The sequence below is a fragment of the Sphingomonas sp. SP3 genome (genome assembly GCF_058514305.1).
Map to the genome: position 1 here is coordinate 1,547,864 of NZ_JBZSOE010000001.1, position 49,637 is coordinate 1,597,500.

49 protein-coding genes and 1 pseudogene (2 of these 50 running past the window's edge) are annotated in these 49,637 nt (G+C 64.6%); 32 read left to right on the top strand and 18 right to left on the bottom strand.

Annotated elements, in window-relative coordinates:
* A protein-coding gene (locus AC4K8G_RS08080) for a ubiquinol-cytochrome C chaperone family protein (RefSeq protein ID WP_491733644.1) crosses the window boundary here: on the bottom strand, window positions 1-144 show its 5' end (the start). The gene continues 369 nt to the left of window position 1, outside the view; only the first 144 of its 513 coding nucleotides appear in the window; it begins with the start codon at window positions 142-144; its stop codon lies beyond the left edge, outside the window.
* A 114-nt stretch (window positions 145-258) separates the two neighbouring features.
* Here AC4K8G_RS08080 and AC4K8G_RS08085 point away from each other — a divergent pair, with 114 nt between their 5' ends.
* The 11 genes from AC4K8G_RS08085 (at window position 259) to AC4K8G_RS08135 (ending at window position 13,533) form a co-directional block, all read left to right on the top strand.
* Window positions 259-711, top strand: coding sequence for an outer membrane protein assembly factor BamE (locus tag AC4K8G_RS08085; protein ID WP_491733645.1), 453 nt, complete (start codon window positions 259-261; stop codon window positions 709-711).
* A 45-nt stretch (window positions 712-756) separates the two neighbouring features.
* Window positions 757-1,524 (top strand): tryptophan 2,3-dioxygenase, encoded by a 768-nt coding sequence (locus AC4K8G_RS08090; RefSeq protein WP_491733646.1) that lies wholly within the window; start codon window positions 757-759, stop codon window positions 1,522-1,524.
* Window positions 1,521-2,672 carry a kynureninase/PvdN C-terminal domain-containing protein gene (locus AC4K8G_RS08095; RefSeq protein WP_491733647.1) on the top strand — a complete coding sequence of 384 codons (1,152 nt, stop codon included), beginning with the start codon at window positions 1,521-1,523 and terminating at the stop codon, window positions 2,670-2,672. The genes AC4K8G_RS08090 and AC4K8G_RS08095 overlap by 4 nt, the downstream gene beginning before the upstream one ends.
* 23 nt (window positions 2,673-2,695) lie before the next feature.
* Window positions 2,696-3,925, top strand: a complete 1,230-nt coding sequence (locus tag AC4K8G_RS08100) for a spinster family MFS transporter (protein WP_491733648.1) — start codon at window positions 2,696-2,698, stop codon at window positions 3,923-3,925.
* Window positions 3,926-4,040: 115 nt separating this feature from the next.
* The gene (locus tag AC4K8G_RS08105) at window positions 4,041-5,426 is read left to right on the top strand and encodes a hypothetical protein (RefSeq protein ID WP_491733649.1); all 1,386 of its coding nucleotides are present in this window, start codon (window positions 4,041-4,043) and stop codon (window positions 5,424-5,426) included.
* An 84-nt stretch (window positions 5,427-5,510) separates the two neighbouring features.
* Window positions 5,511-6,113 carry a fasciclin domain-containing protein gene (locus AC4K8G_RS08110; protein WP_491733650.1) on the top strand — a complete coding sequence of 201 codons (603 nt, stop codon included), beginning with the start codon at window positions 5,511-5,513 and terminating at the stop codon, window positions 6,111-6,113.
* A gap of 124 nt (window positions 6,114-6,237) precedes the next feature.
* Window positions 6,238-7,341 (top strand): DNA polymerase III subunit beta, encoded by a 1,104-nt coding sequence (gene dnaN / locus AC4K8G_RS08115; protein WP_491733651.1) that lies wholly within the window; start codon window positions 6,238-6,240, stop codon window positions 7,339-7,341.
* Between the two features lie 31 nt (window positions 7,342-7,372).
* Entirely contained in the window at window positions 7,373-8,431 is a 1,059-nt protein-coding gene (gene recF, locus AC4K8G_RS08120; RefSeq protein ID WP_491733652.1) for a DNA replication/repair protein RecF, read from the top strand.
* 199 nt (window positions 8,432-8,630) lie between these two features.
* A complete protein-coding gene (locus AC4K8G_RS08125) occupies window positions 8,631-10,145 on the top strand; it encodes a DEAD/DEAH box helicase (RefSeq protein ID WP_491733653.1) in 1,515 nt (504 codons plus the stop codon).
* A gap of 89 nt (window positions 10,146-10,234) precedes the next feature.
* Window positions 10,235-12,739, top strand: a complete 2,505-nt coding sequence (gene gyrB, locus AC4K8G_RS08130; protein WP_491733654.1) for a DNA topoisomerase (ATP-hydrolyzing) subunit B — start codon at window positions 10,235-10,237, stop codon at window positions 12,737-12,739.
* A 32-nt stretch (window positions 12,740-12,771) separates the two neighbouring features.
* A complete protein-coding gene (locus AC4K8G_RS08135) occupies window positions 12,772-13,533 on the top strand; it encodes an endonuclease/exonuclease/phosphatase family protein (protein WP_491733655.1) in 762 nt (253 codons plus the stop codon).
* On the opposite strand, the gene rpoN is transcribed toward AC4K8G_RS08135, so the two are convergent.
* Genes rpoN through AC4K8G_RS08160 form a run of 5 tightly spaced genes read right to left on the bottom strand, consistent with a single transcriptional unit; the run spans window position 13,530 to window position 17,625 of the window.
* Window positions 13,530-14,990, bottom strand: coding sequence for an RNA polymerase factor sigma-54 (gene rpoN / locus AC4K8G_RS08140; protein WP_491733656.1), 1,461 nt, complete (start codon window positions 14,988-14,990; stop codon window positions 13,530-13,532). The two genes, AC4K8G_RS08135 and rpoN, sit on opposite strands and share 4 nt — an antisense overlap.
* 11 nt (window positions 14,991-15,001) lie before the next feature.
* Window positions 15,002-15,727, bottom strand: a complete 726-nt coding sequence (lptB, locus tag AC4K8G_RS08145; protein ID WP_491734439.1) for an LPS export ABC transporter ATP-binding protein — start codon at window positions 15,725-15,727, stop codon at window positions 15,002-15,004.
* Between the two features lie 55 nt (window positions 15,728-15,782).
* On the bottom strand, window positions 15,783-16,346 hold the full coding sequence (locus AC4K8G_RS08150) for an LptA/OstA family protein (RefSeq protein ID WP_491733657.1): 564 nt from the start codon (window positions 16,344-16,346) through the stop codon (window positions 15,783-15,785).
* Window positions 16,343-16,981, bottom strand: coding sequence for an LPS export ABC transporter periplasmic protein LptC (gene lptC, locus AC4K8G_RS08155; protein WP_491733658.1), 639 nt, complete (start codon window positions 16,979-16,981; stop codon window positions 16,343-16,345). The genes AC4K8G_RS08150 and lptC overlap by 4 nt, the downstream gene beginning before the upstream one ends.
* Window positions 16,982-17,001: 20 nt before the next feature.
* Entirely contained in the window at window positions 17,002-17,625 is a 624-nt protein-coding gene (locus AC4K8G_RS08160; protein ID WP_491733659.1) for a ribonuclease D, read from the bottom strand.
* Between the two features lie 220 nt (window positions 17,626-17,845).
* Between AC4K8G_RS08160 and AC4K8G_RS08165 the strand changes: the two genes are divergently transcribed.
* Window positions 17,846-18,634 carry a cold-shock protein gene (locus AC4K8G_RS08165; protein ID WP_491733660.1) on the top strand — a complete coding sequence of 263 codons (789 nt, stop codon included), beginning with the start codon at window positions 17,846-17,848 and terminating at the stop codon, window positions 18,632-18,634.
* Window positions 18,635-18,695: 61 nt separating this feature from the next.
* Here the strand turns inward: AC4K8G_RS08165 and AC4K8G_RS08170 are convergent, their stop codons facing one another.
* Genes AC4K8G_RS08170 through AC4K8G_RS08185 form a run of 4 tightly spaced genes read right to left on the bottom strand, consistent with a single transcriptional unit; the run spans window position 18,696 to window position 23,517 of the window.
* Window positions 18,696-20,228, bottom strand: a complete 1,533-nt coding sequence (locus tag AC4K8G_RS08170; RefSeq protein WP_491733661.1) for a S10 family peptidase — start codon at window positions 20,226-20,228, stop codon at window positions 18,696-18,698.
* Window positions 20,225-21,526 carry a metal-dependent hydrolase family protein gene (locus tag AC4K8G_RS08175; RefSeq protein WP_491733662.1) on the bottom strand — a complete coding sequence of 434 codons (1,302 nt, stop codon included), beginning with the start codon at window positions 21,524-21,526 and terminating at the stop codon, window positions 20,225-20,227. Before AC4K8G_RS08175 ends, AC4K8G_RS08170 begins: the two co-directional genes overlap by 4 nt.
* A 47-nt stretch (window positions 21,527-21,573) precedes the next feature.
* Window positions 21,574-23,175, bottom strand: coding sequence for a cisplatin damage response ATP-dependent DNA ligase (locus tag AC4K8G_RS08180; RefSeq protein WP_491733663.1), 1,602 nt, complete (start codon window positions 23,173-23,175; stop codon window positions 21,574-21,576).
* Between the two features lie 33 nt (window positions 23,176-23,208).
* Complete coding sequence (locus AC4K8G_RS08185) at window positions 23,209-23,517, bottom strand: hypothetical protein (protein WP_491733664.1); 309 nt, start codon at window positions 23,515-23,517, stop codon at window positions 23,209-23,211.
* 85 nt (window positions 23,518-23,602) lie between these two features.
* On the opposite strand from AC4K8G_RS08185, the gene AC4K8G_RS08190 reads away from it, so the two are divergent.
* Together AC4K8G_RS08190 and rpmG are read left to right on the top strand one after the other, a co-directional pair.
* The gene (locus AC4K8G_RS08190; RefSeq protein ID WP_491733665.1) at window positions 23,603-24,376 is read left to right on the top strand and encodes a hypothetical protein; all 774 of its coding nucleotides are present in this window, start codon (window positions 23,603-23,605) and stop codon (window positions 24,374-24,376) included.
* Window positions 24,377-24,480: 104 nt separating this feature from the next.
* Complete coding sequence (rpmG, locus tag AC4K8G_RS08195) at window positions 24,481-24,648, top strand: 50S ribosomal protein L33 (RefSeq protein ID WP_491101176.1); 168 nt, start codon at window positions 24,481-24,483, stop codon at window positions 24,646-24,648.
* Between the two features lie 161 nt (window positions 24,649-24,809).
* Here rpmG and AC4K8G_RS08200 read toward each other — a convergent pair.
* Window positions 24,810-25,157: pseudogene (locus tag AC4K8G_RS08200) on the bottom strand (response regulator); the annotation flags it as partial.
* A 46-nt stretch (window positions 25,158-25,203) separates the two neighbouring features.
* On the opposite strand from AC4K8G_RS08200, the gene AC4K8G_RS08205 reads away from it, so the two are divergent.
* The 4 genes from AC4K8G_RS08205 to AC4K8G_RS08220 are packed head-to-tail and all read left to right on the top strand — an operon-like array spanning window position 25,204 to window position 27,868.
* The gene (locus AC4K8G_RS08205; protein ID WP_491733666.1) at window positions 25,204-25,473 is read left to right on the top strand and encodes a DUF3572 family protein; all 270 of its coding nucleotides are present in this window, start codon (window positions 25,204-25,206) and stop codon (window positions 25,471-25,473) included.
* Window positions 25,470-26,213, top strand: coding sequence for an SDR family NAD(P)-dependent oxidoreductase (locus AC4K8G_RS08210; RefSeq protein WP_491733667.1), 744 nt, complete (start codon window positions 25,470-25,472; stop codon window positions 26,211-26,213). Before AC4K8G_RS08205 ends, AC4K8G_RS08210 begins: the two co-directional genes overlap by 4 nt.
* A 31-nt stretch (window positions 26,214-26,244) precedes the next feature.
* Window positions 26,245-26,706: a RidA family protein gene (locus tag AC4K8G_RS08215; protein WP_491733668.1), complete on the top strand. Its 462-nt coding sequence runs from the start codon at window positions 26,245-26,247 to the stop codon at window positions 26,704-26,706.
* Between the two features lie 31 nt (window positions 26,707-26,737).
* On the top strand, window positions 26,738-27,868 hold the full coding sequence (locus tag AC4K8G_RS08220) for a GNAT family N-acetyltransferase (protein ID WP_491733669.1): 1,131 nt from the start codon (window positions 26,738-26,740) through the stop codon (window positions 27,866-27,868).
* On the opposite strand, the gene AC4K8G_RS08225 is transcribed toward AC4K8G_RS08220, so the two are convergent.
* Complete coding sequence (locus tag AC4K8G_RS08225) at window positions 27,850-28,770, bottom strand: isoaspartyl peptidase/L-asparaginase family protein (RefSeq protein WP_491733670.1); 921 nt, start codon at window positions 28,768-28,770, stop codon at window positions 27,850-27,852. The two genes, AC4K8G_RS08220 and AC4K8G_RS08225, sit on opposite strands and share 19 nt — an antisense overlap.
* A 90-nt stretch (window positions 28,771-28,860) precedes the next feature.
* Here AC4K8G_RS08225 and AC4K8G_RS08230 point away from each other — a divergent pair, with 90 nt between their 5' ends.
* From AC4K8G_RS08230 to AC4K8G_RS08240, 3 genes are read left to right on the top strand one after another with little or no spacing between them, the layout of a single operon-like run.
* Window positions 28,861-29,763: an SPFH domain-containing protein gene (locus tag AC4K8G_RS08230; RefSeq protein ID WP_491733671.1), complete on the top strand. Its 903-nt coding sequence runs from the start codon at window positions 28,861-28,863 to the stop codon at window positions 29,761-29,763.
* A gap of 3 nt (window positions 29,764-29,766) precedes the next feature.
* Window positions 29,767-29,970 (top strand): type II toxin-antitoxin system antitoxin, encoded by a 204-nt coding sequence (locus AC4K8G_RS08235; protein WP_491733672.1) that lies wholly within the window; start codon window positions 29,767-29,769, stop codon window positions 29,968-29,970.
* 4 nt (window positions 29,971-29,974) lie between these two features.
* Window positions 29,975-30,220 (top strand): hypothetical protein, encoded by a 246-nt coding sequence (locus tag AC4K8G_RS08240; RefSeq protein WP_491733673.1) that lies wholly within the window; start codon window positions 29,975-29,977, stop codon window positions 30,218-30,220.
* Here the strand turns inward: AC4K8G_RS08240 and AC4K8G_RS08245 are convergent.
* From AC4K8G_RS08245 to AC4K8G_RS08260, 4 genes are read right to left on the bottom strand one after another with little or no spacing between them, the layout of a single operon-like run.
* The gene (locus AC4K8G_RS08245; protein WP_491733674.1) at window positions 30,217-32,025 is read right to left on the bottom strand and encodes a hypothetical protein; all 1,809 of its coding nucleotides are present in this window, start codon (window positions 32,023-32,025) and stop codon (window positions 30,217-30,219) included. The two genes, AC4K8G_RS08240 and AC4K8G_RS08245, sit on opposite strands and share 4 nt — an antisense overlap.
* Window positions 32,026-32,049: 24 nt before the next feature.
* Window positions 32,050-32,610, bottom strand: coding sequence for a hypothetical protein (locus tag AC4K8G_RS08250; RefSeq protein ID WP_491733675.1), 561 nt, complete (start codon window positions 32,608-32,610; stop codon window positions 32,050-32,052).
* Window positions 32,611-32,653: 43 nt separating this feature from the next.
* Complete coding sequence (locus tag AC4K8G_RS08255) at window positions 32,654-33,052, bottom strand: hypothetical protein (RefSeq protein WP_491733676.1); 399 nt, start codon at window positions 33,050-33,052, stop codon at window positions 32,654-32,656.
* Window positions 33,049-35,250 (bottom strand): TIR domain-containing protein, encoded by a 2,202-nt coding sequence (locus AC4K8G_RS08260; RefSeq protein WP_491733677.1) that lies wholly within the window; start codon window positions 35,248-35,250, stop codon window positions 33,049-33,051. The genes AC4K8G_RS08255 and AC4K8G_RS08260 overlap by 4 nt, the downstream gene beginning before the upstream one ends.
* Window positions 35,251-35,360: 110 nt before the next feature.
* Between AC4K8G_RS08260 and ispG the strand changes: the two genes are divergently transcribed.
* Genes ispG through AC4K8G_RS08275 form a run of 3 tightly spaced genes read left to right on the top strand, consistent with a single transcriptional unit; the run spans window position 35,361 to window position 37,575 of the window.
* A complete protein-coding gene (gene ispG, locus AC4K8G_RS08265; RefSeq protein WP_491733678.1) occupies window positions 35,361-36,488 on the top strand; it encodes a flavodoxin-dependent (E)-4-hydroxy-3-methylbut-2-enyl-diphosphate synthase in 1,128 nt (375 codons plus the stop codon).
* Window positions 36,489-36,528: 40 nt separating this feature from the next.
* Window positions 36,529-36,657, top strand: coding sequence for a hypothetical protein (locus AC4K8G_RS08270; RefSeq protein ID WP_491733679.1), 129 nt, complete (start codon window positions 36,529-36,531; stop codon window positions 36,655-36,657).
* 18 nt (window positions 36,658-36,675) lie between these two features.
* Complete coding sequence (locus AC4K8G_RS08275; RefSeq protein WP_491733680.1) at window positions 36,676-37,575, top strand: DMT family transporter; 900 nt, start codon at window positions 36,676-36,678, stop codon at window positions 37,573-37,575.
* Here AC4K8G_RS08275 and AC4K8G_RS08280 read toward each other — a convergent pair.
* Window positions 37,572-38,213, bottom strand: a complete 642-nt coding sequence (locus AC4K8G_RS08280; protein WP_491733681.1) for a DUF1345 domain-containing protein — start codon at window positions 38,211-38,213, stop codon at window positions 37,572-37,574. The genes AC4K8G_RS08275 and AC4K8G_RS08280 overlap by 4 nt on opposite strands.
* 50 nt (window positions 38,214-38,263) lie before the next feature.
* Here AC4K8G_RS08280 and AC4K8G_RS08285 point away from each other — a divergent pair, with 50 nt between their 5' ends.
* Complete coding sequence (locus tag AC4K8G_RS08285; protein WP_491733682.1) at window positions 38,264-38,578, top strand: DMT family transporter; 315 nt, start codon at window positions 38,264-38,266, stop codon at window positions 38,576-38,578.
* On the opposite strand, the gene AC4K8G_RS08290 is transcribed toward AC4K8G_RS08285, so the two are convergent.
* The gene (locus AC4K8G_RS08290; RefSeq protein WP_491733683.1) at window positions 38,575-40,170 is read right to left on the bottom strand and encodes an amidase; all 1,596 of its coding nucleotides are present in this window, start codon (window positions 40,168-40,170) and stop codon (window positions 38,575-38,577) included. The two genes, AC4K8G_RS08285 and AC4K8G_RS08290, sit on opposite strands and share 4 nt — an antisense overlap.
* Before the next feature lie 105 nt (window positions 40,171-40,275).
* On the opposite strand from AC4K8G_RS08290, the gene AC4K8G_RS08295 reads away from it, so the two are divergent.
* From AC4K8G_RS08295 to AC4K8G_RS08325, 7 genes are all read left to right on the top strand, one after another.
* Window positions 40,276-42,858, top strand: a complete 2,583-nt coding sequence (locus tag AC4K8G_RS08295; RefSeq protein ID WP_491733684.1) for a TonB-dependent receptor — start codon at window positions 40,276-40,278, stop codon at window positions 42,856-42,858.
* A 37-nt stretch (window positions 42,859-42,895) separates the two neighbouring features.
* Entirely contained in the window at window positions 42,896-44,134 is a 1,239-nt protein-coding gene (gene hisS / locus AC4K8G_RS08300) for a histidine--tRNA ligase (RefSeq protein WP_491733685.1), read from the top strand.
* On the top strand, window positions 44,131-45,216 hold the full coding sequence (prfA, locus tag AC4K8G_RS08305) for a peptide chain release factor 1 (protein WP_491733686.1): 1,086 nt from the start codon (window positions 44,131-44,133) through the stop codon (window positions 45,214-45,216). The genes hisS and prfA overlap by 4 nt, the downstream gene beginning before the upstream one ends.
* Complete coding sequence (gene prmC, locus AC4K8G_RS08310) at window positions 45,213-46,040, top strand: peptide chain release factor N(5)-glutamine methyltransferase (RefSeq protein ID WP_491733687.1); 828 nt, start codon at window positions 45,213-45,215, stop codon at window positions 46,038-46,040. Before prfA ends, prmC begins: the two co-directional genes overlap by 4 nt.
* 227 nt (window positions 46,041-46,267) lie before the next feature.
* Window positions 46,268-46,900, top strand: coding sequence for a DUF4167 domain-containing protein (locus AC4K8G_RS08315; RefSeq protein WP_491733688.1), 633 nt, complete (start codon window positions 46,268-46,270; stop codon window positions 46,898-46,900).
* Window positions 46,901-47,012: 112 nt separating this feature from the next.
* Entirely contained in the window at window positions 47,013-48,440 is a 1,428-nt protein-coding gene (locus AC4K8G_RS08320) for a DUF4139 domain-containing protein (RefSeq protein WP_491733689.1), read from the top strand.
* A gap of 3 nt (window positions 48,441-48,443) precedes the next feature.
* Window positions 48,444-49,637, top strand: partial view of a DUF4139 domain-containing protein gene (locus AC4K8G_RS08325; RefSeq protein ID WP_491733690.1) — the 5' portion only. Its footprint extends 312 nt past the window's final position; the window shows 1,194 of its 1,506 coding nt (coding positions 1-1,194); it begins with the start codon at window positions 48,444-48,446; its stop codon lies beyond the right edge, outside the window.

The window sequence follows — 49,637 nt, forward strand, 5'->3', positions numbered from 1 at the left end:
CACGGCAAAGCGTCCGTCGAGCGTGTCGGGTACGCCTGCTTCGACATACCAGACCGGCCGCCGCGCCTCCGCCGTAGCGGCATCGAACAGCGCCGAGCCCCGCGCTGGCGACGCCGTTAATCCCCTGAACAGGAAGCCGAGCATAGGTGTTGATTGGCCTCTTCGGTTGCAGCCGGTTGCGCCACTGCATATTGAGGCCCGCGCGCCGACAGGCAAGGCATGCCGTCCGGAAGCGTCCTTAAGAGAGGTTGGGTTCGAATGAAGCTTGGGTTCACGAAGGTTACGACAGTCGCTGTTGCGGCACTGCTGGTGACCGGCTGCGCCGCGATGCGCGCGCACAAGGGCTCCGTGATCGACTCCCAGCTCGTCACCTCGATCCAGCCGGGCGTCGACAACCAGGCGTCGGTCGAAAAGCTGCTCGGCCGCCCGACCTTCGTTGGCCAGTTTGCGCCGAACCAGTGGATCTACGTCGCCCGCGATACGACCCAGCTCGCGTTCCGCAACCCGCGCGTGACCAGACAGACGACCTTGGTCGTCAATTTTGACAACGCCGGTAACGTCACGTCGGTCAACCAAAGCGGCAAGGAGCTGGCGATGAACCTTGAGCCGACCAGTCGCAAGACGCCGACGATGGGCAAGAAGAAGAGCTTCTTCGAAGAGCTGTTCGGCAATATCGGCTCGGTCAATTCGGGCGGCATTCCAGGCCAGTAAGGCTCAAGCTTCCGCGACGCTTCGCTTTGTCCTAAGCCGAGGGTCATGACCGCGACCCCTGCCGGCATGACCTATGCCGACTATCTGAAGCTGGACCAGCTCCTGTCGGCGCAGCAGCCGCTGTCCGATCTCCACGACGAGATGCTGTTCATCGTCATCCACCAGACCAAGGAGCTGTGGATGAAGGAGATGCTGCACGAGCTCGTGCTGGCCATCTCGTTGATCGGCGAAGACAGGTTCGCGCAAGCCTATAAGGCGATGGCGCGGATCAGCCGGATCCAGGCGGTGATGACTTTGTCCTGGGACGTGCTCTCGACCCTGACGCCGGTCGACTATCTCAAGTTTCGCGACGTGCTCGGAACCAGCTCGGGCTTTCAGTCGGCCCAGTTCCGCGAGATCGAATTTCGGCTCGGCCTGAAAAATCCGGCCTTCCTCGATCATCACGACGAAGGGACGATGGCGCGGACGCGGCTTCAGGACGCGCTCGATAGCCCGAGCCTGCGCGACGCCGCGACCTCGGCCCTGGCGCGAGCCGGCTTCGACATCGGCGATGGCTCGGTTGAAGCGCTCTCTGCCGCGTGGCTCGAAGTTTATCGCGATGCCGAGCGATGGTTCGAGCTCTACGAGCTTGCCGAGAAGCTGGTCGACATCGACGACGCGCTGGCGATGTGGCGCCACAAGCACGTGCTGACCGTCGAGCGCATCATCGGGAACAAGCGCGGCACCGGCGGGTCGGCCGGCGCTTCCTATCTGCGCTCCACCCTCGACAAGCGGGTCTTCCCGGAACTGTGGGAATTGAGGACCGGCCTTTGAGTTTCAAAGCGCTGTTCAGCCGCAGCCTCGGCGCTGATCCGACGCGGCTGCATTTCGCCGCTCACAGCCATCACCTCTGGCCCGACGCCAGCTTCGAAGGTCAGGTGCAGGCGTGGAACGACGCTGCCCGGCTTGCCGATCGCAAGTGGGACAAGGTGATGGACGAGGTGTGGACCGAGGCCCAGAGCCATGTCGCGCGCGAGCTTGGGACGAACGATCCCGGCGCTATCGTCTTCTCGTCCAACACGCACGACTTCCTCATCCGGCTGGTGACGGCCGCGCCGCGCCAAAGCGGGCAACTTCGGGTGCTGACCACCGACGGCGAATTCCACAGCGCCCGCCGCCAGTTCGCCCGGTGGGAAGAAGAGCGCTGGATCAGCGTCGAACGTATTGCGGCCGAGCCGTTCGACACCTTCACCGACCGGTTCCTCACCGCGGCGCAGGGCGGCGGCCATGACTTGATCCTGGTCAGCCAGGTGCTCTTCGGCAGCGGCCGCGTTTTCGAAGCCGTTGCCGAGCTGGCGGCGCTTGGGCGTCCCGAAGGACCATGGGTGGTCGTCGACGGCTATCACGCTTTCATGGCCGTGCCTCAGCCCTTCGCTGGCGGGGCTCCCGGGACCGCTTTCTATCTCGGCGGCGGGTACAAATATGCGATGTCGGGTGAGGGCTGCGCTTTCCTCCACGCGCCGTCCGGCTTCGGGCCGCGCCCGCCCATCACCGGGTGGTTCGCCGAGTTCGAGGATCTGAGCCTGCCGGCTGGAAGCGTCGGTTACGCGAAAGATGCAACACGCTTCCTCGGCGCGACCTTCGATCCTTCGGCCCTGTACCGCCTCATCGCGATCCAGCGCATGCTCCACGACAACGACCTGACGACCGCGCGCATTTCCGATCACGTCACCGCGCTTCAACAACAACTGCTAGCGGCCAACCCGTTGAGCGGCGCAGAGCTGCTCAACCCCCTCGACGGCCAGCCGCATGCGCGCTTCCTCGCCTTCCGCTCGCCGGACGCGCAGCACTGGTACGGCGATCTCAAACAGCAGAATTGCATCACCGACGTTCGCGGCGACGTCCTCCGGATCGGGTTCGGCATTTATCAGGACAGCGCGGACGTTGACCGGCTGATCGACTTGCTGAGCCAGCTTTCGTGAACCAGCCGGCGAGGGGGGCGCGGGTGGTGCTCGTGCTGCTGCTGCTCGCTTACATCTTCAATTTCCTCGACCGCCAGATCCTCGGCATCCTCGCCCAGCCGATCAAGGCGGACCTCCACCTGACCGATACCGAGTTCGGCGCCGTCGGCGGCCTCGCTTTCGCCTTGCTGTTTTCGGTGCTTGGCTTGCCGCTCGCAATCCTTGCCGACCGCACTAGCCGAAGCGCGGTGGTGGCCGGCTCGCTCGCCGTGTGGAGCGCGTTCACCGCACTGTGCGGAACAGCAGCGGGTTTCACCCACCTATTCCTCTACCGGCTTGGGGTCGGTGTCGGTGAGGCGGGCGGCGTGCCGCCCTCCGTGGCGCTGATTGCCGATTACTTTCCCCCGGAACGGCGCGCCCGCGCGATGGCAATCTACTATCTCGGCGTGCCGCTGGGCCTCGCCGGAGGCACCTTGATCGGCGCCTACATTGCGCACGCGATCAACTGGCGCGCGGCGTTCCTGGTCATGGGACTGGCCGGGTTAATCCTGTCGCCCGTGCTGCGCTTTTTCGTCCGCGACCTGCCCCGGCGGGTTCCGGAATCGCCGCCTCGTCGCTCCGCAGTCCTCCCCGCGCTCGCGCGCAAGCCGGCCTTCTGGCTGCTGGCGCTCGCCTCAGCAGCAAGCTCACTGACCGGCTATGGCCTCGCGCTGTGGACACCGTCTGTGCTTCAACGAAGCTTCGGCCTCGACCTTCTATCGACCGGCAATTTCCTCGCCTCTCTACTCTTGATCGGCGGCTGTGCCGGCGTGTTTGCCGGCGGCTGGTTCGCCGACCGGTTGGGAACGTTGGACCGTGGCTGGTACGCCAGGCTCCCTGCGTTTGCGTGGTTGATCACGGCGCCGGCCTTCGCGCTCGGCCTCCTTGCACCCAATCTGTGGATCGCCTGGCCGCTGCTCCTCGTCGCCAATGCGCTCAATATCCTTTGGCTGGGACCGGTTACGACGGCCGTTCAGCATCTCGTCCAAAGGCCGATGCGGGCGACCGCTGCTGGCACCTTCCTGCTGGTCAACAACCTCATCGGTCTAGGGGTCGGGCCGCTCTTGATGGGGGGCCTGTCAGACATGCTGAAGTCCACCTGCGGCGTCGATTCGCTGCGATACGCGGCGGCTGGCTGCACTTTCTTTTACCTCGTTGCGGCGCTCCTGATGTTGCTTTCGATCAAGCAGCTGCGTGCGTCGTGGATCGACGATACTCTCGATCCAACTATCTGAACGTCAAGGACATTTGAGGTTCACCCTAGTGCGGTAGGTCGCAGGTTCCCGTCGTTTAGGCGTGGGAACGGTGCGGTCCCATGGCCGTTAAAGCCGTTGAGAAGGAGAAATTGTGATGACCAGGGTATTCCTCGCCGCGGGTGTCGCCGCATTGGCGATCAGCGCCCCGGCAAGCGCGGGGCCGAAGCAAGACCGGCAGGCCGCGCGCGCCGAGCGCCAACAGGCCCAGCCGCGCCAGCAGGTGCGCGCTGAGCGTCAGCAAGCGCCGCGCATGGAGCGGCAGATGGCAGCTCCGCGCATGGAGCGCGCGCAGCGTATGACGGCCATCGAACGTCCACAGCGCGTGGAGCGCGTCCAGATGCGCGCCGAACGCCCCGCTCGCGTTGAGCGTCAGCAGGTTCGCGCCCAGCGTGTTCAGCAGGTTCGGGCAGATCGTCCGGCGCGCGTTGAACGTCAGGCTGCTCGCCAGCAGGTTCGCGCGGACCGCCAGGCCCAGGCCCAGACCATGCAGGCGCAGCGCCAGGAGCTTCGCGCCAATCGGCAGGCTCAGACCCAGGTGATGCAGGCTGATCGCCAGCAGCTTCGTGCCGACCGTCAGGCGCCCCGTGTCCAGCTTCGCGCCGACAATGTCGCGCGGGTTCAGGCGCTTGCCGCCAACCGCGCGGAAATTCGTCCGCTAAACAGCTATGGCACCCGCGTCCTTCCGATCACGACGGCGCAGACATTGATCGGCGTTCCGCTGACCACGGCCGCGACCATCGCCGCGCTCGATCCGCTGCCGAGGAACATTCAGTACCTCTATCCGGATACGCCCGATTATTATTACCGCTACGGTGATGGCTACCTCTACCAGGTGGACCGCACGTCGAGCCTGATCTCGGCGCTGCTTCCGCTGCTCGGCGGCGGCTACATGCCCGGCAGCTATCTGCCCCAGCAATATATGAGCAGCTACGCGCCCGATTACTGGGGCCTCAACAGCTTCTACCCGTCGAGCTACGACTATGGGTACGGCGGCTACAACCCCTACGGAGGCTATGGAGCTTACGGCTCGCAGAACATCTGTAACCGCTACGCCAACGGCGTGGTCTACCAGGTCGACTGCATCACCGGCATGATCGTGAATGTCATCCCGACCTATGCTGGCGGCTATGGCGTCGGACAGCTACTGCCCTCGGCCTACAGCACCTACAACGTGCCGTACCAGTATCGCAGCATGTACTATGATACGCCCGACTACGGTTATTATTATGCCCCGGGCGCCATCTATCAGTACGATCCGCAGTCGAGCCTGATCACGTCGGTCGCGGCCCTGCTTTCGCCGGGGTTCAGCGTCGGCCAGCCGCTGCCGATGGGCTACAGCACCTACAACGTGCCCTATGCTTATCGCTCGACCTACTATGACACGCCGAACGCCTGGTACCGTTACAACAACGGCAACATCTACCAGGTCGACCCGACCACGCAGCTGGTCTCGGCCGTCGTCGCCTCGATCCTGACCTGAGGCTGACGGTTACAAAAGCGGCCCGGCGGGAACTCTAACCCCGCCGGGCCATTTCGCGACACGAATGAAAAAGGAGGAATGGGCATGAAGACCCGTGCATTTGCTTTTGCGCTGGCGACGACCGCTCTGGTCGGCCTGAGCGCCTGCAACAACAACGGTGGCGGCAATGGCGAGGCGCCGAAAGCGCAGACGTCGGCGGCAGAGAAGGCGGCAGGCAACAAGACCATTGCCGCCGGCCTCGACGCCAACGGCAAGTTCTTGGCCGCGGCGAAGGCTGCTGGACTGGACCAGACTCTTGCAGGACCGGGGCCTTACACCGTCTTCGTTCCTGACGATGCGGCGATCGGATCCGCCCCCGCCGGTACATTCGATGCCACGCCAGCCAACCGGGCCCAGCTCACCGGCATCCTCACCAACATGATTCTGCCGGGCACGGTCCTGGTCGCCGACATCGACAAGGCGATCGACACCGGCAAGGGCAAGGCGAGCCTCGCCACTATGGGCGGCGGCACGCTGACGGCGACCAAGGAAGGCGGCAAGACTGTCCTCACCGACGCCGAAGGCCACAAGGCGTCGGTCACGGGCGATGACGAGTATTCCAATGGCGTCGTCCATCATGTCGACGCGGTGCTGATGCCCGCGAAGGGCGAGGCAGCCAAGCCGGCGGTGGGCCAAAAGGCCGGCTAAGCCCGCAAGATGTTGTGATCTGGCGGCAAATGAGCCGCTAGATCATGCTTTCGACATCGACCCACTTCCGCACGCAAAACGGCTCGCTATAGTGGCCGGGACGCGTGCGGATGAGGGCTTCCAAATGAAGGCGACTATTGAGCGGGCGACACTTCTGAAGAGCCTCGGCCACGTCCAATCGGTCGTGGAGCGGCGCAACACCATTCCGATCCTGTCTAACGTGCTTCTGGAAGCGCGGGACGACGGGTCCATCCGCCTCATGGCCACGGACCTCGACCTGCAGGTCGATGAGAGCGTCCCGGCCAACGTCAGCCAGGCCGGGGCGATCACCGTCTCGGCGCACACCTTTTTCGACATCGTTCGCAAGCTTCCCGAAGGCAGCCAGGTCGAGCTGACCGCCGCCGAAGGAAAGATGCAGGTTGTCGCCGGCCGTTCGCGCTTCAACCTGTCGACACTGCCGCGGGACGATTTCCCGGTCATCGCCGAGGGCGAACTCCCGACCCGGTTCGAGCTTCCCGCCGCAACGCTTCGCCAGATCATCGAAAAGACCCGCTTCGCGATCTCGAGCGAAGAGACGCGCTATTATCTGATGGGCATTTTCTTCCACGTCGTCGACGACCAGCTTCGCGCGGCGGCGACAGATGGGCACCGGCTCGCCCGCATCACCATCGGCAAGCCCGACGGGGCCGACGGCATGCCTGACGTCATCGTGCCCAGGAAGTGCGTGCAGGAGCTTTACCGCCTGCTCGAAGAGCTTGAGGGCACGGTCGAGATTTCGCTGTCGCCGACCAAGGTCCGGTTCGGGCTCGGCAGCGCGATCCTGACCAGCAAGCTGATCGACGGAACCTTCCCCGACTATAACCGGGTGATCCCGACCGGGAACGACAAGCTACTGAAGCTCGATCCGAAAAGCTTCTCGGCTGGCGTCGACCGGGTCTCGACCATCGCCAGCGAGAAGACGCGCGCGGTCAAGGTCAGCCTCGACCGCGACAAGGTGACGCTGTCCGTCACCTCGCCCGAGAATGGCGTCGCCACCGAGGAGCTCGCGGCCGACTACGGCTCGGACGGGATAGAGATCGGTTTCAATGCCAAATATCTGCTCGACATCCTGGGCGAGATCGACGGCGACGTCGTGGAGGTTCACCTTGCGGACGCCGCGGCGCCGACCCTGCTCCGCGAGAATGACAAGTCCAACGCGCTTTACGTGCTGATGCCGATGCGGGTGTGAGCCTTGGGGCCGCGCTGCTAGGTCGGCCCCAATGTCCGCAGTTTCGCGCCTCACGTTAACCGATTTCCGTTCCTATGCCTCGGCCGAGATCGCGCCGGGGCCGGGGTTCGTGCTGCTGTCGGGGGAGAATGGTGCCGGCAAAACCAACATCCTCGAGGCCGTATCGCTGCTGACCCCCGGCCGAGGGCTGCGCGGCCCGGCGCTCTCCGAAATGGCGCGCAAGGATGGGAGCGGATCCTGGGCCGTTGCTGCCAGGCTCGGTGAAACCGACATCGGCACCGGCACGCTTCCCGATGCACCCGAACGGCGCCAGGTGCGGGTCAACGGCGCCCCGGCGGCTGTGAATTCGCTTGCCGAGTGGCTCTCGGTGCTGTGGCTGACCCCGGCGATGGATCGCTTGTTCACGGCCAGCGCGGGCGAGCGGCGGCGGTTTGTCGACCGGCTCGTCCTCGCACTTGAGCCCGGCCATGCGCACCATTCCTCGCGCTACGAGGCCGCGATGCGGGCGCGAACCAAGCTGCTCGCCGATGAGGCGTGGGACACGGCCTGGCTCGATTCGCTGGAAGCGGCCATGGCCGAGCACGGTGCGGCGATTACCGATGCACGCGCGCGAACCGTCGAAGCGCTCGGGGGCCGGCTGGCTGATGTCCCCGATGACGATTTTGCGCGGGCTGCAATCGCGCTTGCCGGCTGGGACGGTGGCGACCTAGCGCCCGCTCTTCGTCGAAATCGCGCCCGCGACGCAGCGGCGGGTCGCGCGACCGAGGGGCCGCATCGCCAGGACGTCGAGGTCGTTCATCGCGCCAAGCAAATGCCGGCGGCGCGCTCCTCGACGGGCGAGCAGAAGGCACTGCTGCTCGGTTTGGTCCTCGCTCATGCCGAGTTGGTTGCCGAGAGGCGCGGTCAGCCGCCGATCCTGCTTCTCGACGAGGTTGCGGCCCACCTCGATCCCAAGCGCCGGGCGGCTTTGTTCGATCGGCTCGAAGGCCGCGGCCAGGTGTGGATGACCGCGACCGAGGCCGCGCTGTTCGACGGGATCAGCGCCGCATCGCGCTTCCGGATCGAACCGGGAATCGCCCATCCCGAGTGAGCGGCTGGACTTTTCTCTCTTTCTCTCTATATTGCACTGCAGCACGAGACGCTTTCGAAGCGGCGTGAACCTCCCTGACGGGAGTGGCCCGCGTCTCGATTTTCTTGCTCTCCTATTCACGCGGGGCGCTTTTTGACCCCGCTCGCGGCGTGCGCATTTGGCGCATTCGCCGCGCGCAAAGTTTTGGAATTTTCTACAAATGTCATTCATGAACCTGGGGCTTTCCAAGCCCCTGCTCGATGCGCTTGCCGCGAAAGATTATTCGCAGGCGACGCCCATCCAGACGCAGGCCATCCCGACCGTTCTGAGCGGTCGCGACCTGCTCGGCATCGCCCAGACCGGAACCGGCAAGACCGCGGCTTTCATGCTGCCGTCGCTCGACCGGCTGGCCGAGGCCAAGCGCTTCCCGAAGCCCGGCCACGTTCGCATGCTGGTGCTCGCGCCGACGCGTGAGCTTGCCGCGCAGATCGCCAAGAGCGCCGAAGCCTATGGCAAATATATGCGCCTGTCGGTCGGCGTCATTTTCGGTGGCGTGCCGAATTCCAAGAGCGTGCGCACCGTGGCGCGCGGGCTCGACGTCCTCGTCGCCACACCGGGCCGCCTGCTCGACCTCATCGACCAGCGCGCGCTGACCCTTCGCGAGCTCGAGATCCTCGTCCTCGACGAGGCGGACCAGATGCTAGACCTCGGCTTTATTCACGCGCTGAAGCGGATCGTCGCGCTCGTCCCGCCCAAGCGTCAGACCCTGTTCTTCTCGGCAACCATGCCCAAGGCGATCAAGGAGCTCGCGGACAAATATCTAACCAACCCGGCCGAAGTGTCGGTCACGCCGGCCGCGACCACGGTCGAGCGGATCGATCAGAGCGTCACCATGGTCAACCAGCAGGAAAAGACCGCGCTGCTTGCCACGATTCTCGGCCGGGAAGCGGTCCAGCGCGCCCTGGTATTCAGCCGCACCAAGCATGGCGCCGACAAAATCGTGCGCATGCTGGAAACTGCTGGAATCCCGGCGAATGCGATTCACGGCAATAAGAGCCAAGCGCAGCGCGAGCGCGCCATCGCTTTGTTCAAGTCAGGCGAAGCGAAGGTATTGATCGCGACCGACATCGCTGCGCGCGGGATCGACATCCCGGGCGTCAGCCACGTCATCAACTACGATCTGCCGGAAGTGCCGGAGCAATATGTCCACCGCATCGGCCGCACCGCGCGCGCCGGGGCGGACGGCATTGCGATCGCCTTTTGCGCTCCCGACGAGCGCGGCAATCTGCGCGACATCGAGCGTACGACGCGCCAGAAGATCGAAGTTGCTCCACTGCCCGCCGACTTCGCGGCTGTCGCGGAAACGTTCCGGCGGATGAAGCCGGCGCCGAAGGTAGCGCCGCAGCGCTCCGAACGGTCGCACACCAAGGCCGACCGGCGTCACGATGGTCAGCGCCGCGACGCTCGCAATGAACGTCAGCAGCAGCGCCATCCGCGCCGTGCCGACGGGCATGGCGGCCACCGCACCGGTACCCAGGATCGCACTGGCCAGCGCCGCGACGATCATTCGGCGCAGCGCGTCGAGGGCAATCGCGGACGGACCTCGTACCGGCCGGAAGCCTATCGTGAGGCTCCGTCCGATGCTCGTCCGGCAAGGCGCCCGGAGGGCGGCCAGCCGAAGCGTAAGTTCCATGGCCGGCGGCGCTTCGGCGGTCCCGGCCGCGCTCAGGGGTAAGCCCGATTTAGGACTCACGCGCGCGCGCATTATGCGTGCGCGCACGCGTGTGCGCGTGACTTCTCGGCCAAAATCCCTATATCTGGACTATGGCAACCGACCCCAATCAGAATGAATATGGCGCAGAGAGCATCAAGGTCCTCAAGGGCCTCGATGCGGTGCGCAAGCGCCCCGGCATGTATATCGGCGATACCGATGACGGATCCGGCCTTCACCACATGGTGTTCGAGGTTTCGGACAACGCGATCGACGAAGCGCTTGCTGGTCATTGCGACCGGATACTCATCCAGCTGAATCCCGACGGGTCGGTCACGGTCGAGGATAACGGCCGCGGCATCCCGACCGACATCCACAAGGAAGAAGGCGTGTCGGCGGCCGAGGTCATCATGACCCAGCTCCACGCCGGCGGTAAGTTCGAGAACACCTCGGACGACAATGCCTACAAGGTCTCGGGCGGACTCCACGGCGTCGGCGTCAGCGTCGTCAACGCGCTGTCGGAGTGGCTTGAACTGACCATCTGGCGCGACGGGGAAGAGCATTGGATGCGCTTCCGCCACGGCGATGCCGAGGCGCCGCTCAAGATTGTCGGCAAGGCACCGGAAGGAAAGAAGGGCACCAAGGTCACCTTCCTGCCGAGCCCGACCACCTTCAAGATCACGGACTTCGATTTCGAGCAGCTTGAGCATCGCTACCGCGAGCTGGCGTTCCTCAATTCGGGGGTTCGCCTGATCCTGGCCGACGCACGGCACGAGGAGCGGGTCGAGCATGAGCTTTATTATGAGGGCGGTATTGCGGCCTTCGTGAAATGGCTCGACCGCGCCAAGACCGCGCTGTTTCCCGAGCCGATCGCAATCTCCGCGGTCCGCGACGGCATCGGCATCGACGTCGCGCTCGAATGGAATGATTCCTATTACGAGAACGTTCTGCCGTTCACGAACAACATCCCGCAGCGCGATGGCGGCACGCACATGGCCGCATTCCGCGCGGCGCTGACGCGCACCATCAACAATTATGCCGACAAGTCCGGCATGCTGAAGCGCGAGAAGGTCACGCTCACGGGCGAGGACATGCGCGAGGGCCTGACCGCGATCGTGTCGGTCAAGCTGCCGGATCCCAAGTTCAGCTCGCAGACCAAGGACAAGCTGGTGAGCTCCGAGGTCCGCCAGCCCTTGGAAAGCCTGATGAGCGACAAGATGACCGAGTGGCTCGAGGAGCACCCGGGCGATGCGCGCTCGATCATCCAGAAGGTAATCGACGCTGCCGCGGCGCGCGAAGCGGCGCGCAAGGCGCGCGAAGCCAGCCGCAAGTCGGTGATGGGCATCGCCTCACTGCCCGGCAAGCTTGCCGATTGCCAGGAACGCGACCCGGCACTCAGCGAACTGTTCCTGGTCGAAGGTGACAGCGCCGGCGGATCCGCGAAGCAAGGCCGCAACCGCCACAACCAGGCGATCCTGCCGCTCAAGGGCAAGATTCTCAACGTCGAGCGCGCGCGGTTCGACCGCATGCTCGGCTCAAAGGAGATCGGCACCCTGATCCAGGCGCTCGGCACCTCGATCGGGCACGAGGAATTCAACCTTGAAAAGCTGCGCTATCACAAGATCGTGATCATGACGGACGCCGACGTCGACGGCGCACACATCCGCACGTTGCTGCTCACTTTCTTCTACCGGCAGATGCCGCAACTGATCGAGCATGGGCATCTCTTCATTGCCCAGCCGCCCCTCTACAAGGTCGCTCGCGGCCGCTCCGAAGTCTATCTCAAGGACGACGCCGCGCTCGACGATTACCTGGAGGAAGCGGGGCTCGAGGGCCTGGTCCTCGACACGTCCGAAGGCCAGCGCAGCGGCAATGACCTGAAAACCATGGTCGACCACGCGCGCCGCATGCGGACGTTGATGCGCTACGCCCCGCGCAAATATGATCCAGCGCTGATCGAGGCGCTCGCGATCAACGGCGCGCTCAAACCCAACCTCGACAAGGACGGCAAGACGAAGGCCATTGCCAGGGTCGGCGACTGGCTCGGCGCGGGCGACACCGAGGCCGCCTGGTCCGGCGAAGTGTCCGCGGAAGGCGGCTATCTGCTGAAGCGGCTGTGGCGGGGCGTCACGGACGCTCATGTCGTTGAGGCCAGCTTCCTGGTCTCGGCCGAAGCGCGCAAGCTCGACACGCTCGCCAAGGAGCAGGCAACCGCATACGCCAAGCCCTCCACTCTGCGGACGCTGAAGAAGGGCGCTGCGGAGGAGGCGAAGCCCGAGCCCGTTGAGGGCGAGGACGGCGAAAGCGCCGAAGCGATCGAAGCCGAGACCAAGGGCAAGCCGGTCCCCGTGACCCGCCCGTCCGAGTTGCTCGACGCGGTCCTTGCCGCCGGCCGCAAGGGCCTCAGCATTCAACGCTACAAGGGCCTTGGTGAAATGAACGCCGAGCAATTGTGGGAAACGACGCTCGATCCCGCGAACCGCTCCCTGCTTCGGGTGGAGGTTGCGCAGGCGGATGTCGCCGACGAAATCTTCACGAGGCTGATGGGTGACGTGGTCGAGCCGCGCCGGGAGTTCATTCAGGACAACGCCCTCAGCGTCGCCAACCTGGACGTCTAGGAACTTCGGCTCATGGCTGATGTTGGCGGCTCGTGATCAACGGCTGCATCACCGTCGCGTCCTATAATATGCGCAAGGCAATCGGCCTCGATCGCCGACGCGACCCGCATCGCGTCCTCGATGTGCTGCGGGAAATCGACGCCGACATCGTCGCCCTTCAGGAAGCGGACAAGCGCTTCGGCGGGCGCGGTTCGGCGGTGCCGCACGAGCTGATCGACACTCACGGCCTCTACAAGCCGGTCCACCTCGGCGTTCGCCACAAGCGTGCGTTCGACAAGGCGCGCAAGCACACCGATCGTCTGTTCAAGCTCAACACCCGCAACATCGGCTGGCACGGCAATGCGATCCTGGTGAAGCGGCACATCGGCGTGCTCGGCTGCTCGGCGATCGACCTTCCGACCCTAGAGCCGCGCGGCGCGGTCATGGCCGAGCTGCTCATCGACGAGAAGCCGCTTCGGATCGTTGGCATGCACCTCGACCTCTCCGGCCTGTGGCGGAAGCGGCAGATGCGCGCGATCCTCGAGGCGATCGCCGATCGGCCGCAGAAGATGCCGACCGTGCTGATGGGCGACACCAACGAATGGCGGACTGAAGCCGGCTGTCTCAAGGAAATCGAGCCGGAGTTTCATCTCGCCCCGACGGGTCCAAGCTTTCATGCTCGCCACCCGGTGGCGCAGCTCGACCGAATCATCGTTCACAAAGATCTGACGATCGACGCAGCCGGCGTCCATATGAGCGCAGCCGCGCGCCGTGCCTCTGATCATTTGCCCATCTGGGCTAGGCTCTCGGCCTAGCCGGCGATTTTTCTCAAGCGGCGTCGCTGGATCGACGATCCGATTCCCATCGCCTCGCGATATTTGACCACCGTCCGTCTGGCGACATCGAAGCCCTTGCCCTTCAGCAGGCTGGCAATCGCGTCGTCGCTCAGGATCTCGTCCTCCGCGCCGATCAATTGCTTGATCCCAGCCTTGACCGCTTCGGCCGCGGCACCGCCTTCGCCTTCCGATGAAGCGACCCCTGACCCGAAGAAATATTTGAGCTCGAACAGGCCGCGGTCGCTCAGCAGATATTTGTTCGAGGTGACCCGGCTGACGGTCGATTCGTGCATGCCGATGGCGTCCGCGACTTCGCGCAATGTCATCGGCTTCATCGCGGACACCCCGCGCTCGAAGAAACCCTGCTGCAGCTTCACGATCTCGCTGACGACCTTGACGATGGTCCGGGCGCGCTGGTCGAGCGCTTTGACCAGCCAGCTCGCGCTCGCGAGACACTCGCTCAGCCACGCACGCGATTTCTTGTCCTGCGGCCCCGACCTCAGTTCCTGGTAGTAGCGGCGGTTGACCAGCACGCGCGGCAAGGTCGCCTGGTTCAGCTCGACCGAATAGCCAGAGGGCGTGCGGCGCACGAATACGTCCGGCGTCACTTCCGCCGCGGCCGATGCTGCGAACTGGCATCCGGGCTTGGGATCGTAAGCGCGAAGCTCGCGAACCATGTCGGCAAGATCTTCGTCATCGACGCCGCAGATGCGCTTCAGGTCCGTGGTGCGGCCCTTCGACAGCAGGTCGAGATTATCGATCAGCCGCGCCATCGCGGGATCGTAGCGGTCGGCGGCCTTGGCCTGCAGCGCGAGGCATTCGGCAAGCGAGCGCGCGCCGACGCCGGCGGGCTCGAGATCCTGGACGATCGCCAGAGCCTGCTCGACCCGCGCGAGTGGCTCGTCGGCCGCGTCGGCAATGTCATCGAGCGGGATCGTCAGATAGCCCGTCTCGTCCAGCGTCTCGGCGAGGATCCGGGCAAGATCCCCTTCGCGTCCCGAAACCCCATGCAACTGGTCGAGCAGATGCTCCGCGAGCGACCCGGCGGCATATTCGACGCGGTCGAAATCGAAGGCTTCCTCGCCGCCGCCCGAGGTAACGACGTCGGCAAAGCTGTCTGTCTCCAGGGCCTCGGACGTCCAGTCGACGTCGAGCGGGCGGTCGTCATCGGCCTGCCCCATGATGAGATTGTCCGCGCCCGGGTCTTCCGGCGCCTCTTCGCCATCCGGCCCATCATCCCCGGCAAAGTCGCCCGCCGGCTGCTCGTCCGGCTCTTCAGAGCGCGCTTCGAGCAACGGGTTCTTGGACAATTCCTCGGCGATGAACGCGTCGAGCTCGAGGTTCGAAAGCTGGAGCAGCTTGATCGCCTGCGTCAGCTGGGGCGTCAGCACCAGCTGTTGCGATTGGCGGATCGAAAGGCTTGGCCCCAGTCCCATGGGAGCCGCCGTTACAGCGCGAAGCTCTCGCCGAGGTAAAGGCGCCGGACCTCTTGGTCGGCGACCAACGCTTCGGGAGTACCTTGGAACAGAACCTGGCCGTCGTAGATGATGCAGGCGCGGTCGACGATATCGAGCGTCTCACGGACGTTATGATCGGTGATGAGGACGCCAATGTCGCGCTGCTTCAGTTCCCTCACCAGGTCGCGGATGTCCGAGATCGAAATCGGGTCGATGCCGGCGAACGGCTCGTCGAGCAGCATGATCGAGGGGTTAGCGGCGAGCGCTCGGGCGATTTCGCAGCGCCGCCGCTCACCGCCCGACAGCGCCATCGCCGCCGAGTCCCTGAGTGCGGTCAGGCCAAATTCGCCGAGCAACTGCTCGAGCCGCGCGCGCCGGTCGGCCGCGTCGGGCTCGGCCACCTCGAGCACCGCCAGGATATTTTCCTCGACGGTCAACCCGCGAAAGATCGATGTCTCCTGCGGCAGGTAGCCGAGGCCGAGGATCGCGCGGCGGTACATCGGCAGCTCGGTAATATCCTGGTCGTCGAGCAGGATGCGCCCGCTGTCCGGCTTCACCAGCCCCATGACCGAATAAAAGCAGGTCGTCTTGCCCGCGCCGTTGGGCCCCAACAGCCCGACCACTTCGCCGCGGTGGACGTCGAGCGACACGTCGTGAAGCACGGCGCGCCGGTCGTAGGATTTGGCGATCGACCGCACCTCGAGGCCGGGGTTCATCCGCGCGTCCGCGGAGGATCGCGCGAAGGTCGCCGCTTCGTTCAACCGCCGCGTCCTATTTCTGCTGCTTGCGTTGCGGCACCGTGAAGTGGCCTTGCACGCGGCCACCGGTCTGGTTGACGCCAGGTGGGCCGCCATCGATCACCGCGCGGCCTGAATCGAGGTTGATAACCAGCCGCGCGCCGTTGATCAGGTTCTGGTCCCGGATCAGCTGGACGTTGCCGATCAGCGTAATCAGCTTGCGGTCGAGATCGTAGATGCCGAAGTCGCCCTTTGCCGTTTCGGATGGGCTGTGCACCGTCACCCCGCCGGCGGCATCGAGCCGCCTGATCTGGACGCCGCCAGGTTGCGACTGTCCGCCCGAGTAAGCGACGGTAAGCCGCGCCGTATCGAGCACCAGCTCAGCTTGGGTGACATGGACGTTGCCGGCAAAGATCGCGCGGTCGGCCCGATCCTGGACCTCGATCCGGTCGGCGGTCACGTCAACCGGCGCGTTGCTGTTATGCCCTTTTAGAGCGGAGACCGGCTGCTGTTGCTGGGCGCCGTTGGCGGCGCTGCCCGAAAGCGCGACCGCAACCGACAGTGCAAGGATGGTGCCAACGGATCGCATGGCCTTCATCTGACCGCCCCTTGAAAGATTTTCAAGCGAGCGCCGCCATCGAGCGTAACGGTTCGCTCGCCAAGATCGGCTTTGAGCTGGCCCGCCTGGAAGTTGCCGAGGCGCATTTGGCCGGCGACCGGTCCGCCGCTTGCGAGGTTGCGGCCTTTGAGGTCGACGGTCACGTCGCGGGTCGCCAGCCGATAGCCGTCGGGGCCCGCGACCTTCACCGGCCCGACGATCGCGACCCGTTGCGTGTCGATGTTGTAGCGGCCCTGGTTGGCCGCGATCAGCAACGGGCCCTTTTCCAGGGAAAGGCGCGCGAACATGCCATTGATGTCGACCAGCGGAATGTCCGAACTGCGCTGGATCGCCCGGTTCGCCGTCATCACGAAGGTTTGGCCTTTGTCGTCGGTGCCGGTGTAGCGCGCCGCTTCCACGCGCATTCGCTCGGGTGCATTCTCGACCTTCTTCTTGTCGAGGATGAAGCTGACGTCCCCCTTCTTGTCGAGCGGGGCGAGCATAAGGACCGCGATGAGGACTCCGACCGCGCTTGGCAGCGCGATCTTCGACCAGCGCACCAGGCGGTCGTGGGCGCTTCCCGGAACCGCCCAGCGTTGCTGGTCGTCACGATTCCGGCCTGCGGCTTCAGACATATCTGTCCCTTGGGCGCATGCTATCCGTCATGCGCGAAAATATCCTGCTCGGCCCAGCCTGCGATATCCAGCATGGCTCGGGCCGGCAGGAAGTCGAAGCATGCCTGCGCAAGCGCTGTCCGGTCCTCGCGGGCCAGCCGCTCGTCGAGCTTCTCCTTGAGCTGATGCAGGTACCGAACGTCGCTTGCGGCATATTCGCGCTGCGCGTCGCTGAGCTCGGGCGCCCCCCAGTCGCTGGTCTGTTGCTGCTTTGAGACGTCGACGTTGAGCAGTTCTTTGACCAGGTCCTTGAGGCCATGGCGATCGGTATAAGTCCGCACCAGGCGTGAAGCCGTCCGGGTGCAATAGAGCGGCGCGGCGAGGATCCCGAGATAGGCATGCATGATGCCGACGTCGAAGCGCGCGAAATGATACAGCTTGAGTCGGCGCGAATCGGCCAGCAAAGCTTTGAGATTGGGCGCCGCATAATCGCTTCCACGGCCGAACCGAACAAGGTGCTCATCGCCCTTTCCGTCGGACAGCTGCACGAGGCACAGGCGATCGCGGCCGGGCATCAGGCCCATGGCCTCGGTGTCGACCGCAATCGGGCCGTCCGCGAATTTTACCTCTGCGGGCAGGTCTTCCTCGTGAAAGTGAACGGCCATTCCTGATCCTTCGGCAAGGTGAGCGGACGCTTTAGTCCGCCATAGGCGTGCGTTGCCAGCCCCATGCGATTCGAACCGCGGATTCAATCACTAGAGCAGCACCTGATTTTACTGTAAGGGCGTGAACCGTGCGTGAGTAAGACACGCGCGCGACCGGTTGCGCCTGGGGCCCAGCGCGTTGGTTTATGGTAATTGCGGGCACACGGAAGTTTGGACGAGCATGGGTTTCGATAGAGGGCGCAAGGGGGACCGCGGCGGACGCGGCCGCGACAAGCGCGACAATGTCTTCGGCGAAGAAAGCAATTTCGGCGATCAAGTAGGTTTTCAAGAGCGCGGTGGTTATGGCGGCGGCGGTGGCCGCGGCGGCTATGGCGACCGACCGGCCTTCGGTGACCGCGGTGGTGGCGGCGGCTACGGCGGCGGCGGCGGCGGTGGTTTCCGCGGCGGCGGCGGAGGCGGTGGCTTCCGCGGCGGCGGCGGTGGCGGAATGCCGCCCCAGGTCGTTGGCGAAGGCAAGGGCATCGTCAAATTCTTCAACCCGCAAAAGGGTTTCGGCTTCATCGTTCGCGATGACGGTGGTGAGGACGTGTTCGTTCACATCTCCGCCGTCGAGCAGGCTGGTCTAACCGACCTCGCCGACGGTCAGCCGCTCGAGTTCACCCTGGTCGATCGCGGCGGGCGCATTTCTGCGACCAACCTGCGCATTGATGGCGAACCGATGGCGGTCGAGCGCGGCGGCGGCGGCGGCGGAGCGGCGGGCGGCAATGCCGGCCCGCAGCGTCAGCTGACCGGCGAGAAGGCGAGCGGCACGGTCAAGTTCTTCAACGCGATGAAGGGCTTCGGCTTCATTCAGCGCGACGATGGACAGCCCGATGCGTTCGTTCACATCTCGGCCGTCGAGCGCGCCGGCATGCCGACGCTCAACGAGGGCGACCGGCTTGAATTCGAGCTAGAGGTCGATCGGCGCGGCAAATACGCCGCCGTCAATCTTCAGCCGAAAAGCGAGTAAGGCGTAAGCCTTAAGGGGGCGGAAGGGCCGGGGAAGCGATTCCCCGGCCCTTTTCCTTTGCCTATTGCGCGCCAGCGTAAAAGGCGTCGATGTCGGCCGTAAGTTGCCGCGCGGAGCCCGGGTCGATGTACATCATGTGGCCCGCCGGATAGTAAGTGTAACGAATGTTCGCCGCTACTTGCGGGTCGAGCGCCATGTGCCCCAAATCATATTCAGCGCCGAAGAATGGGGTCGCAAGATCGTAAAGCCCGGCGACATTGAGGATCTTGAGCCGCGGATTCTCTCGCATCGCCTGAGCAAGGTCCGAGGCGGTGTTGGCGGCGAACTGCTGCCCGTCGGGCGAGTTGTGCTGGAAGTTCCAGTCGTTCCCGATCCCGCCGTAATTGTTCACCCGGTAATTGAGCGGCGTTTTGTAGCCGAGGTCGCGAAACAGATAGTCGTTGATCGCGGCACCGAACGCGCCCGTGATTGCGCTCGCCTGCGGGTCGTAGCTCGGGTTCTCGCCCGCGGCGTCAGCCTCGGTGCCAATGAAGCGTGAATCGATTCGTCCGATGATCTGCCGGCGGTCGCGCAACAGCTCACGCTGGAAGCGGTTCGGCTGCACGCGGAGGTTGGCGCGCAGAATGTAGTCCGGCGACAGGCCGGTAAGGCGCGCCATCTGCTGCGCCACGGACTGCTTTTCTTCGTCGCTGATTGCCGCGCCCTTTTGGAGCGCGGTCGCATAGGGGCCGGCGGCAAAGGAACGAGCCTCGCCGACAAAGCTCATCAGGTCCGGCTTGGGCTGGATCTTGCCATGGTACCAGGCATCGGCCGCATAGGTCGGAAGGAATTCGATCAGCGCCTGGTCGTCGCCCCCGAACAGGCCGAGGTTGAGGATGGTCGAGACCAGCACGATGCCGTTGAGCTGAACGCCGGCGTCCGACAGCGACTTTGAAAGTGCCGCCGCCCTCGTCGTTCCGTAGCTTTCGCCGATGATGAATTTCGGGCTGTTCCACCGTCCGTATTTCGTCAGATAGCGCTGGATCGTGCGCGTGAAGGCATCCGCGTCCTTGTCGACGCCGAAGAAGTCCTTGGCCTCCGCCTTGCCAATTTCGCGCGACAAGCCGGTCGTCGGCGCATCGATGAACACGAGGTCGGTAACGTCGAGCAACGTGTCGGGATTGGCGCCGTAACGGAACGGCGGGCCCGGGATGGTGGCCGGCTGCGATGCATCGACCTTCATCGGACCGAATGAGCCCATGTGGAGCCACATGGTCGAGGAGCCAGGTCCCCCGTTGAACAGGAACGTGACGGGCCGCGGCCGGCCTGCGGAGGGGATCGTGTAGGCGGTGTAAAACATGCTCGCGACCGGCTCACCCTTGTCGTTGCGGATCGTGAGATGTCCCGGAGTCGCGGTGTAGGCCAGCGTCTTACCCCGCAGCGGGATCGACCGGCGCACGGGCTGGGCGTCTTCCTCGACGTTCGCCTTGACCACGTCCTTGTCAGGCGGGGCCGCTTCCGACTTCGCGTCCTTTGATGGGACGTCACCGGCTTCCTGCGCGAACGCGGGCGCGCTGAGCATGAGCGCGATGGCAAAGAGGGAAGAGCGCATCATTGTCCTTTCATCGGGATCGGTTTGCCCTGCGTCATGACATAGCCGACGCGCTGTACCGCGGTCGGATCGACCAACGGGTCTCCATCGACTGCAATCAGATCCGCCGACTTGCCGGCATCGAGCGTTCCGGTCTCTGCGGCGAGGCCCATCAAGTCCGGGCCGCCTTTGGTTGCGGCAATGAGCGCATCGCGCGGTGTCATCCCGCCCTTCGTCACCATCAGCTCGACTTCCCTGTTGGCCTGGCTGTGCGGCGCGACCGCGCTGTCAGTGCCCAGCGCGATCTTCACGCCGTTGCGGTAAGCGAGATTGAGGCCGTTCCCCCACAAGGCGAGAATCTGCCGCGCCTTGGCTTCGGAAGCCGGCGGAAGCTTGCCCGTGCCCAGCATGCCCTGGACGCCGCTGAACGCCATTAGGGTCGCCGAATAATAAGTGCCGTGCGCCTTCATTGCGCGGGCGCCCGCCTCATCGAGCATGGTGCCATGTTCGATCGAATCGATGCCTGCGTTGGCGGCGGCGAGAATCCCGCGCGCCCCATGTGCATGCGCGGCAACTTTGAGATGCATGGCATGCGCCATGTCGGCAATGCCCTTCAGCTCCGCGTCGGTGAAATGCTGCTCGAGTCCCATCGCGCCCGGATCAAGCACGCCCCCCGTTGCCATGACTTTGATCACATCGACGCCGGCCGCGGCGAGTTCGCGGACGACCTTCTGGCACTCGTCCACGCCTGTGCAGACTGATGGGTTCAAATGCGCTTCGTTCACGGCTGCGGCGAGCTCGGGCGGTAGCCCGGTGGCGGTGTCGGCGTGGCCGCCGATGATCGACAGCGGCGCACCTGAAACCTTGATTCGGGGGCCCGCGAAACGTCCTTCCGCAACGGCGTCGCGAACAGCAATCACCGCGTTCGTGTCGCCACCAAGGTCGCGGACCGTGGTGAAGCCGGCGCGGGCCATATCGAGCGCATGGGTCAGGCCGACGGTGACCGAATATGCGTTCGAATATTTCTGGGTGAAGTAGCTGTACCAAGGAGTGCCGCTGTCCTGCGTCAGATGGACGTGGACGTCGGTCATGCCCGGCATCACTGTGCGCGCGCGCTCATCGACGACGATTGCCCCTGCCGGCGCGGTGAATCCACTGTCGATCCGGGTGATGCGGCCATTGTCGACGATGACGGTCGACTGGCCGCGTGCCGGCTGCGCGGCATCGACGATCAGGTGCCCGGCCTGGATCGCGTAGGTTTCTGCGTTGGCGGTCGCGGATATGGCCAGCGCCGCGGCGCCGGCGAGCAGATGCTTGAACATGTTTTCCCCCTCTTGAGGAGGAAGGCTTAGCGCGCTTCGCTAGCGCTTCAAGTTACCATTGCTTGGAGCGTCGCCAGCCGGTCGGCCTCAGCCGCCGGTTTGTCGATGCGGATGCGGCTGATCCTGGGGAAGCGCATCGCAATTCCGGACTTGTGGCGCGAACTCTGGTGGACTGAGTCGAAGGCGACCTCGAGCACTAGCGCCTTCTCGACCTCGCGCACCGGTCCGAACCGCTCGGTCGTATGTCCGCGCACCCACCGGTCGAGCCATTTTAATTCCTCGTCAGTGAAGCCGAAATAGGCTTTTCCCACCGGCAGCAGTTGGCCGTCTTCGGCCCAGCAGCCGAAGGTGTAATCGCTGTAATAGCTCGAGCGTTTCCCCGAGCCGCGCTGCGCGTACATCAGGACGCAATCGGCGGTGAGCGGATCGCGCTTCCACTTGTACCACAGGCCGGCCCGGCGCCCGCCGACATAGGCGCTGTCGCGGCGCTTCAGCATCATACCTTCGATGGCGACGTCGCGAGCGCTCGTTCGAAGGACTTCAAGTTGCTCGAAACTGTCCGCCTCGATCAGCTGCGAAAGGTCGAAGCGTTCCGGGTCGAGAGGTTTTGCAAACGCTTCGAGCCTTTTCCGGCGCGTCTCCCAACCTTGACCTCGCAAATCCTCGTCGCCGTCGAACAATATGTCGTAGAGCCGGACGAACGCCGGGTAGCTCTTGAGCATCTTGGCGCTGACGTTCTTGCGTCCGAGCCGCTGCTGCAACGCGTTGAAGCTGGCCGCCGCGCCGCCGTGCAGGTCGGCGACGCCCTGATCCTCACCCCGAACGAGCAACTCGCCGTCGAGTGCGCCCTTCGTCGCAAATGCCTGAGCAACTTCCGGGAAACTGCCCGAGATATCGTCGCCGGTGCGGCTGTAGATCCGGGTCTCGCCGCCGGCGTGAACTAGCTGGACCCGGATGCCGTCCCATTTCCATTCTGCCGCATAATCGTCGAGCGAGACCTTGGTCTCTTCAAGCGCATGGGCGAGCATGAACGGCCGGAAGACGGGCACGTCCTTTGCCGTCGGCTGGTCGCCGCGTCCTTCACCCCAGGCAAACAGCTCGGTGAACGGTGGACGCAGCCCGTGCCACACCTCCTCGACCGCCTCGACATCGAGGCCGAAGGCGTCGGCTAGCGCTTGCTTGGCCAGTCGCGCGCTGATCCCGACGCGAAGCCCGCCGGTCGCGAGCTTGAGCAGGGCAAACCGTCCCGATGCATCGAGATGGTCGAGCATCGAGGCAAGGATCCGCGGCGCATCGAGCCTCGTGGTCGAGCGGAGCCGCTCGATCGCCGCGCTGATGCTGATCGTCGCATCATCGACTTCTGGCGGCTCATCCAGCGGCTTGGGCCAAAGCAAAGCCACCGTCTCGGCCATGTCACCGACATAGTCGCGGCTCATGTACAGCAGCACGGGATCGACCCGCTCCTCGGCGATCGCTCGCACTGCCGCGCCCTTGACTGCGGGAATGTCCAGCGTTCCCGTCAGCGCGGCCAAGCCGTAGCCGCGGTCCGGGTCGGGCGTTTCCTTCAGGTAATCGCCGATGAGCTTGAGCTTGGTATTGCGCGAGCGCGTGTAGACGAGATCGTCGAGCAGCTGCGAAAAGGCGCGCATTGCGCCTCAAATGCGTGAAAGCGCCTTTCGTGCCTAGTGCAGGCGGACGGCGAGCGCGGCGAGCATCGCCGTGCAGTCGTGGTCCGAATGGCAGTCGAAGGCGTCGTCGACACGCTCAAGGCACGATGACATCGACACGCGATGCCCCGGCAGCAGCGCCAGCTGTGCCGAGCAATGGGCAAGGCTCTCAAGCGCAGCCAAGCCATGCGCGGCGGCGAGTTGGCGGATCGCGTCCATGCGGGCGTGAAGGTCGAGCGGCGACAGACGGCGGCCGGCATCGCGAATCTCAGCGACGCGCAAGGTCACCTCGTGCCTTACATTCGCGAGCGGATCGCCTGCCATCATCTGCCTCCCGTTGAAGGCAGGGTCTCGCACATTGGTTAAGCAGCCGTTACGACCTGGTTACAGCCTCAATACGGGGAACCCCATGATACTTCGCCGGATACGGGAGCATGTCGCCCACCATAACTGGTTTGCGGTGGCGATCGACCTGGCGATCGTGGTCATCGGGGTGTTTCTCGGCACCCAGGCGACGAACTGGAACCAGGCTCGCCTGGATCGGGAGCGCGGGCGTGAGAGCCGTGCGATGCTGATCGACGATCTGCAGTCCAATCAGCAGAACCTGGACCAGCAGCGGCAATATTATCACTGGGTCCATGGCGAGGGGCTGAAGACGCTCGCTGCTCTTGGGAAGCCGAGCTCTTCACTCGGGTCGCAATTTTTGATCGATGCTTATCAGGCCAGCCAGACGCTGCCTTGGGCAATGAAGCGCAACACCTACGACCAGATGATTGCCGCGGGGGATATAGCCAACATCGGCGACGCCGAACTGCGCGACAAGGTGACCAACTTTTACGCGACCACGGAGTCGACGCAGGTCAATCTGGTCTCGGTGCCGGCTTACAAAGAGACCCTGCGGCGAACGATGCCGTATCTGGCTCAGGCGGCGATCCGCCGGGACTGCGCCGAGAAGATCAGCGACAGTTCGCAGGGTGAAACCCGAATGAGCCTGCCCACGACCTGCACGATTAGGCTGGATCCTGTGATCGAGCGCGCCGCCATAGCCCAGGTGCGTGATGCGCCCGGATTGTCGCTCGACCTCAATCGCCTGCTCGTCGACCTTGACCAGAAGGTGATCTCGGTCGACCTCATCTCTCGCCGAGCGAAGGTGCTCCAGAAGGCGCTGGAGGACGCTCGCTAGCGAAGCGATCGTCTCGGAAAACTTGACAAATCTCGCCTCGCCGACCAGAGCGCGCCGAACGGGCGGCGAAGGCCGCTTTTCTTTTTTCAGATTTGGAATTCACGATGGCCAAGCCGGCAACCGTCAAGATCAAGCTCGTCAGCAGTGCCGACACTGGCTTCTTCTACGTCACCAAGAAGAATCCGCGCACTCAGACCGAGAAGCTGAGCTTCAAGAAGTACGACCCGGTCGCGCGCAAGCACGTCGAGTTCAAGGAAGCCAAGATCAAGTAAGCTGGCTTTATGGCCGCGCGAATGGCGCCGAACCGCGTGACATTTGTGGCCGTATGCTAGCTTTCCTCGCCGCCTGGTTCGCCCAGGCTCGGCCCTTCGGCGCCTTCATTGGCCCATTCGGCTTGATCTTCGCCCGCCGGGTCAGCTTGCTCCCCGCTTTCGAGCAACTCATCGACCGTCTGCGCGAATCGCACGACCGAGATCGGCTTGGACACATAGGCCTGCGCACCCGCGCCCCGGATGCGTTCCTCATCGCCACGCGCTGAGTAAGCGGTCACCGCCATGATCGGCACGCGAGCCAGCTTCTTGTCCTTCCGGATCAAGCGAATGAGGTCGAGCCCGCTGACGTGCGGCAACTGGATATCGGTGATGACCAGGTCCGGTTCGAAGCTGCGCGCCTTCTCGAGCGCGTTGCGGCTGTCGGTCACCGCTTCCGGCTGGTGGCCGTGCGCGGCAAGCAGGTCGCAGAACAATTTGATGTTCAGCGCATTGTCCTCGACGATCAGGATCTTCGCCAATTTTGCATCCTTCCCCCGCTTCGCGCACTTCTAGGCCGTGCTAGGCGAGACACCAAACGACCCAATTGCGCTTGCGCTTTCGGCGCTAGCGGCAACGCTCGGCGACGAACGTCGGACGCAGCGGTTCCTCGACCTGACCGGAATCGGGACGGATGAACTGAAGCGCAAGGCGAGCGACCCACAGCTGCTTGCCGCAGTGCTCCGGTTTCTGGAGGCCTTTGAGCCCGATCTCATCGCCGTTGCCGAAGACCTTGGCGTTCCGCCCGCTGCGCTCGTAGAGGCTCGGCGGCAGTTGGAGGATCAATGAAGACCATCCTGATTACGGGAGCGACCGCAGGCTTCGGGGAAGCCGCCGCCCGCAAATTCGTCGCGGGCGGCTGGAACGCCATCGGCACCGGTCGCCGCGGCGATCGATTGAAGAAGCTGCAGGCCGAGCTCGGCGACGCGTTCCTTCCTCTCGAAATCGATATGCGCGACCGAACAGCGCTCGAAAGTCTTGCCGGGCTCGAAGGGCGCTGGGGCGAGATCGACCTCTTGCTTAATAACGCGGGCCTGGCGCCGCCGACCGATCCGCTGCCGGATACGGACTGGGACCGGGTCGAAAATGTGATCGACACCAACATCACCGGTCTTGTCGCGCTAACCCGCGCCCTCCTGCCCAAATTGGTCGAGCGCAAAGGTCACATCATCAACCTGTCGTCGGTTGCCGCGACCTACCCGTACAAGGGCGGCGCAGTGTACGCGGGCACGAAGGCGTTCGTGCGCCAGTTTTCGCTCGACCTTCGTTGCGACCTTGCCGGGACCGGCGTCCGCGTGACCTCGATCGAGCCTGGCATGGCGGAGACCGAATTCACGATCGTTCGCACCGGCGGCGACAAGCAAGCGTCCGACAAGCTCTATGCGGGAATGGATCCGATGACCGCCGAGGACCTCGCCGACCTTTTCTGGTGGCTCGCCAACTTGCCTCCGCACCTCAACATCAATGCCATCGAGTTGATGCCGGTCACCCAGAGCTGGGCCGGCTTCACCGTCAACCGCGAGGGTTGATTCACACGCCGACCGGTGCTTGGGGCGGCTCATGAGCATTGATGAGCGCCTCGCCGAACTCGGCGTCACCCTTCCGCAGCCGGCAGCGCCGGTCGCGGCCTACGTCCCTGCCGTCGAACTCGGTGGACTTCTCCACATTTCAGGGCAGATCAGCTTCGCCGAGGACGGCAGCCTGATCAAAGGCCGGCTAGGCGAAGACATGGACGTGGACGCGGGCATCGCCGCGGCCCGGCGCTGCGGAATTATGCTGGTTGCGCAGATGAAGGCCGCGCTCGGCTCGCTCGATCGGGTCGAGAAGATCGTGAAATTGGGTGTGTTCGTGAACAGCGCACCGTCATTTACTGATCAGCCGAAGGTCGCCAACGGTGCGTCCGAGCTGATGCAGGACGTATTCGGAGACGCCGGCCGCCACGCCCGGAGCGCGGTCGGCGTGGCGGTGCTTCCGCTTGGCGTTGCGGTTGAAGTCGACGCGATCGTCGCAGTCAAAGCCTAGTTCATCGCGCCTCAGCTACCCATAAGGGGGTATGGCCGACCGCGAATCTGAAGTCATAGCGAGGCTAGCATCCGGCGTTGCCGCCGTGGATGCCACCGCGTGGGACGCGCTCGCCGGCGACGACCCATTTCTCAGTCATGCATTCCTCTCCTTGCTTGAGGATTCGGGCAGCGTTGGGCCTGGTACCGGCTGGTCGCCCGCGCCTATCCTGATCGAGGAAGAAGAGGCGATCGGTGCCGCAGCTCCGGCCTATCTCAAGTCGCACAGCCAGGGCGAATATGTGTTCGACCACGGCTGGGCGGAGGCGTGGATGGGCGCCGGTGGCCAATATTATCCTAAGCTGCAGATGGCGGTGCCCTTCACCCCGGTGCCGGGCCCGCGTCTGCTGGGCGCGAAGCGGCAGCAGTTGCTTGCGGCCGCCGAGGCTGTGGTCGTCCAAAACGACCTTTCGTCGGCACACATCACGTTCGTCGATGACGCAGGCGCTGGCGAATGCGAGCAGCGCGGATGGCTGATCCGTCACGGCATCCAATATCATTGGTTCAACCGCGGCTATTCGAGCTTCGATGATTTCCTGGCGGCCCTAACCAGTCGCAAGCGCAAGGCGATCCGGAAAGAGCGTTCGGTCGCCCGCGAGGGCCTCGAATTTCGTCAGCTGCGCGGTCCGGAGATCGGCCGGGCCGACTGGGATGCGATGTGGGCCTTCTATCAGGACACGGGCTCACGAAAGTGGGGCCACCCGTACCTTACCCGCGAATTCTTCGAACTGATCGGCGAACGGATGGGCGATAAGGTGCTCCTGTTCCTGGCTCTCCGCCGCGGACAGCCCATCGCCGGCGCTCTCAACTTCATCGGGCCCGACAGCCTTTACGGCCGCTACTGGGGGTGCGTTGAGGAAGTCCGCTTCCTCCACTTCGAGCTAAGCTATTACCAAGCCGTCGAATGGGCGATCGATCACGGGTTGATCTCGGTTCAGGCCGGTGCGCAGGGCGAGCACAAGATCGCCCGCGGTTATGAGCCGGTGATCACGCGGAGCGCCCACTTCCTGTCGAACCGCAACTTCCGCAATGCGGTCGCGGATTTCGTTGAGAGCGAGCGCGACGCCATTGCGAATGAAATCGCGTGGCTGCGCCGGGACCTGCCTTACCGGTCCTCCGAATAGATCGCGACGGTGCGGCCGGTCGCGTCGGCCATCCCGCGATACATCGCCGGAGTCGTGAAGCCCCAGGCTGCGTCGCCGTCGGCGGAAACCGCGATCAGGCCGCCTTTGCCGCCGAGCGCATCGATGTCGGCCAGGGTCGCATCAAGCGCCTGCTGTAAGGACTGACCGCCGAGGCGGATGCGCTCGGCAAGCTGGTGAGCGGCGACGGCGCGGATGAAATATTCTCCGGACCCGGTCGCCGACACGGCGGCTGAACGGTCATCGGCATAGGTGCCCGCGCCGATCAGCGGCGAATCGCCCACGCGGCCCCAACGCTTTGCAGTGATTCCCCCCGTGGACGTCGCCGCCGCGACGTGGCCGTCGAGATCGACCGCGACGGCGCCGATCGTCCCATATTTGATTGGATCCGCCGCGCTCCCCGCCGCCAATGCTTCGTCCAACTGGCGCTTGCGCTCGGGCAGAATGAAGAAGTCGTTGGCCACTTGTTCCAGCCCTGCTGCCTCCGCGAAATGGTCCGCCGCATGGCCGGAGAGGAACACGTGCGGCCCATGCTCCATCAACTGCCGCGCAAGGCTGATCGGCGCGCGGGTAGTGGTGATTCCGGCAACCGCGCCGGCATTGCGACCCGCGCCTTCCATGATTGCAGCGTCGAGCTCGACCTCGCCATTCTGGGTCAGCACGCTGCCCCGGCCGGCGTTGAAGCAGGCGTCTTCCTCTAGCAATCGCGCCGCGGCCTCGACCGCGTCGACCGAACTTCCGCTCTTCGCCAGGATCGCCGCGCCCGCCTCAAGGGCCGCTTCCAACCCTGCACGCGCCCGCGCTTCATGGGCCGGATCGTCATGCGCGATGCGCTCGGAGCCTGCCCCGCCGTGAATCAATAATCGCCAGCGCTTCTCGAACATCCGGGCGCCATAGCCGCGCCGCGAATCCGATTCCAGTTGACGCGCTTCACGTGGGTATATTAAAATGATATCATATTTTGGGAGGCAAATGTGGCAAACGAGAAAGTCATTGCGCTGACTGCGACGAGCGAGCGGAAGGCCGAATCCTTCAGCGGCTACGTGATGCTGCTGGCGCTCGTCGTCGTGGTTCTCTTCTGGCTGTTCGGGTTCTTCAACATCGCGAACGACACAGGCGGCTGGCTTGCGCTTGTGACCATGGGGCTTGGACCGGCTCTGCTGATCCTGATCCTGCCCGGCTTTTATATGCTTCAGCCCAACCAGGCGGCGGCCATCACCTTGTTCGGTTCCTATCGCGGGACCGATCGGACGACGGGCCTCAGGTGGATCTGGCCGTGGATGGCTAAGAAGAAAGTCTCCGTCCGCGCCAACAATTTCATCTCTGAGAAGATCAAGGTGAACGACCTTCGCGGCAACCCGATCGAAATGGCCGCGCAGATCGTTTGGCGCGTGGTCGATACGGCGCAGGCCCTGTTCGACGTCGACGACTACAAGCAGTTCGTCCGCGTCCAGGTCGAAGCGGCGATCCGGACCATCGGGTCGCGCTATCCTTATGACGATTTCGAGCATCAGGAGATCACGCTTCGCGGCAATCACGACCAGGTCGGCGCCGAGCTTCGCACCGAGCTGCAGGCGCGGCTCGCGGTAGCGGGAATCACCGTCGATGAATGCGGCTTCACGCACCTCGCCTATGCGCAGGAAATCGCTGGCGCGATGCTTCGCCGCCAGCAGGCCCAGGCGGTGGTTGCCGCCCGCAAGACCCTGGTCGAAGGCGCGGTCGGAATGGTCGAGATGGCGTTGGCGATGCTCAGCGAAAAGAACGTCGTCGAGCTCGACGACGAGCGCCGCGCGGCGATGGTGTCAAACCTGATGGTCGTGCTTTGCGGCGAGCGCGATACGCAGCCCGTCGTCAACACCGGCACGCTTTACCAATAAGCCATGGCCGGCGCCGGCGACCGCAAGGCTTACCCACTCCGCGTCGACCCGGCACTGTGGGCGGCGGTCGAGCGCTGCGCTTCGGCCGAGCTGCGCAGCGTCAACGCCCAGGTCGAGTGCTTGCTGCGCGAAGCGCTCGGTGCGCGGGGTGTGAAGCTCAGGGCGCCAGCGCCACGTAAACGCGGCCGGCCCACGAAGGGAGAATGAAGCGATGAGCGACGGCCCCGAATGGTTCGCCCCGAAGCGTTACGGATATGGCTCAGGCATTCCGATCAGCTGGCAAGGCTGGGCAATCACGATTGGCTTTGTCGCTATTGCCGTCTTGGTGTCCGTTAAATTCGCCAATAGGCCGATGATGATGGTCGGTGCGCTGGCCCCGCTCATCGTGATTCTGATGGTGATTTGCGCCAAGACGACGCGCGGCGGGTGGCGTTGGCGCTGGGGCGATCCCGACTAACCGACCGACAGGTCGCGTTGCTGGTTGACGAGCCGCCACTCATCGAGGTCGGACAGCATCAGGCGCGCCGCCTGCTCGGTGAGGTCCGCGGCGCGCCCGAGCTGGACCTGCTTGCGCAGCTCGCGTTCGATATCGCGAAGCGTGCTCGCAGTGGCTTTGGAGCGCAGTGCATCGCCCCCGAAGTCCGCCTGGAAACGGATTCCGAACACCGCCGTGCCGAGCGCTGGAAAGCCGGCCGATACCAATGTGAACCAATTGCCGTAACGCGTGACGAAATCCGCGCCGATGCCCAGCCCCACGAGCGTCGCTACCGACACCAGCAGCGTCGCGACGAACAACACGGTTCCGATCTGCGCGAGCCGATGGTCGAGCAGTTCGATCTGAACCGCGTTGCGTTCGTGGTATGCGATTTGCGGTGCGACCTCATGCTCAGCGATGGCATCCGCCAGCCGTTCCGCGCGCCTCGGATCGAGCGTTCCGGAGGGGCAGCCCATCGCTCGCCAGATCGCGCTCGCATACCAGTCGATCCAGCGTTTGGGCACCGGATTGGCTTCGGTCCCCGGTGGGTCGGGCGCGGCAATTCCGAGAAGCTTGAGGCTCCGCATCGGCCGCAGTCGCTCGGCGAGCTGGCGATAATCGAGCCAGCGCCGGTGCCACTGTTGCCTGCTGCCAATCATCGCGTTCAGGATGATCGCCAACGTAATCACCATTTCGAACGCGGCGAATTCGAACTTCAGATGCGGCGCCATGAATGCACTGAGGCCCAGGCACACGGCGATTCCGCCAAGCAGGAAGTTGAAGATGTGCCCGCTTCGGTATGTCTGGGCGAAGTGGGTCGCCAGCCGGTCGGCCCAGCTATAGGATTCTTCGAGCAAGTCGATCGGCGCGTTGATGTTGTGCGCCTCGGCGCAGCCGGCCCGATAGCGCTGCCACTCGTCCCTTATCTGTTCCAGGCAATGCCGCTCGGTAAGGTCGCCCGGCCTGAACCTGCGGACGCCGGCAGCGGTCAGGAGCAAGGGATATTCGATCCGCGCACGGATTCGCCACAAGCGCTCACTGAAGAATTGCTTGAGGAAGCGGCGCTCCTGCGGGTCGGGCGGAATCGTCAGAAGTCCGGAGAGCAGGGCTTCGACATCCGCGCTACGAAGCGGTCGCTCGACCGACGGGTCATCCGCCACCGTCAGGACAGTTGGATCGAACGCGCTCCACAGCAGGCGCGCGTCGCGCTGGGCGTCGGGCGGGAGATGAATGACCGCGGTTCCCCGGGTGATCGCCAGCATCGCGACTTCCCCGGTCCCACCCCGTCCGCGTGGCGGAAGCCCGTCCCATACCGCGATCAATATGTCGCAATGCGCGACCGTGGCTCGCCCGGTCATCACGTAAGCGTCGAGCTCGCGCTTGCTGTCGCCGGGAAGTTCCAGCACGCAGGCCGCCTGGCCGATCAGTGCGTCGAAGCGTTCGCGCGCGCCGTCATTCGCGAGGCTCGCGCGGTAGCGCTTGCGGTCGAACGGAAGCACGACATGCAATTGCCAGCCGAGTTCGAGCGCGACTTCCGCCGCGATCTGGTCGGCGCCGTCCGCGATAGGCGAGACAAAGCGCCTCGCGATCGGTGCGTCGGAGAACGAGTCCTTGCTTCGCTTACGAACCTTGTCCCCGGCTTCGCCGATCACGGTCAGCACTTCCCGCAGCCGCTGGCGAAGGGGAACGAGTGCGCCGGCTGGAAGCATGTCGGCGCGATGCCCGGTCACGCCAACGCACAGAGTGAACGGCGGCTGCGGCGGGCCGCTCCGGGATGGTTGCTTCATGCTCGGAGCGCTCGCCTCAATCGATCATCCGCCGATGTTTTCCGAATCCCGACGGGAGACCATCCGGCGATAGAGGAACACTGCGAGCAGGATCACGGCTAGGCCCACCAGGCTGAATTCGGCGACCTGCTGGAAGGTGTAGTTATTTACCGTCTTGCCCCCATCATTGATGATGATTGGGTCGAGCTTTTTATGGGTCGCGTCGCCACCCAGGAAGTTCAGCTGGTAATGAAACTTCTGGGACGGCTGAGTGGATGTGTCGTCCTTTGTGTCGGTGATGGTCAGCGTCTTCCCTGCATTTGAAATGACCGGACTATGGAAGTGGGTGTCCATGAAAGCCTTGCTCGGCTTGCCATTGGCCCCAATCCAAATCGGTCCGACACCGGGCGTGCTGTCGAACTGGAGGTCGTTCTGGCCGCCGATGTTGAACGTGATGACATAGTCGCCCTTGGCGACGCCAGCATGGACGACAGGATAGGAGTTGGACTGGTTACTGGCTGCGCTGCCGTGCGCAACTTGCCAGGGCCCGTTGTTGGTGGCTGCCTGAATGGGCGTGACTACGACCGGTGGTAGGTTCGTCGGCATCGTATTTCCCCCTTCTGCTAGACTTCTCGGCACCTCTTACGGCTTAGACTTTGCCCCCATCGTTACGAATGATCGGATCGCAGGTCTGGCGCGCTCCCTCGCCGTCGATAAAGTTGAGCTGGTAACGAAGATCCCGGCCGCGGCCGCTGTTCGCATTCACGGTTTTAAGGGATCGCGAGGACAGGCCGGCGACATTCATTTGGTCGGAATTTATTCCGGGCGCGGGCGGGCAAGGACAATCCTCGCCGATCCAGATCGGATCATCGGGATCGAACGCCAAATTCCTCCCCGTCCGGTCATGAAGGTTGAAGTTTATCGCGTGCTTGCCGCTGTCCTTCTCAAGATGGAGACGAGCGTGCTCCGGCTTGATCCCGTCGAGCTCGAAATCGATGCTGCCATCCTCATTGGGCATGGCGACAATCTTGACGTTCCTGACCTTCATTCGCTCCTCACTATGACGGTTGACGCGAGCCGGCGCTCACGCGCGAACCCAGGGTATCGAAATCCCATTGTGTCGAGGCGCGCCGCGATCGCCGCGGCTTCGCGGCGTTGGCCCAGCGCATCCAGGATGAGTGCCCAGCGCGCGAGGTCCGACGGCGGGACCCCGACACCGCTGGGCCATACTGCCCGCGCCTTCTGCCAGTTCTGGAGCGCGAGCTGGCGATCGCCGAACGCGTTCGCTGCCTGTCCCCGCAGCAACAGAGCTTCGGCGAGAGAGATACGCTGCCTGGCGCTATTGTCTTTTGCCGACTCGGCTGTGGCGAGGCCGAGCGCCTTCAAGCTCAAATCGTTCGCTTCCTGGCTGGCACCGCGGGCGAGAGCGACGCGAGCGCCAAGCCTCAGGCAATCGCCGCGAAGCTGCGAGCGCCATGCCAGCACCGACGAGTCACGCTGAATCAAGCGGTTTGCGATGTCGCATCCGGCGCGCAGCGATTGGCCGGCTTGCTCAGCATCCCCGCTGGAAAGCTGCAAGTCGCCAAGATCGATATAGGCACCGGCCCGGGCCTTGGCCCATTCGGTATTATCGGGCTCGGTAGCGTTCAGCTCATCGCCGAGGCGCAGCGACTGCGTGAAATGCGCGAGCCCTTGTGACACATCGCCGCGCTCAGCGAAGAGCCGCCCAAGTGCGCGGTGCGCCGCCATGATCCTGTATTTCAGGGGAGCGTCATCGCGGCGGGTCGTTTGCTTCTCGAGCAGCGCGAGCAACCGTTCGCGTTGCGCAAGCGCGTCGTCGAGCGCCCCCTCGCTTTCGCGCGAGGTTGATAGCCAGGCGAGTGTCTCGCCGAGTTGGTCCCGGTAATCGCGATTGTTGGGCTCGCCTGCGGTCAGTCTTTCCGTGTCGGACAGCGCATGTTCGAACGTTGCCGACGCTTCGCCATATTTGTTCTGGTTCGCGAGAACGATGCCAAGGTTGGTGTCGGCGTAAATCCGCTCTAGCCGCCACTCCTTCTTGGATGGATCAAGCGAGACGAGTTGCTCGGCCAGCCGCTTATATTCGCGCCATTGCCCCTCCGCCTCGGGCAAAGCCCCACGCTGGAAGGCGATCGCCCCGACGTAGAAGACGTTCTGGGCATGATCGAAGATCTTCTGGCCGCTATCAGGGTCGCGGCGAAGCAATTCGCCGGTGCTCGCCAACGCCTCCTGATAGCGGCTTTGCGCGCCCGAAAGATCGCCGCGGGTTTGGGCAATTTCCCCCATCAACGTCAGCGCCTTGCTTCGCTGCGCGAGCGCTTCGTCGCTGAGCTGGCTTTTGTCCTGCTTCTGGTAATACGCGAGCGCTCGGCTGCCGACCGCGTCCAGAGCGTCGAGACGCCCAATCGGCTCAAGCTTATCCTTGAGGTCGCCGAGCATGAAGCCGACCAGGCCTTCCGCCTGCCGCCGCTGTTCGCGTGCTTCGTCGCGGGCTTTGATCGCGGTCACCGCCAGGGTGCTGGTGATCGCCATTCCGGCGAGCGACGCAGCTGCAAGCCAGGCGAGACGCCGCTGCCGCCGCAAGGTTTCGCGCTGGACCAGGTCGTCGAGCCCAACACCGAGCATGCCCGCGACAAGTTTGAGGAAGCCCATCCGCCGGCCGTCCCCCGCCTCGCGGAGGTCGGCTGCGAGCGGCTCGGCGCGCTTCGTGGTTCGCCGTCCGCGGCCGTCGTAGCGAAAGCGCAATGCGGGCGGGAAACATTCCTCTCTTTCCCGGCCGGGCAGATCGCTTGCATATGGCTCGCCTGAAATGATCGCAGCGAGCACGCAGCCTTCCGGCCGGGTTCGTTTGAAATGCTCGATTTCGGCATTGGTCCATTGCGACTTCGCGGCTTCGGGCGAGCAGAGCACGATCAGATATTGCGAGGATTCCAGCGCGATCCGGATTTCAGCGCCAAGGTCGTTGGCGGCCGCTAGCTCGTGGCGATCGCGGAAGATTGGCGTCAGGCGTCTCGGAATGACTCCGTGCTCGGTAAGCTTCCCTGCGAGCGCGTGCGGGACGCGGAATTCTTCGAGCTGGCGGTGAAGCCAGTCCGCCAGCTCCGAATCCTTGTGGCTGTAGCTGAGGAAGGCATAATATCGGGCGTGGGGCCGGGCGATGTGATGGACCTCGGCGACCGCCTCCCGCGGCGCGCCGTCGTCTGCCGGCACTCGGGCATGCTTGGTCATCTGACCGCCCCCATCAAACCCGCAACCCTAGTTAACACAATGAGATAAGCGGGGCGAGGTGATTCCGGACCGGCTTTGCCGCGCGCGCGTCAGCGCCTATATGCGCCGTCATGTCCATCCGTCCCTGGCGAGATATCGATCGGCGCAAGTCGCGGCAGATCATGGTCGGCTCCGTGCCTGTGGGCGGAGACGCGCCGATCAGCGTCCAGACCATGACCAACACGCCGACTGAGGACGCCAAGGCGACCATCGACCAGATTCGCCGCTGCGAGGAAGCCGGCGCGGACATCATTCGCGTGTCCTGCCCGACCGCCGAGGCGACCGCGTCGCTGAAGGAGATCGTCCGCGCGGCCAATGTCCCGATCGTCGCCGACATCCACTTTCATTACAAACGAGCGCTCGAGGCGGCCGACGCGGGCGCCGCCTGCCTGCGCATCAATCCCGGCAACATCGGGTCGGAAGAGCGCGTCAAGGAAGTGATCGCCGCGGCGCGGGCTAACGGCTGCGCCATCCGCATCGGCGTGAATGGCGGCAGTCTCGAGAAGGACCTGCTCGAAAAATATGGCGAGCCGTGCCCTGAAGCATTGGTCGAAAGCGCCCTCGACCATATTCGCATTCTCGAGGACCACGGTTTCCGCGACTATAAGGTAGCAGTGAAGGCCAGCGACGTGTTCCTCGCCGTCGCCGCTTACCAGCAACTGGCGAGCCAAGTGGACTGCCCCTTGCACCTCGGAATCACCGAGGCGGGCGGCCTAATCGGCGGCACCGTCAAGTCCGCGATCGGCATCGGCAACCTGCTGTGGGCCGGTATAGGCGACACCATCCGGGTCTCGCTCTCAGCCGAACCGGAAGAAGAGGTTCGCGTCGGCTACGAGATCCTGAAGGCGATGGGCATCCGCAGCCGCGGTGTGCGTGTCGTGTCCTGCCCGAGCTGCGCGCGCCAGGGCTTCGACGTGATCCGCACTGTCGAAGCGCTCGAGTCACGGCTCCAGCACATCAAAACGCCGATGTCCTTGAGCGTCCTCGGCTGCGTCGTGAACGGACCGGGCGAAGCGCGCGAGACCGACATCGGCATCACCGGCGGCGGCAACGGCAAGCACATGGTCTACCTGTCCGGCGTGACGGATCACCACGTCCAGGATGCCGACATGATCGATCACATCGTGCGGCTGGTCGAAGCGAAAGCGGCCGAGCTCGAGGCCGCGCTCGAGGTGCCGACGCTCGACGCGGCAGAATAAGGTTAGCCTTCCTTAACCACTCCGGGCGCAAGCTCGGGTGATGGTCAAGTTGTTGTTTATCCTGATCATGAGCGGCGCGCTCGCTAAGGCGGTTCAGCCTTCCCCGCCGCCGCTGCTGATCGACTCAGCGCCGGCTGCTCCAATCGTTGCACTCGACGTAACGAATTAATCCCCTAAGCGCGGTCTTGTGAGCCGCGTCGCCCAGCATCCGGTCCAGGCCTTCATGGTCGCGCTCGGCGCGGTTGCGGTGCTGTCGATCATGGATGCGGTGATGAAGCATCTCGTGCTTGCGATTGGCATCGTCGCGGTCAGCATCTGGCGTGCGTTTGCGAACTTGTTGATCAGCGGGGCGCTCTACCTGCCCCGAAACAAGCGCTGGCCCGACCGCCCGACCTTGCGCATCCATATTGCGCGCGCGGTCGACGTGACAGTCATGGCCTTCCTGTTTTTCTGGGGCATAGCGCGCGTGCCGCTTGCCCAAGCGATCGCGCTGACCTTCATCGCCCCGCTCATCGCTCTGTTGCTCGCCGCCCTCTTTCTTCACGAGCGGATCGGGCGGCGTTCGATCCTTGGGTCGATCGTCGCCTTTACGGGAGTCATCGTCATCGTGCTTGGTCAGGCGCGAGCGAACCTCGGGGATGAAGCGCTGCTCGGGACAGCGGCGATCCTCGGTTCGGCGCTTTGCTATGCCGCAAACATCGTCATGATGCGGCGTCAGGCGCTCGCCGCCGACCCGTTCGAAATCAACTTCTTTCAATCCTCGGTAATCATGATTCTTTGGCTTGCGGCGGTTCCGTTCGTCGGCATGCCCGCCTGGCCGCAGCAGCAATGGCTATGGGTCATCGTCGCAGCCTTGATGTCGAGCAGCGGAACCCTGCTGTTTGCGTTCGCTTACGCCCGTGGCGAGGCGAGCTATCTTGCGGTCACCGAATATAGCGCCTTCCTGTGGGCCGCCGCGCTGGGTTGGATCATCTTCCGCGAGCCGGTGTCGGCGTTCACGCTCGCCGGCGCGATGCTGATCGTTGGCGGCTGCCTGGTCGGCGCGCGCGGCAAGACCAGCGCGCCGCCGGAAATGGACTATACCTAGGCCGACCCGAGCACGTTGATCGTGAACGCGAGCACGCCGATGTTGAAGAAGAAGGCGGCGAGGCAATGGATCGTCACGATGCGCCGGATGCGCTCGCTGGTGATCGTCACATCGGACGTCTGGAAGGTCATGCCGAGCGTGAAAGCGAAATAGACGAAGTCCCAGTACATAGGCTCCTTCGTCGCCGGGAACTCGAGCCCGTGGCATCCCGACTTCGGATGGATGTAGGCGACATGCGCGTAATGCAGCGCATAGATGGTGTTGCTGAAGGTCCAGGCGACGATCAACGTCACGATAATCAGGATTTTGGTGTAGGGCTCCGGATGGCGCCCCACCGTCTCGGCTGCGATCGATAGCATCAGCACTGCCATGACGATCCCGGTGATCCCAAGCAGGACCGTCCGGTTGCCGTCGTTCTTCTTCGCGAGCTCCTCTATCTCCTTCGCCTTGTGCAGTCGGAGCAGGGGTGAGCACAAGGCAATGAACAGCAAGGCGGCAAGATCGAAGCCGGCCATGATCCCCAGCGGCCAGTCGCGGATGATCACGCAGGCGAAGATTGCTCCCGCTACGAGCGCGAACAGGAAGACTAGGAAGCGCCACGGCGCAATCATGTTGCCGATGGTGCGGGGTTTGGTCATGAGGCGGGAACGTAACGAACGCGCCACTTTCGTCCAATGAAGGATTTTTCATGCCTTGGTTCTGGCTGATCGTCGGCGGCTTGTTCGAGGTCGGGTTCACCACGTCGCTGCGGTTCGTCGACGGCTTTCGGAACCTGCCGTGGACGCTGGCCTTCCTGGCATCGGTCGCGGTCAGCATGGGGCTGCTCGAGCTGGCCTCGCGCTCGATGCCGATGGGCACGGCCTATGCTGTTTGGGGCGGCATCGGCGCGGTTGGCACCGTCATCGTCGGCATCCTCTGGTTTCACGAACCGTCGACGACCATCAGGATCCTGCTGATTTTCGCGATTGTCGCGGCAATTGCCGCGCTGAAGCTGACCGCTTAGCGCGGCGCGGGCTGCAGCTGCGGCGCGATGTTCGGGTCGTCTTCCTCGATCGAGCGGTAGAACTTCGGCGTCGGGAAGGGCCCGCGTGCCTGCTCGAACGCGAAGCCCAGCGACAGCAGCCGCGCCTCGCTCCATCTGGGCCCGATGAAGCTCAGCCCCACCGGCAGCCCTTTGACGAGACCCATCGGCACGGTCAGGTGCGGATACCCCGCCACGGCCGCCAATCCGCCCGCACCGCCGCCGATGAACGTATCGCCGTTGACGGCGTCAATCTTCCACGCTGGGGCAAGCGTCGGCCCAACGAGAGCCACGACATCATATTGCTTGAGAAGGTGATCGATCCCACCCGGCCCGGCTGCGCGGAAGCTCGTCTCGCGCGCCTTCTTGTAGGCCGGATCACCGAGTCCCTTGGTCTTCTCAGCTTGCTCGAACTCGTCCTGCCCAAATAGCGGCATCTCTGTCGCCATATGCTCATTGTTGAAGGCGATTGCGTCGGCGAGGCTGCGGATCGGGATCTGCGCCGGGCTCCCGCGCAGGTAAGTGCCGAGGTCCGCCTTGAGCTCGGTCATCAGCACGCTGAACTCGTTGGGCCCAATCTTGCTGCTGTCGAACTTCTTGATCTCGACGAGGGTCGCGCCTTGCTGGCGAAGCAACGCCAGCGCGGTTTCGAATGCCGCGTTAGTCCCGAAGCCCGACGCAAAGCGCATCACGCCGATCCGCTTGCCCTTGAGGGAGCCCGCGTCCAGCGCAGCGGCATAGTCCGTCTTGTGCTTGTCGGCCTCCGCGGTGGCCGGGTCAGCCGGATCACTCCCGGCAATCACGGTAAGCAGCTCGGCCGCCTCGCGAACGCTCGCCGCCATCGGTCCGGCCGTATCCTGGCTGTGACTGATCGGAACAATGTGGGTACGGCTGACCAGGCCGACGGTGGGCTTTAACCCGACGATACCGTTGATGGCCGCAGGGCAGGTGACCGAGCCGTCGGTCTCGGTGCCGATCGCAAGCCGGACCATACCCGCCGCGACCGCCGCCCCGCTTCCACTCGACGACCCGCACGGGTTGCGATCGAGCGCCCACGGGTTGCGCGTTTGCCCGCCGACCGCGCTCCATCCGGAGATCGAGCTGTTCGAGCGGATGTTGGCCCATTCGCTCAAGTTAGTCTTGCCGACGATGATCGCACCGGCCGCACGCAGCTTCGACACGAGCGGCGCGTCGCGGTCGGTGACGTTGTTCGCGAGTGCCAGGCTCCCGGCCGTGGTCGGCAACGGTCCGGCAAGCTCGATATTGTCCTTGATCAGGACCGGCTGCCCCGCGATCACTCCAAGCGGGCGTCCGCTCATATCGAACGCCCGGGCCTGGTTGATCGCGGTCGGATCAACGGCGAGCACCGCATGAACTTGGGGGTCGATTTGATTGATCCGGTCGAGCGCGGCCCGGAAATTGCCTTCCGCCGAAGGCTGGGCGGGCGTTGTCGGCGACACGGCCGCAGCCTCGACCCCGGCGGGTGCAGCTGGCGCGGCGACCGGCATCGAAGGCGGGGGCGCTGCGGCGCATCCGGCCAGCAGAAACAGCCCAAGGGGTGCGAACGCACGCATACCGTCCCTCCTCACATTTCCGCTTTCTGTCGGAGCAAATCGGCACTTTGTCGAGCTTCACGGCGTTGTCATCGCCTGTTCAGGCTGCCGGTCTAGCGGAGTATCATGTATTATCGTTCGTTAATGCTGCTCGGAGCAGCCACCATCGCCTTGCCCGGTGTTGCGCATTCCCAGGATGCGCCAGCGCCGGCACCTAATCCGGCTGACACCCAGCCCGCTGCCAGCGCTGAGCCCGCGCCTGCGGCGGAGCCTTCTGACGATTATGGCGACGACGAAGGTGCGATTGTCGTCACGGGCTCGCGCAGCCTCCCCGGCTCCGCGATCGGCGACATCCCGCCGGAAAACACGCTCGATTCGCGCGACGTGCGGGCGACGGGTGCAACTAACATCACCGAGCTGCTTGATGCGCTCGCGCCGCAAATCGGCAGCGCGCAGGGCCGGGGCGGTGAAGCCCCGGTGCTGCTACTCAACGGGCAGCGCATCTCCGGCTTCCGCGAGCTCCGCGACATCCCGACCGAAGCGATCAGCCGGGTCGAGATCCTGCCGGAGGAGGTCGCGCTGAAATATGGCTATCGCGCCGACCAGAAGGTCGTGAATATCGTTCTTCGCAACCGCTTCCGGTCGACCGCGGTGCAGGTGGCGGGCACGACGGCGACCGACGGCGGATATGCCGGCGGCGTCGGCGACATCACCCGGCTGATGATCGACAAAGCCGGCCGCACGACCTTCAACCTCCATGCCGAAGGCAACGGCATGTTGACCGAGAACGAGCGCGACATCTTGCTCAGCAACCCGCCCTCGGCCGGCACGATCGACCAGGCCCTCGCCGCGCGCTCGCTGATTGGCACCAAGCGCGACCTGCGCGGGTCGGCGACGGTCAACCGCAAGATCCTCGGCGATGTCTCGGCGACCTTCAATGGCGAGCTCGAGCATCAGGAGGGCCGCTCGCTGATCGGGCTCGGCGAGACATTGATCGAGCCGCTCGCGCGCAACACATCCAGCAACAGCGCCCATGCTGGCATGGCGCTTAATGGCACCAAAGGTCAGTGGCACTGGACCGTAACCGGCAATGCCGACCTCGATCGCAACATCACCAAGACCGATCGTGACGACCCGGACGGCCTGCGCGACCGCGCGCGCGAAACCAGCACCTCAGCCGATCTGACGGCGACTGCCAACGGGAAATTGTTCAAGCTTCCGGCGGGCGACGCAAGCACGACGATCACGCTTGGCGGGACGACCGAGCATCTCGACAGCCACCGATTCACGGCAACTGCCGACACTGATACGTCGCTCGGTCGAACAACGGGGCAGGCCGCGATCAACCTCGACCTTCCCGTTTCGCGGCGCAACCGCGACTTCAGTGCGCTCGGCAACCTTACTTTGAACGGCAATGCTGAAATCAACCAGCTGTCGGACTTCGGCACGCTGACGACGTTCGGCGCCGGCGCCAACTGGTCTCCGGTCGACCGGCTCAATCTCATCACCAGCTGGACGCGCGAAGAAGGTGCGCCGACCATCAACCAGCTCGGCGATCCCGTGCTCGAGACGCCGGGCGCGCGCATCTTCGATTTCACGACCGGCCGGACGGTGCTCGCCACGGCCGCGACCGGCGGCAACCCCGGCCTCCTCGCCGACAAGCGCAACGTGTGGAAGATCGGCGCCAATTGGCAGCCATTCGCCAACACGCAGCTGCGGCTGCGCGCCGACTACGTCCATTCGACGATTGACCGGCCGATTTCGGGCATCACCGTGACGGAGGCGATCGAGGCGGCGTTCCCCGACCGATTCCAGCGGGATTCTTCAGGTCAGTTGCTGCGGGTCGATTTGCGGCCGGTTAACTTTGACAATGCGCGCAGGGACACGCTGCGCATCGGCTTCGATTTCTCCAAGCCGCTCAAATCGCAACGTCCCTCGCAGTCGGTCATGGACCAGATCCGCGCCCAGTTCAGCGGCGGCCGCAACCGCGCCGACGGCGCGCCCGCGCAAGGCGGCAATGCGGCCCCGGCGCCGCCACCCGAGGGCGGTCCACCGCCCCCGGACACCGGCCCTCCGGCAGGTGGTGGCGACAGCGGCGGACGCGGCTTCGGCGGCGGCGGTCGTGGCGGACGCGGTGGCTTCTTCGGGGGTGGCAATCGCGGCCGGCTGACCTTCTCGCTGACCGATACGATCACCTTCAAGGACAAGGTCACGATCGCGCCTGGCGTGCCCGGGCTCGATTATCTCCACGGAGATGCGGCCGGGTCGAGCGGTGGAACGCCGCGCCACCAGGTCCAGGCACAGGCCGGCTGGGCCAACAACGGGATTGGTGCGCGGCTTGGCGCCAATTGGCGCAGCGGCACAAATGTCGACACCTTGAGCGGTGACAATCTTCGCTTCTCGCCGCTCGCTACCTTCGATCTGCGGTTGTTCGCCAACCCCGGCGATGTGCCCGAAATGGCGATCAAGCACCCGTGGATGCGCGGCACGCAGCTAAGGCTGGAGGTCAACAATCTGTTCGACGCCAAGCCGAAGGTTCACGACGCGGCCGGCAGCGTCCCTTCCAATTATCAGCCGGACCTGCTCGACCCGCTGGGCCGGACGATCATGATCAGCTTCCGCAAATTGTTCTCGCCGCCGCCGAGCTTCTTTCGCCAGCAGCGCGAGCGCGAACAGCAGCAACAGGCACAGCCGACAACCACGCCCTGATTTTGCGGATAGCGAATTTGTGCTTTAGCGCCGTAGCATGACGCCGGTTCAGCCCGTTCGGGGCACGCAAAGCCTGCTCGGAGAAGACGCCGACCGCCTCGCCGCGGTGGTTGCCGCGTTCGATCGCGCGCGCCGCTTGTTCGGGTTCAAGCGCGTCGAGGTTCCGACGATCGAGCAGACTCAGGTTTTCGCGCGCTCGATCGGCGAGACGACCGACGTCGTGTCGAAGGAAATGTATTCGTTCGAGGATCGCGGCGGAGAATCGATCACGCTCCGGCCCGAATTCACCGCGGGCATTTGCCGCGCTTATTTGAGCGAAGGCTGGCAGCAGCATGCGCCGCTGAAACTCGCGACGCACGGCTCGGCGTTCCGTTACGAGCGGCCGCAGAAGGGACGCTTCCGCGAATTCCACCAGCTCGACGCCGAAATCATCGGTGCTGCCGAGCCGCAGGCCGACGTCGAGATATTGAGCCTTGGCTACCAGCTGCTGGTCGAGCTTGGGATCGCCGACGGCGTGACTCTGGAACTGAACACGCTCGGCGACCCGGAGACCCGCGACGCGTGGCGTACGGCCCTCGTCGAATATTTCCACGGGCATAAGGAAGAACTGTCGGAAGACAGTCAGGCGCGGCTCGAGCGAAACCCGCTGCGCATCCTCGACAGCAAGGATCCACGCGACAGGGGCATCTGCGCCGACGCGCCGAGCGTCGATGAACATCTAACGAGCGAGGCTTCCGACTTCTTCTCGGCGGTTGTCGCGGGCATCGAAGCCGCCGGCGTTCCGTGGAAGCGCAACGCGAAGCTGGTGCGCGGGCTCGATTATTACCGCCACACCGCATTCGAGTTTGTGACTGACCGCCTTGGCGCGCAAGGCACGGTGATCGCGGGTGGCCGCTATGATGGACTGGTTGAGGCGCTCGGCGGGCCGCACACGCCGGCGGTCGGCTGGGCCGCCGGGATCGAGCGGCTGGCAATGATGATCGGGGCGCCGGCGCGCGAAATGCCGACTGTGGTTATCGTGCCGCTCGGCGAACGCGCGGAGAAAGAGGCGCAGCGGATCGTCGCGGGGCTTCGCCGTGAGGGCGTCGCGGCCGACATGGCGTTCCGCGGAAACATGAAGAAGCGGATGAGCAAGGCGAACGATGCCGGCGCCGCTTACGCGCTGATCATCGGCGATGATGAGCTGGATCGCGGTGAGGCGCAGCTCAAGAACCTCGCCAGCGGTGAACAGCGCGGCGTATCTCTAGACCTGCTTGGTGAAGCGCTCGCACGATGACGCAGATTTCGTCCGACCGCATCGCGTCGATCGAAGCGCGCAAGCATGAACTCGCCCAGGCGATGGCTAAGCCCGACCTCGCGCCCGACGAATTCGTGCGCCTGAGCAAGGATTATGCAGCGATCGAGCCGGTGGCCAATGCCGCCCGCGAGGTCCGCCGTCTCCGCGCAGAACTGCTCGTGCTCGACGGTATGGTTCACGACCCTGCGGCCGAGGCCGAGCTCAAGGAAATGGCGGCGACGGAAGCCGACGAAATCCGCCACAAGCTTCCGCTCGCCGAGCGCGCGCTCGCGGTCCAGCTGCTTCCGCGTGATGCCGCCGACGACCGCGCGGCGATGCTCGAAGTTCGCGCCGGGACCGGCGGCGACGAGGCGGCGCTGTTCGCCGGCGACCTGCTTCGGATGTACCAGCGGTTCGCCGACGAGAAAGGCTGGAAGTTCGAGCTGATCAGCGCGAGCGCCGCCGAGCTCGGCGGCTACAAGGAAGCGATCGCTTCCATCAACGGCCGCGGCGTGTTCGCCCGGCTGAAGTTTGAAAGCGGGGTCCACCGCGTCCAGCGCGTTCCGGTGACCGAGAGCGGGGGCCGTATCCATACGTCGGCCGCGACGGTCGCGGTTCTACCCGAGGCGGAAGATGTCGACGTCCATATCGACGACAAGGACCTGCGGATCGACGTCTATCGATCGTCGGGGCCCGGAGGGCAGTCGGTCAACACGACCGACAGCGCGGTCCGCATCACTCACCTTCCAACCGGGCTCGTGGTGATCCAGCAGGACGAGAAGTCGCAGCACAAGAACAAGGCCAAGGCGCTCAAGGTGTTGCGCACGCGCCTGTTCGAGATGGAGCGCGAGCGCCTTGCGAGCGAGCGCGCCGGCGCGCGCAAATCCATGGTGGGTTCAGGTGATCGGTCCGAACGGATCCGCACCTACAACTTCCCGCAGGGCCGCGTGACCGACCACCGCATCAACCTGACGCTTCACAAGCTCGACGAAGTCCTTGAGGGCCGCGGGCTCGAAGAGTTGATCGACGCTTTGGTTGCCGAGGACGAGGCCGAGCGGCTGGCAGGCCTGGACGAAGCGTGAAGCAAATCGTTCGCGCGCTGGCGGATGCCGCGCGCCAGCTAAGCGAGACGAGCGATACCGCACGGCTCGATTCCGAGCTGCTGATGGCCGAAGCGCTCCATATCGATCGCGACAAGCTCATACTGTCGCCGCCCGATCGCAAGGTCCCGCAGCGCTTCTGGAAGATGGTCGAGCGGCGCCAGTCGGGCGAACCGGTCGCCTACATCACCGGTCGCCGCGCCTTCTGGAACATCGACCTCCATGTCGGGCCCGGCGTGCTCGTGCCGCGCCCCGATTCCGAGGTGCTGATTGCTTCGGCGATCGAGCATTTCGAAGGAACTGCTGGCCCGATGCGGATACTGGACCTCGGGACCGGGCCGGGAACCTTGTTGCTCGCCGCGCTTGATGTGTGGCCCGATGCGACAGGTCTCGGCGTCGATGTATCGCGCGGCGCCTTGTCCTACGCCGCCGCGAACGCGCGCCGGCTCGAACTCGAAAGCCGCGTCAAGCTCGTTCAGGGCAATTGGGCCGACGGGCTGGTCGAGAAGTTCGACCTCATTCTGTGCAATCCGCCTTACATCGCCGACGGAGCCGAACTTGGCCCGGGTGTCGCTGAGTACGAGCCCGACGAAGCGCTCTTCGCGGGCAAGGATGGCCTTGATGCCTATCGTGAGCTTGCCCCGCAAATCCCGCGGCTGCTTCAGAAGGGCGGGTTCGCCGCTATCGAAATCGCGCCCGATCAGGCCGAGCAAGTGATGGATTTTCTGAGCCGCGACGGGCTGCAAGCGCGGGTCGCCGAAGACTTGGCCGGGCGGCCTCGTGCGGTCCTGTTAACCTGGATATGAGAGAAAAGCGCTTGGCATTGCGCTGCGGGGACACTACATCAGTTGTCAGGACCGGGCCTGCTCCCTTGTGAAAAGCTGAGCCAGCTCGCTCCACCCCCGACGCAATCGGCCGTTCATTTCGCGCAACTTATGCGCAGACCGGAACGAAAGGGTCAGGACCGCGCCTCGGCGTTGGCCCGCCCGCCTAGGCCAAGGGGCTTATGATTACTGCGTAAGGACGTAGGCATTTGATCAATAATCGTCAGGGCGGCCGCCGGCGCGGTCGTGGGGGACAAGGTGGTGGTCGGAACCTCGGCGGACAGCCGGGCAACCGCCAGGATAATCGCCAGCGCGGCAACGCTGCGCAGCTCCTCGAGAAGTACAAGAGCATGGCGCGTGATGCGCAGCTCGCGGGCGACCGTGTCCAGACCGAATATTATCTGCAGTTCGCGGATCACTATTTCCGCGTCCTCAGCGAAAGTCGTGCTCGCTTTGAAGAGCAGAACCCGCGGCGTCAGCGTGATGATGACGACGGTGACGATGACGGCCAGAGCGACGACGAGATGGTCGAGGCCGAGGCTTCGGACGACGGCCGCGAGGAGCGCGACGAGCGCGACGAGCGCTTCAACCGCCGCAACCGGCCGCGCCGCGACGACCGCGGTGACCGCGACGACCGTGGCAATCGCCAGCCTCGCGCCGAGGCCGAACCGGCCCACGCCAACGACAGCGAGACGATCCCGTTCGACGTTCTGCCGCCGGCAATCGGCCGCGATGAACCGGAGGCTGCCGAGACGTCGGATGACGAACCGCGGAAGCCGCGTCGCCGCACCCGTGCTGCTCGCCCGGCCGAAGGCGAAGACGAGATCGCTCCGGCGGCCTGAGCCGCATTCAGAACCGGTTAACTGCTGATCGCATTTTCTGTGCAGTATCAGCGGGTTGGCTAACCGATACCAGGTATCGTTCTCCCCGCCAGTGAGTTTCGGGGAGACTATAATGCGTCACATATTCCTTTTCAGCGCGGCGATTGCCGCGTCGGCGCCGCTGCTTGCACAAGCGGATGTTCCAGCGCCCACGCAGACGGCGCAAGGGGACGTTGCCGTCACCATCTACAACAACGACCGAGCGCTGGTTGAAGACAAGCGTGTCATCAACCTGCCCGCCGGGCGCAGCCGTCAGGAATTCCGCGACGTCTCTGCCCAGATCCAGCCGGAAACGGTGTCCCTCTCGGGCCGTGGGATCGGCATCGTCGAACAGAATTTCGACTTCGACCTCTTGAGCCCCTCGGCGCTGATGCAGAACGCGGTCGGCCAGACGGTTACGCTGGTGCGAGTCAATCCGGCCAACGGTGCTGAGGTGCGCGAGCGCGCCAAGATCCTTGCCGCCAACGGTGGCGTCGTGATGCAGATCGGCGACCGCATCGAGGTGCTTCGCGATGACGGGCTGCCGGCACGCGTGATCTTCGACCAGGTCCCGGCCAGTCTTCGCGCCCGCCCGACCTTGTCCGTCACGGTCCAGGCCGATGGCGGAGGATCGCGCCCCGTGACCTTGACCTATCTGACGCCCGGGCTCGGCTGGTCCGCCGACTATGTCGCTTTGTTCGACGAGCCCAACGGCCGCATGGATGTCCAGGGCTGGGTGACGCTGACGAACAACAGCGGAACGCCCTACATCAATGCGAACACGATGCTCGTCGCGGGCGCGGTCGGAAACAGCTCGGGCGCCTACCGGAACTTCGGACGTTATCCATCTCCGCCACCCCCGCCGCCGCCGCCGCCTGGCGGCATCTACCAGGCCGGCACCCAGACGGCGGGCCGCGAACGTCTCGGCGATTTCTATCTCTACCCGCTGCCCGAACGCACCACGATCGCCGACAAGCAGACCAAGCAGGTCAGCTTCCTCGACGTTCATGGCGCGCCGGCTTCACGCGGGTACGAATTCAACAACGGGTGGCTGACGACCAGCGACCAGCCGATGAGCGTGTCCACGGTCCTGCGCTTCTCCAGCTCACGCGACGGCGGGCTTGGCGACGCGCTGCCCGCGGGCACCGTTCGCGTCTATCAGCGCGACGCGCGGGGCAACCCGCAGTTCGTCGGTGAGCACCCGATCGGTCACACGCCCATGGGATCGCAAATCGGTCTTGCGACGGGCCAGGCCTTCGACGTGAAGGTAAGACCGGTGGTCGAGGAGCGAACCCGCGTCAGCGGCGACCGCTGGAAAACGCGCATGCGCTACACACTCACCAACGCATCGCCCAAGCCGGTAACCGTCGACCTGTTCCAGAGCGGCCTTGTCGGCGACACCCGCGTCACCAACGAGAGCATGAAGTCGATCCGGCCCAACGCCGACCAGGCTCGCTGGAGCGTCCCGGTCCCGGCCAACGGCGAAGCGACCGTCACAGCGACCTTCGACAGCCGTTATTGATCGATGCGCGCGCTGGCCCTGATCGCGGCGGTTCTCTTCTCGGCGCAGGCGACGGCGCAGAGCGTCGTGACGTCTCCCGCGCCCGAGCGAGTTGCCGTGACCGTCTACCGCGATCCCGATCGCGGCGTGACACAGCTCAACCTCGACTGGCTCGGCGGTTATGCCCTGGTCAGCGAGACCCGGCGGATCCGACTGCCGGCCGGCGAGAGCGACGTCCGGTTCGAGGGCGTGACCTCAGGCATCGTGCCGCAAAGCGCGATCCTGACCGGCCTGGGCGAGGCTGTGCTGGAGAAGAACCGCGACGCACGGCTGCTGTCGCCCGGCGCTTTACTGGATGCGTCGCTCGGCGAGCGGCTCCACCTGCGGCGGACATCGAAAGCGACCGGGGCAGTGCGGGAGCAGGATGCCATCGTTCGCGCGACCAGCGACGGTATCGTCGTGCAAACGGCGGACGGGATCGAAGCGTTGCGGTGCACGGGCTTGCCCGAGAGCCTGACCGCAAACCAGGTGCCCGTGGGCCTGTCGGCCAAACCGACGCTGTCGGTCAGGGTCCGAAGCCCCGAGGCGATGGAGCGGACAGTTACGCTCTCCTACATCACCAATAATTTCGACTGGCAGGCCAATTACGTGGCTGAGCTGGCGCCGGCCGGCGACAAGGTATCGCTGTTTGCCTGGCTGACCCTGGCGAACGCTGACGAGACCGGTCTCGCCAACGCGCAGACACAGGCGGTCGCGGGCAGGCTCAATCGCCAGCGTGTCTGGGTGCCCGCCGGCGAGGCCAAGGCGATCAACATCACCTGCTGGCCGCAAGGCACCACGAGCGATATCCCCGAGGCGCAGCCGATCCAGGTCGTGGACGCCCAAGAGATTACGGTGACCGGCTATCGCGCGATCGCGCCTGCAGCGCCCCCGCCACCACCGCCCGCGCCCGAGCGCGGTGGGGGGGACGTTATTGCCGAGCAGGAACGGCTCGGCGACGTCCGGCTTTATCGCATCCCGATGGAGGTCACGGTCGCGGCCAAGTCGCAGAAGCAGGTTGCGTTCCTCAAGCAGCCGGCGGTGAAGGTCGAAAGCGTCTATCGGCTCCAACCGCCGCCAAGCGAGTTCGAGTCCGCGCTCGAGCGTGTGCTGGTGACGCGCAACGAAGTGGCGAAGGGCCTCGGCATGCCCCTGCCCTCCGGCGGTGTCGTCTTGTTC

What these genes read in the sequence shown, in the direction of transcription:
- AC4K8G_RS08085 (WP_491733645.1), top strand. Translation starts at nt 259, where the DNA reads ATGAAGCTTGGGTTCACGAAGGTTACGACAGTCGCTGTTGCGGCACTG.
- AC4K8G_RS08090 (WP_491733646.1), top strand. Translation starts at nt 757, where the DNA reads ATGACCGCGACCCCTGCCGGCATGACCTATGCCGACTATCTGAAGCTG.
- AC4K8G_RS08105 (WP_491733649.1), top strand. Translation starts at nt 4,041, where the DNA reads ATGACCAGGGTATTCCTCGCCGCGGGTGTCGCCGCATTGGCGATCAGC.
- AC4K8G_RS08110 (WP_491733650.1), top strand. Translation starts at nt 5,511, where the DNA reads ATGAAGACCCGTGCATTTGCTTTTGCGCTGGCGACGACCGCTCTGGTC.
- dnaN (WP_491733651.1), top strand. Translation starts at nt 6,238, where the DNA reads ATGAAGGCGACTATTGAGCGGGCGACACTTCTGAAGAGCCTCGGCCAC.
- recF (WP_491733652.1), top strand. Translation starts at nt 7,373, where the DNA reads ATGTCCGCAGTTTCGCGCCTCACGTTAACCGATTTCCGTTCCTATGCC.
- AC4K8G_RS08125 (WP_491733653.1), top strand. Translation starts at nt 8,631, where the DNA reads ATGTCATTCATGAACCTGGGGCTTTCCAAGCCCCTGCTCGATGCGCTT.
- gyrB (WP_491733654.1), top strand. Translation starts at nt 10,235, where the DNA reads ATGGCAACCGACCCCAATCAGAATGAATATGGCGCAGAGAGCATCAAG.
- rpoN (WP_491733656.1), bottom strand. Translation starts at nt 14,990, where the DNA reads ATGGGACTGGGGCCAAGCCTTTCGATCCGCCAATCGCAACAGCTGGTG.
- lptB (WP_491734439.1), bottom strand. Translation starts at nt 15,727, where the DNA reads ATGAACCCCGGCCTCGAGGTGCGGTCGATCGCCAAATCCTACGACCGG.
- AC4K8G_RS08150 (WP_491733657.1), bottom strand. Translation starts at nt 16,346, where the DNA reads ATGAAGGCCATGCGATCCGTTGGCACCATCCTTGCACTGTCGGTTGCG.
- lptC (WP_491733658.1), bottom strand. Translation starts at nt 16,981, where the DNA reads ATGTCTGAAGCCGCAGGCCGGAATCGTGACGACCAGCAACGCTGGGCG.
- AC4K8G_RS08160 (WP_491733659.1), bottom strand. Translation starts at nt 17,625, where the DNA reads ATGGCCGTTCACTTTCACGAGGAAGACCTGCCCGCAGAGGTAAAATTC.
- AC4K8G_RS08165 (WP_491733660.1), top strand. Translation starts at nt 17,846, where the DNA reads ATGGGTTTCGATAGAGGGCGCAAGGGGGACCGCGGCGGACGCGGCCGC.
- AC4K8G_RS08170 (WP_491733661.1), bottom strand. Translation starts at nt 20,228, where the DNA reads ATGATGCGCTCTTCCCTCTTTGCCATCGCGCTCATGCTCAGCGCGCCC.
- AC4K8G_RS08175 (WP_491733662.1), bottom strand. Translation starts at nt 21,526, where the DNA reads ATGTTCAAGCATCTGCTCGCCGGCGCCGCGGCGCTGGCCATATCCGCG.
- AC4K8G_RS08180 (WP_491733663.1), bottom strand. Translation starts at nt 23,175, where the DNA reads ATGCGCGCCTTTTCGCAGCTGCTCGACGATCTCGTCTACACGCGCTCG.
- AC4K8G_RS08185 (WP_491733664.1), bottom strand. Translation starts at nt 23,517, where the DNA reads ATGGCAGGCGATCCGCTCGCGAATGTAAGGCACGAGGTGACCTTGCGC.
- AC4K8G_RS08190 (WP_491733665.1), top strand. Translation starts at nt 23,603, where the DNA reads ATGATACTTCGCCGGATACGGGAGCATGTCGCCCACCATAACTGGTTT.
- rpmG (WP_491101176.1), top strand. Translation starts at nt 24,481, where the DNA reads ATGGCCAAGCCGGCAACCGTCAAGATCAAGCTCGTCAGCAGTGCCGAC.
- AC4K8G_RS08210 (WP_491733667.1), top strand. Translation starts at nt 25,470, where the DNA reads ATGAAGACCATCCTGATTACGGGAGCGACCGCAGGCTTCGGGGAAGCC.
- AC4K8G_RS08215 (WP_491733668.1), top strand. Translation starts at nt 26,245, where the DNA reads ATGAGCATTGATGAGCGCCTCGCCGAACTCGGCGTCACCCTTCCGCAG.
- AC4K8G_RS08220 (WP_491733669.1), top strand. Translation starts at nt 26,738, where the DNA reads ATGGCCGACCGCGAATCTGAAGTCATAGCGAGGCTAGCATCCGGCGTT.
- AC4K8G_RS08225 (WP_491733670.1), bottom strand. Translation starts at nt 28,770, where the DNA reads ATGTTCGAGAAGCGCTGGCGATTATTGATTCACGGCGGGGCAGGCTCC.
- AC4K8G_RS08235 (WP_491733672.1), top strand. Translation starts at nt 29,767, where the DNA reads ATGGCCGGCGCCGGCGACCGCAAGGCTTACCCACTCCGCGTCGACCCG.
- AC4K8G_RS08240 (WP_491733673.1), top strand. Translation starts at nt 29,975, where the DNA reads ATGAGCGACGGCCCCGAATGGTTCGCCCCGAAGCGTTACGGATATGGC.
- AC4K8G_RS08245 (WP_491733674.1), bottom strand. Translation starts at nt 32,025, where the DNA reads ATGAAGCAACCATCCCGGAGCGGCCCGCCGCAGCCGCCGTTCACTCTG.
- AC4K8G_RS08250 (WP_491733675.1), bottom strand. Translation starts at nt 32,610, where the DNA reads ATGCCGACGAACCTACCACCGGTCGTAGTCACGCCCATTCAGGCAGCC.
- AC4K8G_RS08255 (WP_491733676.1), bottom strand. Translation starts at nt 33,052, where the DNA reads ATGAAGGTCAGGAACGTCAAGATTGTCGCCATGCCCAATGAGGATGGC.
- AC4K8G_RS08260 (WP_491733677.1), bottom strand. Translation starts at nt 35,250, where the DNA reads ATGACCAAGCATGCCCGAGTGCCGGCAGACGACGGCGCGCCGCGGGAG.
- ispG (WP_491733678.1), top strand. Translation starts at nt 35,361, where the DNA reads ATGTCCATCCGTCCCTGGCGAGATATCGATCGGCGCAAGTCGCGGCAG.
- AC4K8G_RS08270 (WP_491733679.1), top strand. Translation starts at nt 36,529, where the DNA reads ATGGTCAAGTTGTTGTTTATCCTGATCATGAGCGGCGCGCTCGCTAAG.
- AC4K8G_RS08280 (WP_491733681.1), bottom strand. Translation starts at nt 38,213, where the DNA reads ATGACCAAACCCCGCACCATCGGCAACATGATTGCGCCGTGGCGCTTC.
- AC4K8G_RS08285 (WP_491733682.1), top strand. Translation starts at nt 38,264, where the DNA reads ATGCCTTGGTTCTGGCTGATCGTCGGCGGCTTGTTCGAGGTCGGGTTC.
- AC4K8G_RS08290 (WP_491733683.1), bottom strand. Translation starts at nt 40,170, where the DNA reads ATGCGTGCGTTCGCACCCCTTGGGCTGTTTCTGCTGGCCGGATGCGCC.
- AC4K8G_RS08295 (WP_491733684.1), top strand. Translation starts at nt 40,276, where the DNA reads ATGTATTATCGTTCGTTAATGCTGCTCGGAGCAGCCACCATCGCCTTG.
- hisS (WP_491733685.1), top strand. Translation starts at nt 42,896, where the DNA reads ATGACGCCGGTTCAGCCCGTTCGGGGCACGCAAAGCCTGCTCGGAGAA.
- prfA (WP_491733686.1), top strand. Translation starts at nt 44,131, where the DNA reads ATGACGCAGATTTCGTCCGACCGCATCGCGTCGATCGAAGCGCGCAAG.
- AC4K8G_RS08320 (WP_491733689.1), top strand. Translation starts at nt 47,013, where the DNA reads ATGCGTCACATATTCCTTTTCAGCGCGGCGATTGCCGCGTCGGCGCCG.